Raw genomic sequence first — 41,219 nt, forward strand, 5'->3', positions numbered from 1 at the left:
GTGACTTTCTTTGCAGCCGCAAAGAAAGTTACCCCCGCCCCGGGGAGGGGCAGTGCTAATACACCGACGCGACCACAGGAAGTCCATCGAAGCGCAAGCCAACAGAAGAAACCACGCGAAGGCCGAGAGCACAGAACCCCGCCCCGGGAAGGGGCAGGTGCTAACAGACCGACGCGACCACAGGAAGTCCATCGAAGCGCAAGCAAACTTCCCTCAAACTTCAGCGAGCTTATCGAGCGACGGCACCGAGCCTTCATTCGCCAGCAACGCACGCTTGCGCACATACCTCATGATGCTCGTCGCACCATACCGCGACCCACCCATCCCCGATTTCTTGAACGCGGTCTTCTCCCCCGCGAACATCATCACCCGCGGCAGTTCCGTGTCGTTGATACTGACGCCGCCCGCTTCCATCTTCGTTGCGAAATCACCCGCCGTATGCGTATCCGGCCCAAACACCGCGCCGCTCAGACCAAACATCGAGTCGTTCATCAGACGCTCGGCTTCTGCATCGCTGGTAAAGCGCATCACCGGCACGACCGGTCCAAAGGTCTCATCCATCATCAGCGTCATCTCATGCGTGACGTCGATAACAATGGTCGGATCGATCCACACCGCCCCATCCACCGTCTCGCTCTTGCCGCCGAGAACAATCTTCGCGCCCTTCGCCACGGCGTCGTCCAGTTGTGCATCGATAGTCGATGCCTGTTGCGCGAAGATCATCGGACCATAGTGGCCGCCGTCGCCGGCCGCCTCGCTGCGCCGCAGCGTCCTTGCCTGCGCCGACAATTCAGCAACCAGCGCGTCATAAAGCGATTCATGCGCATACACGCGCTCGATCGCATAGCACACCTGCCCGGAGTTATAGAGCGCGCTGCGCAGAATGCTGGTGGCCGCGCGCTGCACATCCGATCCCGCGAGCACCACCGCCGCATCCTTGCCGCCGAGTTCGAGGAACGCCGGAACGAAAGCCTGCGCCGCCGCCGCCGCGATCTTCTGCCCCGTCGGAATGCTGCCCGTGAACACCACCGCATCCGTCTGCGCGACAATCGCCGCACCCGTGTCTGCGCCACCCTGCACCAGATTGATGATGCCCTTCAGCGCAGGCACGGCAGCGATGGAACGCATCAGCGGCTCGACGAAACGCGGCGTCACCTCGCTCGGCTTGATGACGACGGCCGCGCCCGCGACCAGCGCCGGGATCGCATCGATGAACGACAGCACCAGCGGAAAATTCCACGGGCTGATCACGCCCACCACCGGATACGGCGCATACGTCACCTTGAAGACGATATCGGGATGCGAGTCGAGCTTGCGGAACGGCGTGGCAAGCACCTCGGGCGCCGCATCGCAGAACCCATGAATGAAGTGAATCACCGCGCCCAGTTCTTCTTCGGAGATGCGGTGGCGCGCGGTATCGACGGACAACGCCGCGACAATATCCTTGCCGTGCGTCTCGAGCTGCGCGGCCCATTCGCCCAGCGCCTTCGCACGATGCTCGAGGCCCAGCGACTGCCAGGCGCGCTGCGCTTCGCGCGCTTCCGTGATGACCTTGCCCACGTCCTGCGCGGAAGCCGCATTGAACTCGTAGTCGTGTTCGCCCGTGCGCGGATTGCGTACCTTGATTGCCTTCATCGTTGTTCCGTTCTGTTGTTCTGCCCATGACGGGCGTGGTCCAAAAAGTGAGGACGATGCTAACAACAGAATTTCCGGCACGGCAGGCACACGCCTATGTTGAGGCCGATTTCCTACATCTGAGTGCGTTGCTCCAACATCAGGATTTGTCCGCGTCCTCGGTCCTGCGCGCACGCATTGATGCCTGCGCGGCTTCAGGTGCGTCGGGGACCGCACGCTGCTGCGTGGCGGGACTCGCCAGCCGCCGCGCATCCTTCGGCGCAAAGCCGAAATAATCACGGAACGCGGCAGTGAAGCTGGTCTGATGCTGATAGCTCGTCGCCAGCGCGACCTGCCCCACCGGCATGCGTTCATCGACGAGCAGATGCAGCGCATGATTCATGCGGCATCGATGTCCGTACTCGAAGAGGGTCATGCCATAGAGAAACTTGAAGCCGCGCTTGAGCTTGGACGCATTCGTGCCCACCGCGCGCGCGAGTTCCGGAATGGTCGGCGCAACGCGCAGGTCCGCGACGATCATCTTCTGCGCCTGCTCGATGAGCCGCAGATCGCGCGCGGACAGGGTCTCGCCCGGCGAGTCGTCGCGAAGATGCGCAAGCCACATCTCGATGCACGCGCACAGAATCTCCGTGCACTTGCCTTCGAGATAGAGCAACTGGCGCGGGCCGCTATAGGGCGAGGCCAGCAACTGCTCGGCGATGTGCAAGGCATCGACGCTGAAAGGCATCTGGCGGTTATAGATCTGGTCGCGGCCGATGGACGCGAGATCCACGCGAATCCGCTCGGCCTCGCCGCCGAGCGCATGCACGAGCCGGTCGAAGTAGCGTCGCGTCACATACATGCTCACCGACTGCCATGGACCCGGTCCGCAGGTCACCTGATACTGCACGTCCGCGCCCTGACTGCACACGAGCAGGTTCGGCGCGTTCACATGCAGATGGCCCGTATCAGAGAAATCGACGCTCGCCGGTCCGGCAATCGAAAAATGAAACTCGACGAAGCCTTCGGGAAGAATCCGCTCCGAACGGCTATGCGCATAGTTGCAATCCGACACGACGACGAAGATTTCGTCGCGGATACTCGCCATTTTCCATGCGCCCTCTTCGGCATCACCGGGTACGGCGAGTGTCGCGCCGTAGAGGCCGAACTCGGGCACGCTCACGCAATCGGGGCGCACCCGCAATTGATAGAACGCTTCCGTCAGACGCGCCTGCGGTCCCGCAAGCGTGGCCCTGAACAGTCCCCTGTTCGCCGGGTGGGGGTGGTCCATCGCATCTCCTGTCGGATGATCGCGCCATGCAAGTGATGAACGATGAGTCAGTCAAACTTGCCGCATGCCGCGCTGGATCATTTCAGTCGCGTCATTATCAGTCGCCAAAACTCGTTCAGGTTTTTGCATGTCGATTTCCGGAACGGCTGTGAAGAAAAAACCGCTTTTCCTAGATTCGCTTCTTCTTTGCGCATCCCCGCAAAAGTGGCGGCGGTTATAAGAAGGCACGGGCGCATGCCGCGCCTCCCCGATGCCTCCACAGCCACTCATTCACGATGCGACATTACCTCTCCCGGCTGCGCGCACGCGGCGATCTGCTGACCGTCACGCGCGAAGTCGACCCGCGCTACGAAGCCGCCGCCGTCGCGCGCCGCCTCCAGCGCGAAACCACCAAACCCGTGCTGTTCGAGAACGTGCGCGGCAGCAAGCTGCCCGTGCTGCTCAATCTCTATAGCGACCACGATCGCCTGCGCGAGATCATCCGCTGCGCGCCCGACGAAACCTTCTGTGCGCGGCTCGATCGCGAGATCACGCTGGCTTCGACGATCGAGACCGCGACCGAGCCTGCGCCGATGCCCTCTGACTGGGTCACCGGCAAGCTCTCCGATCTGCCCATACTCACCTATCACGAGCGCGACGGCGCGCCCTACATCACGTCAGGCATCTTTCTCGCGAAGGACCCGGACAGCGGCGTGCCGAACCTGTCGTTCCATCGCTCGATGGTCGTCTCCGACGATGAACTCCGCATCCGCCTGGGGAGCAGCCATGATCTCGCGCAGTATCAGCTGCGCGCGGAAGCACGCGGCGAAGCGCTGGAAGCGGCCATCCTGATCGGCGCGGCCCCCGAGCTTTTCATGAGCGCGTGCGTCTCCTTGCCGCCGGAAGGCGACGAACTCGCGCTCGCCGCCGCCATTCGTGGCGGTCCGCTGGCCATGCGCCACGCGTGCAGCATCGACCTCGATATTCCGGTGGCGGCGGAGATCGTCATCGAAGGACGCATCCTGCCAAACGAGCGCCGTCCCGAAGGACCGTTCGGCGAGTTCATGGGCTATTACGTCGAAGTGGGCGACAACCACGTGTTCGAAGTGACGCACGTGGGCTGGCGCGAAGGCGCGGTGTTTCATGGTCTGATCTGCGGTTCGGACGAAGACCTGCGCCCGCTCGAAGCGGCGACGGCCGCGCGCATCTACAAGGCCGTGTCGGCACAGGTGCGCGGCGTGCTCGACGTGACCTGCAAGCCGACCGTGATGAACACCATCATCAAGATCGACAAGCAATACGACGGTCACGCGCAACACGCGCTGCTCGCCGCGCTGGGTTCGCATCTGGACTACAACAAGCTGTGCATCGTCGTGGACAAGGACATCGACATCTACGACATGAACGAAGTCATCTGGGCGTTTCTCACGCGCGGCCGCGCGGACACCCGCACGATGGTCATCAACGACGTGCCCGGCTTCTACCGCGATCCGCACAAGGATCACTGGGGACGGCTGGCCATCGACGCCACCAAGCCCTGGGGCCGCGAAGCCGAGTTCGCGCGCAAGTCGATTCCCGGCGTCGAGACGCTCGTGCTCGACGACTATTTGCCCAAGGGCGTGCAGCGATGACGGCGGCGCATCAGCCACGGCGCATCGTCGTCGCCATCACGGGCGCGACCGGGGCGATCTACGGTGTGCGTCTGCTTGCGGCGTTGCGCGAACGTGCCGTGGAGACGCATCTGGTGGTGTCGCGCGCGGGCTGGCTGACGCTGCACGACGAAATGGCCCTCGACCGCCAGGCGATGCGCGAACGCGCGAGCGTGTGGCACGAGCCGAATGAAATCGGCGCGACGCTTGCCAGCGGCTCGTTCCAGCATGACGGCATGGTGGTCGCGCCTTGCTCGATGAAGACGCTTGCGGCCATCGCGCATGGTCTCGACGACAACCTGGTCACGCGCGCAGCCGACGTCACGCTCAAGGAGCGTCGCAAGCTCGTGCTGCTGGCCCGCGAGACGCCGCTGACCCTCGCGCACCTCAACAACATGACGCTCGTGACGCAGATGGGCGGCGTCATCATGCCGCCGCTGCCTTCGTTCTATGCGCGGCCTTCGAACATCGAGGAACTGGTGGATTACACCGTGCAGCGCGTGCTGGATCAGTTCGGGCTCAATGATGAGCAGGCTTATGCGCGGTGGGGTGGGCTGGGGTGAGGGGCTGTTGCAATGACAGCCGTTATGGGGCGAGCAGATCGGGCGAGCGGCCCCTACGCGCACCGACCGGTACCCGGCTCGGCATCGCCGATCTGGAGCGATTGATGTTTGCTCGGCGTATCTTACCCGTAAGCAATGGTCTGCTCGAATGCGGCGGGGAGGCAGCGCGGACGGTTCTGTCACAAGACGCATCGCGGTCAACGCGCGCATGCACGATTCGTTCTCGACTGCGCCAATCTGGAGCCTGCGCTTCCAATCACTCAAGCGTCCCGCTTTCGACCATGGAAGGCTTTGATATCGTCGAATCCTCGAAAACACATCAAGCAATACCGCTTTCTCGAGATTCGCGTAATTGAATAAGCATTTGACAAATTCTGCTTCTCGCCCCAACGCCCCGATCAAACTCGATGTCGAGAAATCACATGCAACAAAACTAGTCGAACCTGGTGCAGATTTTCTCAATGAGGCTCGACTGAAATCACAATCTCCAAAGCTGCTGCCAAGGAATCGTCCATCAAAATTCGTGCTGACAAACCGACTCCCCGAATGATTGAAGTCTGAAAATGCGGAAGCGAGCGGCGCAGCGCAAAGCAAGCGAAATAAGCAAAATGCCGCCTTGCCCGCTAGGCACAGAAGCCCAAAGGCCACCCGGATGAGCGGCCTTCGTGCTGGCATCGCTCGAACTACGCGTTCACTCCAACCGCCTCAAGCTTCTTCTTCGACACCCCGCGCTTCTTGCGTCGCGCCATCGAGAGCAGGGTCACGAGCACGAACAGCGCCGTGACGAGCTTCAGGTCCGAAGGCTGGAAACCCAGCGCCAGCACCGCCGAGATCAGCTGAAAATAAATGATCGACCCAAGCACCGGCGCGATCACTTGGCGCGTCATCGAGCGATTGCCGATCACCGCCTCACCGAGCAACAGCGCAGCCAGGCCGTTCACCAGCACGCCGAAGCCCATGTTCACATCGGCGAATCCCTGGTTCTGCGCGAGCATCGCGCCGCCCATTGCCGCAAACAGGTTGGCAAGGCCGAGACCCACCAGCGTGTACACCTTCACATTGATGCCCTGCGCCTTGGCCATTGACGCGCTCGAACCGATTGCGCGCATCGCGAGCCCATGCTCGGTGCCAAGGAACCACAGCACACAGGCGGCAATGGCGACATCGATCGCACCGAGCATCACGATGCGCGGCAGGTAGCCGCCTGAATCGCCCGGAAGCCACGAAAACACACTGGGGAACGCGAACAGTGCGGCGTTCGGCTGGCCCATCACGCGGATGTCGACGGAGTACAGCATCGACAGCACGAGAATGCCGCACAGCAGTGTATTGATCTTCGCCTTCTCGTGAATATAGCCCGTGACAAGACCCGCGAGAAAGCCCGCCAGCGCGCCGCCAAGCAGCGCCATCACCGGATTGAGGCCCAGCATCAGCAGCTTTGCGCACACGCACGCGCCGAACGGGAATGCGCCCTCGCCGGTCATGTCGGCGAAGTTGAGAATGCGGAACGGAATCATGATCGCGATGGCGATCAGCGCGTAGGTCAGGCCTTGCATCAGCCCGACCGGGATCAGGTCCCAGAAACCCAGCAGGAGATTCATGAGTTCACCGTCTTTGCCGTCGCCGGCTCTTCATTGAAATACGCCATCAGCTTCTCGACCGTCATCGCGCGCTTGGCATCGCCGGAAAGGTCGCCGACAATCCGGCCATCGCGCATCATGATCAGCCGGTTGCCGAAGTCGATGGCGTGCTGCATGTTGTGCGTGACCATCATCGTGGTCAGGTCCTGCTCGCGCACCACTTGCTCGGTCACGCGCATCACGATGGCCGCCGTACGCGGATCGAGCGCCGCGGTGTGTTCGTCGAGCAGCAGCAATTGCGGGCGCTGCAACACCGCCATCAGCAGCGAGAGCGCCTGACGCTGACCGCCCGACAGCAGCGACGCCTTGGTCTTCAGCCGCTTCTCCAGCCCGAGATCGAACGATGCGATGCGCTCCCTGAATTCCTTCGAGAGCGCGCTCGTCAGGCCAAGACTGAAGGACCGCTTCAGGCCGCGGCGATTCGCAACGGCCAGGTTCTCCTCGAGACTCAACGCGGCGGCCGTGCCCACCGACGGGTCCTGGAACACGCGGGCGAAGTGCTGCGCGCGCTTATGCGTGGGCAGCGCGGTGACATCGCGGCCATCGACGACGATCGCGCCGCTGTCGGCCATCACCTCGCCTGCCAGCAGATTGAGAAAGGTCGACTTGCCCGCGCCGTTGCCGCCGACGACCACCGCGAAGTCGCCCGCATAGAGTTTCAGCGAGACATCCGACAACGCAATGCGCTCATCCACGGTGCCGGGGTGGAACGTCTTGCAGATCTTCTCCGCCGACAACATGGGAACGTGGCGCTCGCGCATCGTGGTGACCTTCGCCTGGTTGCTGCCGTTCAGTTGATGAAGCATTTGCAATCCTCGAGCGCGGCGGGTACCGTCAGGCCGAGCGCCTGGAACTGGCTCCGGCTGACCTGCGTCACATAGTCGGACGGCTTCGGCAGCGCGGGCGGCAAGGCCGTCGTCTTCTCGCCCTTCAGCACGCGGGCCGCGAGTATCGCCGCATTCGCGCCGACCGACTGCAGCGACACCGCATACGAGGCCGTCGCCATGCCCTTCTTGATTGCTTCGGTTTCGGAGCTGAGGACCGGAATCTTCAGGCGCTGCATGCTCGCGGCCACGGCGGGAATGGCGGATTGCACGAGGTTCGATCCGGTGATGTACACGAAGCCCACGCCCTTGAGCAGCTGCGCGCGCTGGGTGATGTCGTTGACCGTATCCACGCTGACCGGCTTGAACGTGAGTCCGGCGCGCTGCGCGGCAGCCTCCAGCGCCTTGGTCGTCACGACATCGTTCGCCTCGCCGGGGTTGTAGAGCGTACCGAACGACTTGACGCCCGGAAACGCCTTCTTCGCGAACGCAAGCACGGCGTCGAAGTCCTGCAGGTCCGACGAGCCCGTGAAGCGGTCGCCACCCTGCTTCCAGCTTGGCACGAGACCGGCCGCCACCGGATCAGTGACTTCGGTGAAAACGAGCGGGGTTTTCGGATCGGCCACGGCCGAGCGCGCCACCTGTGATACCGACGTGGTCACCGTCAGGATCAGGGCCGGATGTTTCGCGGAGATCTGCGAGAACATTTGCGGCATGAGCGCCTGGGTGAAGTTCGCGTCGCTGTAAACATAGCTCACGTTCTTGCCTTCCACGTAGCCTTCCTTCGCCATCTGCTGCTTGAAGCCCTCGATGGTCATCGCAAGCGACGGATGCGGTCCCAGGTTGGCGATGCCGATGACCGTTTCGTCCGCCAGGGCGGGCAAGGTCGTCAACGCAAGCGCGGCCATGCAGGCCGCACCGAGCGCCGCCGGCCACGCGCGGTTCCCGGCGCGTGCGTGCGTGATGCGAATTTTCATGATGGATTCCGGAAAAAACTGGAACAAAACTCTGTCGCCGGTGCGCACGCTCGCGCGCAACGGAGGGCCGACATTCTTTTTATCACCGATGTTTTGCCCGACATTAAAGCGGGCCGCGCAACTGCCGTTTCGCTACAACTCGCGCCGTTTTGCCTAAGTTTCCGGCGTTTCACCCGTCTCAAGCGTCTCAGGCGGCCAGACGCGCCGGCTCGGCCTGCATGCGGCCGAGCAGCGCCCGTGCGGCGCGCTCGCCGCTGGCGCACGCGCCGGTCAGCAAGGCTTGCGAAAGCCAGTCGCCGCAATAAGCAACACGCTGCGTTCCGGTTTCTGCTTTCGCCTTGTCCATTCCCAATTCCTGCCAGCGCCAGAAAGCGTCCACCCGCGCGCCATACCCCGGCGAGAACACCGGCAGCTTGCGCGCGATCCACTGGTTCGCCACCTGCACGACATGCCGGTCGAAGCCGGGAATGCGGGCGCGCAGTTCGTCCCGGATCAGCACGTCGAGATCGTCTTCGAGACCCTGCTGCACCGCTTCGTCCGCTGCCTCGGGCGTCAGTTGGCAGTAGATCTGCGTGAGCGGACGGCCTTGCGCGGGCGCGGCGGGCAACTGCTGATACGTCGCGATGCGTCCCGGCGAGCCGCGCATCGCGAAGTTCATCTTCGGCGGCAGAGCCTGTGAGACACCGTAATGCACGACCCCGAGGGCGTTGTAGCGCACGGCGTCGAACATCTGGCGTTCCTCGCGCGTCGGTGCGTCGATCAGCGCCCCCGCGAGCGAGCCTTCGACCGCGCAGACGGCATGGTCTGCGCTGAACATGGAGCCGTCGGCCAGTGTCAGTTCCACGCCGTCCGCGTGCCGGCGCAGCTTGCGCACGGGAGTTGCCGTGCGGACCTCCAGCCGTGACGCCAGCGCCTGACACACGCGCCCCATGCCGCCCCTGAGCGTATGCACCGTGCTCTCGCCAATCATGTGCGGCACCGTCGAGACATAGAACAGTGCCGACAGCGTTTCCGGATTGAAACTGCGGGTCGCGCGAAACACCGGCTCGACCATCCGCGCGAGGACGTTCGGCCCGAGCGTCCCGCGGATATAGGCAGCGAGCGTCGTATCGTCGAGCGTGGAATCGACTTGCAGTGCGCTCGTCGCCCAGTCTGGATCGACATGGCGCCTTGCCCCGCGCATCGCCAGCGCGTGCGCAACGAGCTTCGCGCGTTCGGCCAGCGACAATCCCGGCGTCGCCAGCGAACGCGGCGACGGCATCAGCTCGATCGTGTGCTCGCCCTGCGGCGACACGCACTGCGCGCTCAGCCGATGCAGCGGCACAAGCGCATTCTGAAGCGCAAGATCCGCGACCACTCTGTTGAACGCGCGTCCGAACGGATAGACGAGCCGCGCGCCGCTGTTATAGAAGAGATCGCCGGTGCGCCGGTCGCCCATGCGGCCGCCGACGACATCCTGCGCGTCGAACACGGTCACGCTCGCCCCGGCTTCCTTGAGCCGATAAGCCGCGGTGAGGCCCGCGATGCCCGCGCCGATCACGGCGACGCGCTGGCTGGAGAGAGAAAGATCTATCGTTTGCATGAGAAGAATTCGTCAGCCCACGGGCTTCGTCACAGTGGAAGACACTCGCAACTCGATCAACCGGACGCCGCCCGACGCCAGCGCGCGCCGCAGCGCAGGGGCGAAGGCTTCGGTGGTCTCGACGGCTTCGCCCTGCGCGCCAAGCGAATGCGCGAACGCCGCGAAGTCGATGGCGCCCAGCGTCGTCCCCGTGGCACGTCCGAACTGGCGCTGCTGGGCGCTTTCGATCGCGCCGTATGCACGGTTGTTCACGATCAGCACGAGCAGATCGATGCCTAAGCGCACCGCCGTTTCAAGTTCTTCCGCGTGCATCATGAAGCAGCCATCGCCAGCGATCGCCACGACCTGCCGCTGCGGCTCGAGCAACGCCGCGCCGATCGCCGCCGAGAGGCCATAGCCCATCGCACCGCTTTTCGGTCCGAGCTGCGTGCCCGGCCGACGATGCCGCAGATAGCGTTGCGGCCAGGTCGCGTAAGCGCCCGCACCGGACGTGACGAGGGCGTTGTCGGACAGGGTCCCGTCGAGCAGCGCGTAGACCGCGCGCAGATCCAGCGGACCAGGACAGCTCCCGCTTTCGATGAAAGCAAGCCGTTCCGCGCGCGCCTCGCGTACCCAGGCCGAATCCGCAGAAGCAGCATGCAAGGCAGCATCCGATGCCGCCGCCCACGCTTCGACGAACGCATTGGCATCAACGGGAATGGCGAGATCCGCACGATACGTCGCGTTCAGCTCGGCAGGCTCGGGATGAATGTGCACAAGCGCATTGGCCTGTTGCGGCGGCGTCCAGAGCGTGAAGCCGCCGAATGCGCCCGCGCCGACCGTGTTCAGTTCGCCCAGCCGCCCGTTCAGCATCACGACGAGGTCGGCCTGGGCGATGCGCGCGGCCAGCGCCTTGTCGATGCCGAGTCCGATCTCGCCGGCGAAGTTCGCTTGAGCGTGATCGACCAGATCGCGCCGCCGGTAAGTCGTCGCCATGGGCAAGCCGTGCGCGTGCGCAAGCGTTGCCAGCGTCCGCAGCGCGTCATTGCGCCAACCCGTGCCGCCGACGATCAGGAATGGCCTGCGCGCCTGCGCCAGCATGTCCATGAAACGCGCCATGTCTTGCGGCGCGGGCGCGGCGGCCATCGGCGCGGGACGCGGCAGGTCGGCCACCTCGGCGAGTTCGCGGGAAACGTTCTCCGGCAGCACGAGCACGACCGGGCCGCGCCGCCCCGACATCGCGACATGCCAGGCCCGCGCGAGCATTTCAGGAATGCGCGCCGCCGATTCGATCAGTCCGACCCACTTCGTCAGCGGCCCGAAGACCTGATGGAAATGCCCGACGCCGAGCATGGCTTCACGCTCCGCGCCCTGCATGTCCGCCTGACCGACGATCATCACGAGCGGCGCGCTGTCGGTGTGCGCGGTGTGGATCGCCAGCGTCGTGTTGAGTGCGCCCGGCGCGCGCGCCGCGAGACAGACACCGGGCTGGCCGCTCAACTGGCCGACCGCCTGCGCGGCGTAGGCCATGCCCGCTTCGTGCCGGAAGCTCGCGAGGCGGATGGACGGTGCACGCGTGGCGAGCGCATCGACGAGTTCGAGAATGCCCTCGCCCGGAATGAAGCTGATGACGGGCACGTCGAAGCGCTGCAGCGCATCGGCGAGGATCGCGGCGCCGCTGCGCGCCGTGGTGGAAGTAATGTCAGGCAAGGAACATGTCCAGAAGAGAACGCGTGAACGCACGTTCACGCGCCGTTGCATGAAATCAGAAGCGATGGAAGATACCCGCTGTCACCGCGAGCTGACGCTTGCTCGTCGAGGCGCCGCCGCCGCTCGCATATTCGATGTTGGCGTGCTGCGCGTCGCCGGCGGCGAGCTGGAAGATCGCATCGAGATACAACGCGGTGCGCTTGGACAGGAAGTAGTTGTTGAACAGCGAAAACTCATGATACTGCGGAGAAAAATCCGTGGGCTGGATCTTGCCGAGCGTATAGGTGTAGTCGAAGGCGAGCTGATAGGACGGCGTGATGTAGCGGCTCACGTTCGCCTCGATGTTGGTATAGCCCGCGCGGCCGTTCGCCAGGCCGAGCGACGCCACGCCGAGATCTTCGTAGCGGCTGTGCGTCACGACGAGACCGAAGGTGGTCTTGCCCGCCACGAACGATCCGCCGCCGCCGTAAATTTCCATGCTCGACGGCGACACCGCCGCCGCGATGGTGGGCGATTGCGCCGAGATGGACGGGAACAAGGCCGTGTTCCAGATGCCCTCGCTCGATGCGATCGACGGATGGTTCATGCGCATGTACGCCGCCGACAGCTTGACCGGGCCTTGCGCGTAGTTGACCCCGAAACTCATGGCGCTCTGATTGCCGAAGCTGCCTGCCACGCCGCCGAGGCTGTACATCGCGCCGCCCTGCAAGCCGTGATAATTCGGCGAGACGTACTTCACCGCGTTGTTGGTGCGGAACTGGAAGTTGAAGTTGTTGTTGTCGCCCACGGTGGCGGCATAGCCGTTCCACATGTACGCGGCGGAGTACTGCGCGAGCCAGTCCTGCGTCAGGTCGTACTGGCGGCCGAACGTGACCGTGCCCAGGTTATCCGATTGCAGCCCCACGAACGCCTGCCGGCCGAACTGCCGGCCGCCTTGCGCGGCGCTGCCGGTGTTCGGATTGAAACCGCCTTCGAGCTGAAACAAGGTGCGCATGCCGCCGCCGAGATCCTCGACACCGCGGAAGCCCCAGCGGCTCGGACCATTGGCCGTCGAAAGCGAAGCGCCCTTCAGCGAATTGTTCGTGTAGATCAGGCCCGACATCACGACGCCATACAGCGTGACACTGCTGCCAGTCGGCGCTGTCTGTGCCTGGGCGTGGGTGGCGGTCGTGGCGGCGGATGCGAGCAGCAGCATCATGGAGCAAACTCGTTTCATGTTCTTGTCCCGTCCAGGCGGTCGTGGGCGTTGTCGGTAAATATTGCGTCGGAGTAAGAAACTTGCATGGCTCAGGTGCCACGAACCGCAGAGTAAAAACCGCCACCCGCATCGACAATCCAATAAAAAAAGTTAGAACCGATTTCCTTCGTTTGAGAATCGCTTCACTAGCGCCTGTCGTGACGGAGCCATAACGGAACACTACAAACGCTTGCGCTGCTCAATGCAGGCGTTCTTCGCACACGGCTTCGAGGACAGCCGGTCGATTAGCTAGGGAATCGGGTTTGTTTATTTTGTCGGCCTGCCCGAGGAGGACGCAGGTTCCCACAATGGGCCTTAGCCAAACCTATGGGCCTCACCTTCATGCGTCCTTTTCCCTTCTTTCTGCCCACGCTTGCCGTGCTTTCCATGCTGCACGCACATGTATCGATGGCGGCGCCGGCCACGGTCATCGGCATCGCGAACTTCGGTCCGCATCCCGCCCTGTCACGCACCATCGCCGGCTTCAAGGACGAGATGACCAGGCAGGGCTATGTCGAAGGCAAGAATGCCGAGTACGTGTACAGCGATGCCAACTTCACCCCCGGTCTCATTCCGCAATCGCTTGCCCAGATCGTCGCGAAGCACCCCGCCGTGATCCTCACCGTGACCACGCCGGTCGCGCAGGCATCGGTGCGCAACGTATCGGACCGCTCGGTGCCGCTGGTCTTCTCGCAGGTGACCAACCCGGTTGCCGCCGGCCTCGTGCCCGACTGGCAACACGGCAGCGACCGCATCGTCGGCACGGCAAGCGTCACGGACTACGACACCGTGCTCGCCTTCGCGAAGCAGGTCTTCCCGAAGGCCAGGTCCTTCGGCGTGTTGTACAACGCGGGCGAAGTGAACGATGTCGCCGCGGTCGCGAGCCTGAAGGAGGCCGCGGCGAAAGCCGGCCTCGACATGAACGCGACCTCGGTGGACTCGACCGTGGACGTGCCGCAGCGCGCCGCCACGATGAAGGGCATCGGCTTCTTCTATGCGATCGGCTCGAATCTCGTGCAGTCGGCGTTGCCGGCGGTGGCATCGGTGATGGACCGCATGAAGGTGCCCATCCTCAGTGCCGAGCATGAGCTCATCAAGAAGGGCGATATCGTCGCGGTGGCGTACGCGCCTTCCTATGAGTCGCAGGGCGCCCATGCCGCCGATCTCGCGGTGAAGATGCTGCACGGCACGAAGCCTTCAGCGCTTGCGGTGTACCGGCCGCTGCCGCGCGACTATGTGGCGATCATCAATCGCGCGAAGATGAAGACGCTCGATCTGCCGATTGCGTCCTCGCTCGACGACTGCAAATGTTTCATCAACTGAATATGCGCAAGCGCACGATTCATGGCGTGAGCATCGGCGTGCTGATGCTCGATACGGGCTTCATGCGCCTGCCCGGCGACATCGGTCACGGCTCGACCTGGCCGTTCCCCGTGCAGTACGCGCTGATGGAAGGCGTCACCGGCCCGATGGTCATGGCCGCCGCGGCAGGCGACCGCGAGGCGGCGGCGCCGCTGATCGATCGCTTCGTCGATGCGGCGAACCGGCTCGCGCAACTGGGCGTGGACGGCGTCACGACGAGTTGCGGCTTCCTGGTCGCGTTCCAGCACGAGATCGCGGCACGCTGCGCCGTGCCGGTGGCAACCTCGAGTCTGTTGCAGATTCCGCTGGCCGCGAGCGTGCTGCAAGGCAACCGGCGTGTCGGCGTGCTGACCGCGAAACGGTCCGCGTTGACTGAAGCGCACTTGCTCGCCGCGAACGCCTCTCCGGGCACGCCTGTCGCGGGCCTGCCGGAACGCTCACGCTTTTTCCAGAATCAATTGACCAATGCCGCCGTGGTCGACTTCGACGATCATGCGCGCGACATCCTCGATTGCGCCGCGCGCCTGCTCGACGAGCATCCGGACGTGGGCGCCATCGTCAGCGAATGCGCGAATTTCGCGCCGTATTCGTCGCTGATCGCGGAGCGCTTCGGCGTGGCGGTGTATGACATCGTCAGCATGATGCAGTGGTTTCAGGGCGGGCTGCGACCGCGCAGGTTCTGAAGCGCTCGCACAGCCGATCAGTCACTCCGCTGCACGTATCTCGCCCGCGATGCGCAGCAGCTCCGGCAGATTCCACAATTCGTCGTGCTGCTTCGCACGCGCAAGCGCGTCGTCGATGACCGCCTGCGCCTCCGCATGCCGCCCGAAGCGCAGCAGGCCATGCGCGTAGAGCCCGGCAAACAGCGTCTGGCGCATGCCGAGATGTTCGCGTTCGAGCTGCGCCAGCGCGTCGCTGAGAATCGTCAGGCCCTGACGCTCGTTCCGCTCGATCAGCAAGGCGCCGTGAAGGCCGCGCGCCATGGCATCGAAGAGCGCGAGGCCGTTCTTCGCCACACAGTCCTGCAGGATGTCGAGCGCTTCTTCAGCGGCATCGAGGTCGCCCGCGTAGAAGGTCAGCGGAATGAACGCGAACACCGGCACGTAGCCGATGGTCAGCGTATGGCCGCTCGCCTCGGCATCCCTGCACGCCCGGTACGCCTCCTCCAGCGCGCGTTCCGCGCAGCCTTGGAACCACCGCACACTGGCCATCAGCGAACGCGTGCCCTCGCGTCCGTTCACGTGGTTATCCGACAGTTGCGACTGTCGACATTGGGCATCGAAGGCTTCGAGCGCGGGCAAGCGCTTGCGCATGACGCAACGCTTCCTCCACGCGGCTGCGACACTCTTCCAGCGATGACGCGCGGATCCACGCCGGAATCGCCAGCACGGTCGGTCCGATGCCCAGCGATGCGTCGTCGTGCGGCGAGAAGGCCCAGCCAAGGGCCGCGCGGACGTCGTCGATGGTCGGGAGATGGTCGCGCAGCCAGCCTTCGTCGGGCGGGCGATTCCAGCAGTCTTCCACGCGTGTGTACAACGCCACGAAGTGCTCGGCGTGGCGGCAGCGCAGCGTAGTCGCGCATCGTGTCAAGAAAGCGGTAGAGCACGCTGGCATGACTCAAATTCGCAGACAGCAGCGACTCCGCCATGATCGGCTGTCGGAACGGCCTCGGGGCCGTCACAGGAAATTGAAAGGAACCAGCGCGGCATCAGTCTAGCCTGTTTCAACCCTGCTCAAGGGAAGCAGCCGGCCCGGACGGTCGCGTCACACGAAACCGGCACGACCTGAGACAATCCGCTCACACCTTCCGGGACATCTTATGCGCCACGTTTGCACGGAGCCCTTGCAATGAAGTTCGATACCCTCGTACTCGGCGCCGGCATGGTGGGCGTATCGGTCGCCGTGCATCTGCAACGCCGCGGGCTCGCGGTTGCATTGGTCGATCGCAAGGCGCCCGGCAACGAGACCTCGCTGGGCAATGCGGGGCTGATCCAGCGCGAAGGCGTGTATCCGTATGCGCTGCCCCGCGACGCCGCCACGCTGATGCGCTATGCCGGCAACCGTTCGAACGAGGTCCGCTATCACCCGCGGGCGCTGCCCGGCTACGTGCCGTTCCTGCTGCGCTACTGGCATCATTCGCGCGCGGACCGGCATGCGGCCATCGCGCGGGCCTATGCCACGCTGATCGAACACTGCGTCAGCGAACATCGCGAGCTTGCCGAAGCGGCGGGCGCGCAGGCGCTGCTGCGCCCTGGCGGCTGGCTCAAGGTGTTCCGCAGCGCGGCCGCACAGGACGAGGAACGGCGCACGGCGCAACGCTGGCATGACGAATTCGGCGTCTCGTATCAGCTGCTCGATGCCGCGCAACTGCAACGTGAAGAACCCTCGCTGAGTCACGCGTTGAGCGGCGCGCTGCGCTATACCGATGCCGTGTCCGTCAGCGATCCCAATGCGCTCGTGACCGCCTACGCGCGTCATTTCGAGCAGCTGGGAGGCCGAATTTTTTTCGGCGATGCCGCGACGCTCGCGCCGCAATGGCAGGTCGAGACGGCAGCGGGACGCATCGAGGCGCGGGCGGCAGTGATCGCGCTCGGGCCATGGTCGGACCGGCTGACTTCACGTCTGGGCTATACGCTGCCGCTGGCCGTGAAGCGCGGTTATCACATGCACTATGCGGCAGCCGATGGCGCGCAATTGCATCAGCCGGTGCTCGATGCGGAGCGGGGCTATCTGATCACGCCGATGGCGCGCGGCATCCGCCTGACGACGGGCGCCGAACTGGCCTACTGCGACGCGCCCGCCACGCCGGCGCAGCTCGACGCGCTCGAACCCATCGCGCGCGCAACCTTTCCGCTGGGCGCACGTCTCGATGACACGCCATGGCTCGGCCGGCGTCCCTGCACGCCGGACATGATGCCGGTCATCGGCCGGGCACAGCGTCATGAGGACCTGTGGTTCGCGTTCGGTCATGCGCATCACGGGCTGACGCTCGGCCCCGTGACCGGGCGGCTGATCGCGGAGATGATGACGGGCGCCGCGCCGGTGGCGGACCCGTTTCCGTTTCGGGCCGAGCGGTTCGCGAGAGGTTGAGCGGGACCAGCAGGCGCCTCACTCGTCGAGCCGCACCGGCCTGCCTTCGCGCGCGGAGCGGTACAACGCTTCCATCAGCACCTGATCGCGCAGACCTTCTTCACCAGGCGTGTCCGGCTCGCTGCCGTCGCGCACGCAGCGGGCGAAGTGATCGATCTCGAGCGTGAACTGATCCTTGAATTCGAGCCGCGGCTCGTCGACCTGTTCGATATCGCCTTCGCGATGCGCGATCCGCATGCGCTGCCCTTTGTAGGCGAAGGCGTTCTCCACGTCGATCCAGCCTTTCTCGAGACGGATACGCATGTCCTTCGACTCATGCGCGCCATAGCTCGCCGCGCAGTTGGCAAGCGCGCCGGACGGGAAGCGCAGCATGAAGGCAATCGTCTCTTCCACTTCGCGATAACGCTCGTCCGCCGCCGGATTGACGATCTGCGCATACACCTCCACGGGCTCTTCGCCGAGCACATGGCGCACGCCGTTCAGGCAATACAACCCGATGTCCGGCAATGCACCGCCTCCCGCGAGCGCCGCCCGCAGCCGCCATTGCTCGCCCGAGCCCTGCACCTGCGCATTGGTCGCCTCGATCACACGCGCCCTGCCGAGTTCGCCCGACTGCACGCGGCGCATGGCCTCGCTGTTGAAGACTTCGAACTGACAGCGATAGGCGATCATCAGCTTCACGCCCGCCTTCGCGCAGGCATCGATCATCTGCCGCGCCTCGTCGGCGGTGTTGGCCATGGGCTTCTCGCACAGCACGTGTTTGCCTGCCTGCGCCGCGGCGCTCACGTGCTCCAGGTGCAGGCCATTCGGCGTGACGACGTACACGGCCTGAACATCGGGATTAGCGGCAAGGCGTGACATCTCGGCGTATGAATACACCGACTGCTCGTCGATGCCGTATTGCTTCGCCACCGCCCGCGCCTTGTCGGGGCTGCCCGAGACGAGCGCCGTGACCCGCGCGTCCTTGCAGGCGTTGAAAGCGGGCAGGATCTGCTCCAGCGCCAGGCGGCCCAGCCCGATCACCGCAAAGCCCACGCGCTGATCCGGCGCCGATGGTGCGGGCGGCGGGGGCGAAGGTTTGTCGGCGTCGCCCTTCCAGTTCCCGAAGCGAACCTTGCCGTCCTCGACCGTGCCGAGATCGATGGCGGCGGGCGCTTGCGGCTGCCCGGCTGCGGGAAGCGACGGACCGTCGGGCGTGCCGGGACCGCTTACGGTGAATTTCGCCTTGTCGTGTGTGGACATGAAGCATCCTCCTGCGTTGAGTGGTTCATTCGGTTCGGGCTTGCGGCGCATTGCGTGCGAGCAGCGCGACGCATGCACCCGCGAACACCGTTGCCGCGAGAATCGCGAGCGCACCCGTGCCATATAAGAAGTCGAGCAGCGTACTGAGCGCCGCGCCGGCGACGAATGCGATCCATCGCACGACGCCGGCCGCTGCCGCGCTGAACTTCCCTTCTCCAAGATGCCGCGCGACGCGGATGAAATTGCCGGTGATGAACGAAATGCCGGGTTCATCGGCGCGTGTCTGGTTGATCGCACCGATGCCCGCTGCGATCAGGCAAGTAGCCGTCACCGGATACGCGGTGCCCGCCAACGGAACGGCGCAGGCAAGCAGCAACGCGGTGGATGTCAGGCAGACCGGTGCGCGCCAGCCTGGCAGGCGTGTCGAGAGGCATGCGGCAAGCGTCGACGCTACGAAAAAGCAGGCGATCACGCTCACGAGCGGCAGCGCCTTGCTCCATGCACCGGCGATCAATGACTGGCCGAGCTTGGTCGAATTGCCGGTCATGTAGACGGCCAGCAGGTCCTTGCTGTGGAGCATGATGAGCGCGTCGGTGGCGCCCGCGATCGCCACGAGCGCAAGGACAGGCACGGCAGAACCGGCCATGTCTCTCAGCCAGGACGTGACAGACGAAAGCATATTGATGTTCCGTGGAACGGCGTGATGGAAAAGATCGCGCAAGGCGAGTCCGCAAGTTCGATGCCCGTGAGCCGCAGCCACGATGTGGAACGGAGGTTGCGCGCCGCATGACAAACCCTTTCATTCAGAGGCATGTCATGAGCTTACTTTCAGCAGTCGGCCTGAGTACAGGCAAGCAGGTTCGCTATGCGATTGTCGGCGTGGGCGACATCGCGCAGGAAGCGATGATGCCGGGCGTCAGCCACACCGGCAATTCGGTCATCACGGCGCTCGTCACGAGCGATCCGGAGAAGGCGCGCAAGGTAGCCGACCAGTACGAGGTCGCCGATACCTATACCTATGAACAGTTCGACGCCATGCTCGCATCTGGCAGAGTCGACGCGATCTATCTCGCCACGCCGAACTGGCGTCATGCCGAGTTCGTGATCCCTGCGCTGAAGGCCGGCATACACGTGCTGGTCGAGAAGCCGCTGGAAATTTCGACACAGCAATGCGAAGCGATCATCGCGGCTCAACAGGCGTCCACGGCGAAGCTGATGGTCGCGTACCGGCTGCACTTCGAACCGGCGACGCTCTCCGCAATCGAACGCATCCGCTCCGGCGAACTCGGCGAAGTGCTGCTGTTCACCTCGACTTTCGTACAGAAGGTGGATCCGCAGAACCATCGTGCGATGAACGGCGTGCATGCAGGCCCGATCTTCGACATGGGCCCGTATCCCCTGAACGCTGCGCGTTATGTCTTCGAAGCCGAACCGGAGGAAGTGGTAGCGGCGGTCGGCGTGCGGCATCCCGAGGCCGGTCTCGGCGATTTCGACGATACCGTCGCCGTGACGCTGCGGTTCCCCGGCAATCGTCTGGCGCAGTTCGTCGTGTCCTATGCGCTGAACGCGCTCGAATCGTTCTTCGCGGCAGGCACGAAAGGCAGTCTCGCAATGCAGCCCTGCTATACCTACGGCAAGCCGCTCGAAATGAACGTGACGGTGGGTCAGGACGAAAAGCATCATTCGTTCAGGAACACGGATCACTTCGGCGGCGAGATGAAGTACTTCTCGGACTGCATCCTGAACGGCACTGATCCGGAGCCGGATGCCGAGGAAGGCTATGCCGACGTGCGTGTGCTCGAAGCCATCGTCGAGGCGCTGGAAAGCGGCGCGTCGGTCAAACTCGAACCGTTCGCGCGCACACGCCGCATCGATCCGTCCGCGCAACGCGAAACCTTGCGCGCGGTGACATCGCCGGAACTGGTTCATGCGAGCAACCCTGCGGAAGGCATCGACAAGGTGCCAAAAAATTGAATCCTCCGCATACCTCGCAACATCGCGATGCCGACGGCCATCTGCCGCTCGATGCATACGGCGCGCTCGGCGATGGACGTTCGGTTGCACTGAGCGGGGCAGATGGATCGATCGACTGGTGGTGCGTGCCGGGTATCGATTCGCCGCCCTTGTTCGACCGCCTGCTCGATCCCCGGGAAGGCGGCTTCTTCGCCATCACACCCGCTGAAGCATTCACGGTGGAGCGGCGCTATCGCGACGACAGCAACGTGCTCGAAACCATCGTCGGTACGCAGTCAGGGCGGGCGAAGATCGTCGAGTCGCACAACAGCAGCAGCGCCGGGCGTTTGCCATGGGCGGAACTCGCGCGGCGCATCGAAGGGATCGAAGGCACGCTCCGCTTCGACGTGCGCATCGTGTTCAGTCGCCGCGGCAATACGGTCAGCCCGTACCGGTCGGTGATCGGCGGACGCCATGTCTTTCATGCGGGCCGTGTGCTCGGACTGTTCCTGCATGGCGCGGGCGTGGTCATCGACGAACGCACGGACGACGGCCTGCGCGGGCATGTCGTCGTGCATACGGGCCAGCGCGAGACACTGGCGCTCGTCGCGGGCGAAGACGAGCCGCTGGTCGTGCCGCCCATCGAGGAGATCGATGCGCGCATCGAGACCTCCGATCATGCCTGGCGCGAATGGACCGGACGCATCGAGTATGACGGTCCCTACCGTGCGCTGCTGGTGCGCAGTGCACTTGCCCTCAAACTGCTGCTGTATTCGCCGAGCGGCGCGATTGCCGCCGCCGCGACCACGTCCTTGCCGGAACGGATCGGCGGCGACAAGAACTATGACTACCGCTATGCCTGGGTGCGCGATGCGGGCTATACCATCAAGGCGTTCCTGCGCATGGGTGCGCAGGAGGAAGCGAAGGCCGCGTTCACATGGTTGCTGAAGCAGATCGAGCGCATCGGACCACGCGTGCTGTACTCGCTCGATGGCGATGAAGTCGCGGACGTGCGCGAGACCGGGCTGCCCGGCTATGCCCACTCGAGGCCGGTGGTGAGCGGCAATCTGGCGACGCATCAGCGTCAACACGGCGTCTATGGAGATATCTTCGGCACGGCGGCGGTGTTCGTGCGGGCGGGAAACATCATCGATTCACGCAGCGCCGCGCTGCTTTCCGGACTCGCGGATCAGTGCGCCGATAGCTGGCGTCTCGAGGACGCGGGCATCTGGGAACTCGAAACGCCGCGTCACTACACGATGTCCAAGCTCAATGCGTGGGAAGCGCTGGCGCGCGCGGTGGAACTGGCCGACAGCGGCCAGTTGCCGACGACCTGCCGCGATCGCTGGGCGCGCGAACGTGACCGCATTGCGGCATGGATCGACGAGCACGGCTGGTCGGAAGAGAAAGGTGCCTACGTGATGTATCCGGGCAGCGACAGGCTCGATGCGTCGATGGCGCTGGCCACGCGCTTTCGCTTCGACGGACGCGAGCGCAACGAGCGCACGCTGGATGCGATCGCGCGTGAACTCGGCAGCGGACCGTATCACTATCGCTACTCGGGCGTGGCCGCCGAGGAAGGCTGCTTTCTTGCCTGCACCTTCTGGCAGATCGAGGCGCGCGCGCTGCTTGGCCAGCGCGACGTTGCAAAGGACATGCTCGATGCCGTGATCGACGCACTGGCACACGGTGTCGGCATTTATCCCGAGATGGCGGATCCCGGCTCCGGCGCGTTCCTCGGCAATCTGCCGCAGGGTCTGACGCATCTGGCGCTCATCCAGGCGCTCATCGCCTTGCAGTCGCCGGACATCTGAGCCTTAGGATCAGTCGCTCGCAGGAAAGCCTGGCCCGCGCCGCAAGCGGATCGGACCATGGCTGATCTGGTCCGGGTCCAGTGTCGCGTCGCCCTGCGTGATCTTCAAGCGCTGCCGGTGCGCCATCCGTGCGGCTACGTCCCGCACCGCTGGCATCAGCTCGCGCCAGCCGTCTTCATCGTGGGTGAGCGCGCGCGCAACGTCCGACGGACAAATGGACGCCGTCTCGACGCGGCTGCGCAGCAGATCGAGCATGCATCGTTCGATGTCGGGATCCGATACGCGCATCATTTGACGGTCTCGTCCGCGAGGCTGCGCGAGCCGCGCGCCGGATCGGCGTGAAGCGTGTCACGCGAAACCTTCGCCTTGCGGACTGGATTCACGTCCACCGTGACGATCGATACGCGATTGCGACCGTTACGCTTGGCGTCGTACAGGGCTTCGTCGGCGCGACGCATCGCTGTTTCGAGGGTCGTGCCGTCGTCCGGCTGACAAAGCGCCACGCCGATACTCACCGTCACCGGCGCGAGCGCCGTGGTCTGCGGTGTCTCGCTGTCTTCCGCGCAGGCGGCGACGTCGGTGAGGATGGCGTCGGCGACATCCTCGGCACGGCGCGGCGTGCAGTCGGCCAGCACGACGATGAACTCCTCGCCGCCATAGCGCGCGACAATGTCGTTCTGCCGGCGCGCCCGCCGCGTCAGGCAATGCGCGACGAAGCGCAGCGCACGGTCGCCGGCCACGTGGCCATGTGTGTCGTTGTAGTCCTTGAAGTTGTCGGCATCGACGAACATGATCGCCATCGGCAGCCGATGCCGCACGGCCTTCGTCCACATCGCCGGCAAGGTCGCGTCCAGCCCGCGACGGTTGGCGACGCCGGTCAGCCCGTCCGTGTCCGCAATCGCAATCAGCCGCGCCTGCGCCGCATCGCGCTGACGCACCGCGAACACGAGCAGCCACACGACGATCGTGAACGCGCACGACACCACGACACTCAATGCGCCGATGATGAGCGAACGGTGCTTCCACTCTTCGGTGATTTCATCCATGGCGGGCGCGACCATGGCGACTAGATTGCTGTCTTCCACGTTTGCGAACGTGGACAGACGCTCGACACCATCCACCGGCGACTTCGCGACGAATGATCCGCCCTTCGGTCCGAGCATGGACAGGAACGCAGGCGAAGCAACGGAAATCATTTTGCTGCGGCTCACCTGCGGATAGCGCGCAAGGATGAAACCGTCGGTCTGCATGATGGTGGCGGCGCCGTGCGCGCCCAGCTTTACGCCATCGACCAGCTGCTGGAAATAGTCGAGATCGAGCGCGATCAGCGCGACGCCGCCAAAGCTGCCGTCGGCCTTCGAAATGCGGCGGCTGAGCGCGATGGAAGGACTGCCGTTCCTCAGCCGGGATTCATAAGGCTTCGAAATGTACAGCCCCATGTCGTCGCGGTTCTTGTGCACGATGAAGTAATCGCGATCGCCCAGGTTCAGTGTTGGAAAGAGCCGTGCGCGGCCCTGCACGATCCGGCCCTCCTCATCCACGGCGTAGATGCCCATCACGTGGGGCGCCATGGTCGCGCGGTCGAACAGCATCTGCCTGCGCAACTCCGGCGGCAACGCGAGAATTTCCGGATTCGATACGCCGTCCACCACGGCCTGCAAGGAGAGGTCGTAGATCTGCAAATTGCGGCTCATGTCGCGCGCCAGGGCGGCGGCCACGTTCGCGGATGTATCACGCGCCTTGTCCACCGCCTCCTGCCTGCCGGACACCAGGACCACGGCGGTCGTGACCAGCACCACCAGACAGACGAAGGTCGTACTCAGCGCGATAAGGATCGCGTGCCTGTCAACCCAGGACTTCGTCCAGCGTGATTCCTTTCCGAAGGTTGATGACTGCTTCAACCGTGCTCTCCTTCGCAAACGCGGTTCAATCAGAAACCGCGCGCCCTCTCTCGTTTGAATGATTTTTCGTCCGGCGTTCCGGTTTTTTCCGAAACAGCACCGCATCCTAACGTCTTGGACTTCATTCCGGTGGACAACGGATGCCCAGCGCATCCGATGCTATTCGGACACGACGCGGCCGGCTTCGACGGTCTTCATGAACTGTTCCGGCGCCATGGGCCGTCCCAGCAGAAAACCCTGCAACATGTCGCAGCCCAGCTGGCCGAGGAAAGCCTGCTGCTCCTCCGTCTCGACGCCCTCCGCAACGACGCGCAGATTCAGCGTGCGCCCCAGCGCGACGATGGCCGCCACGATGGCCGCGTCCTCGGTATCGCGCCGCAGATCGCGGATAAAGCCCCGATCGATTTTCAGTTCATGGGCGGGCAGCCGCTTCAGATAAAGAAGACTGGAATAGCCCGTTCCGAAATCATCAATAGCAATCCGCACGCCTGTTTCGCGCAACTGTTTCAGCACGCTGAGGCTGACTTCGACGTCGTGCATCGCGGTGGATTCGGTGATCTCAAGAATCAGGTGACGCGGTTCGAGCCGATGCTGCACGAGCGCCTGGCGCACCACCTGCACGAGGCTGGTGTGGACGAACTGCGTGGCCGACAGATTCACGGCGACGCTCCAGTCCGTGTGCCCCGCCTCGACCCAGATGCGCATCTGACGGCAGGCTTCGTTGAGGGCCCATTCGCCGATGGGCACCATCAGTCCGCTCTTCTCGGCAATCGGGAGAAACTCGTCCGGCGCCATCAGGCCCCGCGACGGATGCTTCCAGCGCAGCAGTGCTTCCGCCCCCACCACGGGACCGCCGCGCGCCTGGAATTTCGGCTGATAGTGCAGGACCAGCTGGCCCGCCGAGAGCGCCGTGCGCAGCTCACGCGCCAGCTGCATGTGCTCGTAGGCGTCTGCGTGCATGGACGGCTCGAAGAAGCAGTAGTTGTTGCGGCCCATGGCCTTGGCGCGGTACATCGCGGTATCGGCGCTCGTCAGCAGCTCGCTCTGGGTCCTGCCATGCTCGGGATGACAGGCAATGCCGATACTCGTCGAAACCTGGATTTCATGCTCGCCCGCCGAATACGGTTCTTCGACGATGCGGATCAGCGTGGCCGCCATCTTCGCCACGTCCACCGGCCGGGTGACCTCGCACAACAAAACGAACTCGTCGCCGCCCACGCGGGCGAAGGTGTCATTCGCGCGCACGCTGGCGCCGATGCGCCGCGCGACGTCGACCAGCAGGCGGTCTCCCACCTGGTGCCCGAACGCGTCGTTGACGGCCTTGAAGCCGTCGAGGTCGAGGAACATCAACGTGAAGTGCCGCCCTCGCTGGATGAGCTGGTTCAGGCGGTCATCGAGCAGGACGCGGTTGGGCAGCTTGGTCAGGCTGTCGTGCAGGGCAAGATGGATCAGCTCCTTGTTGGCTTCCGCGAGCGACCGGGACAGCGCGGCGGTACGCAGTTCGAGCCTGAGTTCCAGCACCGATACGATCAGCGCGATGCTCAGCACCGCCACTGTCACGATAATGACAATGGCGGCCAGCCATGACGTGTTGGTCCCGTGACGCGCGGCCTCGCATATGCTGCCCAGCGGAAAATGCGCGGCCGCCATGCCGGTGTAATGCATGCCGACGATGGCCGACCCCATCAGCAGCGATGCGCCCCCGCGAAACAGGAACACGCCCGCCGCCCTGCCGCGGATATGGAAAGCGGTCCACAAGGCCGCGCCCGAAGCCGCGACGGCGATGACAATCGACAGCGCAACCAGACTCCAGTCGTAGTCGATGACCGGGTTCATCTGCATTGCGGCCATGCCCGTGTAGTGCATGCCGGCGATGGCGGGCCCCATGAGCAGCGAGCCCAGCATCAGCCGGCGCCACGGCAGCGCGTACCGGCTGACGAGCCACAACGCAAAGGTGGACGCCGCGACGGCGATCAGCAGCGAAAAAAAAGTGATGGTCGGGTCATAGCCGACCGGGATGGGCAGGTCGAAGGCGAGCATGCCGACGAAGTGCATCGACCAAATTCCCAACCCCATTGCACAGCCGCCGCCGACGAGCCAGAGAGAGCCGGCCAGACCCTTGGCCGATGCCACACGGCCGGCCATGTCGAGCGCGGTATAGGAAGCCAGGATCGCTACGAACAGCGAACAGACGACGAGGAGCGGATTATAGGAAGTGGCGAGCATTTATTCCGGATTGCTTTTTTTCAGCAACGCTTGTGTGTTGCTGGTGTTCCAAGAATGAACAGCTTCAACCTCGTGCCCATCTGCTTCCGAAACAGAGGCACGCGCCATTCTGAACCGAACGTGCGCAACTGTCACAGCATTTTCGTGCGTTGAAAAAGCCCTCTATGAAACGATCGAACAGTCTGTTTCCAATAAAGCCTTTATGCAGTTTCCATGCCAATTGTCTTACCAGAAACGTGCACCGCGTATCCCATGTGCGGCGGGCGTCACGGGGTCTGTTACGTTACAAGCACACAGTGTTACGTCCATTCGTCCCGCGCGTACGTATTGCATTAATGACCCAGGATGTTATCGGTGGATCTTGTGAAAGGAACTGGAATCGGGCCTTGAGGCCGCTGCATAGCGTGTGCAACGGAAAGGACGTGTGCCTCAAAGGCCGCCCACCTTACCGGCGCATTACTCGGCATGACGATTGCACATTGGTCGCGCCAGTCACGACGTATGGATGGAGAAATAGATCATGGAAAGCGGAAGCGTGGGTTACAGCTATCTCGGGATTCCCGAGCGTCTGGCCGGCGTGCTGTGGGCTACCGTGCGCGAGATGCAGATGAGTCTGGCGGGCCGGGAGGATTCTTCATGGGCGCAATTGACGAGTGCATCGCTCAGCCGGTGTGTACTGCACTTTGCCTGTCTTTACCGGGAACACGGCAGCCGTGACCCGCGACCCGAGGTAGCCTGCTCCGAAGTCTTCCATCTGTTCTCCGAGCAATTGCTCTCCGATACGACCGCCGCCGAATGGCGCGTGCCCGATCATCTCGTTCCTGTCGTGGCGGGGGCGATTGCCGCCTGTGGCGAACTCGTCGTCGATCGCATGAACCGCGTGGTGTAAAGACCCTCCATCCTCCGTTCACGCACTGTCATGCAACTGTTGCAGAAGATCGAGGAACAGATCGAGCGCGCGCGTGCGGGGCCGCGAGATCTCGGTGATGGCGCTGATGGTGTTTTCGTATACCGGCACGCCCGGAACCTTGACGAGCGACTGCCGCTTCGCGAACGAAGCCGCATAGAACTGCGGCAGCAAGCCGACATAGTGCCCTGACAGCACGAGCATCGCGACCGCCTCCAGACCCGAAGCCGACGGCCCCCGCGCCATGCCGAGCGTATTGAGCATCTCGTGCACGAAGGGTTGCGAACGATACACCAGCGGCAGCGCCGCGGCATCGCGGAGACTGCGGCGCGCCACATAAAGCTGCTGGCGCTCGATGAAGAGCGGCAGGTAGTGAAAGCCGGCCTCGCGCCGGTACATTCCGCGAATTGCGACCTGCACGCGACGCTCGCGCAACGCGAGATCGAGTTCGTTGAAGGTCATCACGCGCAGTTCAACGCTCACATCCGGCGCCAGTTCCTTGAGCGAGGCCAGCGCTTCCGGCAGATGACAGCCTTCGTCGCTGACGATGTGCTCGACCATGCCGATGGCGAGCGTTCCGGACAACACGCCGCGCACCGCATCAATTTCCGGACGGATGCGCGCGAGCGACATCAGCGCATCGCGTGCGAGTTCAAGCGCCACCTTGCCCGCATGCGTCAGAACGAAGCCTGACGGCCCGCGTTCGCACAGCCGCGCGCCGAGTGTGTCCTCGACCTCACGGATATGCCGGCTGATCGATGCCTTCGACATGTTGAGCTGCTTCTCGGCGGCGGCGAAACCGTTCGCCTGTGCGACCGAGCAGAAGATGCGCAGCGAGCGCAGGTCACGCTCGCTGAAGTCGGGGCGCTTGGCGACGGGATGTTTGACGGCGGATCGTTCGGACATGGCGGCGAAGAAAAAGCTTCAGTAGAAGGTTACGTTTTTCGGAACCATACCGATAAAAAAATCATTTTTCACTCTCTTTATGGCGACATACATTTCGGCTGCCTCGTCCCCGAGCGTCCCTCAAGCCGTCCCCTCAAGCGGAGAAAGCAATGAAAAACTGGTCCAGACGATCTTTTGTGAAAGCGACGCTCGCGTCGGGCGCCGCGCTCGCGCTGCCGACCATCGCGCGCGCCGAAGGCGGCACGCTCGCCGATATCAAGAAGCGCGGCAAGCTCGTGGTGGGCACCGAGGCCGCGTACGAGCCGTTCGAATTCGTCGAGAACGGCCAGATCGTCGGCTATGGGCATGACGTGCTGGAACTGATGGCGGCGAAACTCGGCGTCAAGCTCGAACAAATGAACCTGCCGTTCCAGGGTTTGCTGCCGGGCCTGATGGCGCACAAGTTCGACTTCGTGGCGACCAGCGTCGGCATTACGCCGGAACGTGCGAAGCGTTTCGCGTTCAGCGAGCCGGTAGGCGTCGTGCGTTCGGTGCTGATGGTGCGCGCAGACGACAAGAGCATCAACCGCGACCTCGACATCGGCGGCAAGATCATCGGCACGCAGATGGGTTCGTCGTCGCAGCCGGTGGCCACCGAGTTCGAGAAGGAACTGAAGGACAAGACCGGCAAGGGCTACGCGGACACCAAGCTGTTCCAGGCGTATCCGGACGTCTCCAACGCGCTGGCGAACAAGACCATCGATGTCGCGCTGATGCCGTCGAACATCGCCGCCGTGCAGATGAAGCGCCAGCCGAACGCGTTCCGCATCGCCGGCACCATCGGTCAGCCGAAGCTGCTCGCGTGGGTCGCGAATCCGAACGATCTCGAGATCCGCAAATTCATCAACGATTCGCTCGAATCTTTCCGGAACGACGGCAAGCTCGCCGCGCTCCAGACCAAATGGTTCGGCGCCGCGATGGACACGCCGCGCAGCGGCTATCTGCCCGACGGCGCGATCTGACGCCATGTTCGACTGGATCGATCCGGGCGGCGTCATCGCGCCCTTCCTCGACGGCGTCGTATCCGGCACGGCACTGACGCTGGGCGCGTCGGCATGCGCCTTCGTGATCGGGCTCGCACTCGGCATCGTGCTGCTGCTCGCGCGCATTTCGCCGTTCGCGCCGCTGCGCTCGCTGGTCGTGCTGTGGGTCAGCCTGATCCGCGGCACGCCTGCGCTGATCCACATGCTGATCGCGTACTACATGGTGCCCGCACTGCTCGACATCTCGATCTCGCCGGTCACGGCGGGGATCGCCGCGCTGGCCTGTAACACCAGCGCGTATATCGTCGAAATCCTGCGCGGCGCGCTTGGCACGATCTCCTGGGGTCAGCGCGCCGCAGGCTATGCGGTGGGCATGCGCACCTCGCAGGTCTGGCGTCATGTGCTGCTGCCGCAAGTGATCTATCGCTCGATTCCGCCGCTCACCAGCGAGTTCACGATCCTGCTGAAGGCGTCCTCGCTGATGTCGATCATCGCCGTGCCCGAGCTCGCGACCGTCGCACGCAATGCGACGTTGCAGACCGACTTGCCGCTGCAGGTTTTCGCGATCACGGCCGCCGTTTATTTCGTGATCCTGTTCCTGATTTCCGCTGCTTCGCGACTGTGCGAACGCCGCGTTGCGAGGATGCTTCCCCATGGCCATTGATTTCTCGATCGTCCGTGAAGCGATTCCCCCGCTGCTCGAAGGATTGCGCATCACCGCGCTGGTCAGCGTGACCGGCATTCCGCTGGGTATCGTGCTGGGCATCGTGGCGGCCTATGCGGCGCAGTCGCGCACCGTGCTGCGGCCCGTGGCGCTCGCCTATGTCGAACTGGTGCGCAACATTCCGTACCTGATCCTCGTGTACCTGGCGTTCTTCGGCCTGCCGAAACTGGGCGTGCCGGCCTCGGCGATGACGGTGGCGATCGGCTGCACGGTGTTCTACACCGGCGGCTACTTCTGCGAGATCCTGCGCGCCGCATTGCGTTCCGTGCCGCGCGGCCAGACCTTCGCGTCGCTGTCGCTCGGCATGACGTTCTGGCAGGCGCAGCGCCATATCATCGCGCCGCAGCTGTTCGGCTTCATCACGCCGCCGACCACGAGCCTCGTCATCATGATGTTCAAGGACTCCGCCATCTTCTCCGTGATGAGCCTTCCGGAGATGACGTACCAGAGCAACCTGCTCACCGCGAACACGTTCGCCTATGTCGAAGTTCTCGGCACGACGGCCTTGATGTACTGGATCTGCAGCGTTCTGCTGGCGGGCGCCGGCCGGCGCCTGGAGACCGTGATCGGCCGCCGCACGCGTCATGTCTGACGCGCCTTCCCCTCACTCTGGAGACACCCCATGACCCAATACACTGTCGCGCCGCGCGTCGGCCATCCCACGCTGCTGTACTCGGAACTCGATCTCGACATCGACAACCTGAAGGCCGACATCGCCGTGCTCGGCATGCCGTATGGCGCGCCCTATGACGCATCGGACTTCAGCAACGACCAGACCAACGCGCCCTCGGCGATCCGCCAGGCGACGGACCGCGTCGTGCGCAAGCCGTATCACTACGACTTCGACATCGACGGTCCGCTGCTGCAAGGCCGTACCGATGTGCGCTTCGTCGATTGCGGCGACATCATCCCCGACCTGACGAAGCCCGGCGAACACTATGCGCGCGCCGAAGCGGCGGTGCGCCGCATCGCGGCGGGCGGCGCGATGCCCATCGTGCTCGGCGGCGATCACGGCATCACCACGCCGGTGCTGCGCGGCCTCGACCAGAAAGGCCCGATCACGCTGGTGCATATCGATGCCCACCTCGACTGGCGCGACGATGTCAACGGCGTGCGCGAAGGCCTCTCCAGCCCGATCCGCCGCGCTTCCGAAATGGCGCACGTCGACCGCATCATCCAGATCGGTCTGCGCGCGCAAGGCAGCGGACGCCCCGAGGAACTGGTCGCGGCACGCGCTTATGGCTCGGACCTGGTGACGGCTTACGAGCTGCATGACATCGGCATGGAGGCGGTGCTCGCCCGCATTCCCGACGGCGGCAACTACTACCTGACCATCGACGCGGACGGTCTCGATCCCTCGGTGATGCCGGCGGTGGCGGGACCGGCGCCGGGCGGCGTGACCTTCGTGCAGGCGCGCAAGCTGATTCACGGTCTGGTGAAGAAGGGTCGCGTGGTGGGCATGGACATCGTCGAGATCCAGCCGGAGAAGGACGACAAGAACCTGATCTCGTGCATCACGGCGGGCCGCCTGATTCTCAACCTGATCGGCGCGTCGATCCGCGCGGGGTATTTCGACAAATGACGACACCGGTCATCGAGATTCGCGGCATCGACAAATGGTACGGTGCGCATCACGTGCTCAAGCAGTGTTCGACGCACGTGAACAAGGGCGAGATCGTCGTGGTCTGCGGGCCTTCGGGTTCCGGAAAATCGACGCTCATCAAGACGGTGAATGCGCTGGAGCCGTTCCAGAAAGGCGACATTCTCGTCGACGGCACCTCGCTCGCCGCGAAGTCGACCAACCTGCCGAAGCTGCGCAGCCGCGTCGGCATGGTGTTCCAGCATTTCGAGCTGTTCCCGCATCTCGACCTGACGCGCAACCTGACGCTCGCGCAGCGCATCGTGCTGGGCCGCGACGAGACGAGCGCGAGGGCGAAGGCGCGCGAACTGCTCGATCGCGTCGGGCTCTCGACGCATGCGCACAAGTACCCCGGGCAGTTGTCGGGCGGCCAGCAGCAGCGCGTCGCCATCGCGCGTGCGCTCTCGATGGACCCCATGGCGATGCTGTTCGACGAACCGACTTCCGCGCTCGATCCCGAGATGGTGAACGAGGTGCTCGACGTGATGGTGAAGCTTGCGCGCGAAGGCATGACCATGATGGTGGTGACGCACGAGATGGGCTTCGCGCGGCGCGTCGCACATCGCGTCGTGTTCATGGAGGACGGCGCGATCATCGAGGACAGCCCGACCGATGCTTTCTTCCAGGACGCGGCCAGTCCTGCGGTGAAACGCTTTCTTTCGAAAATTCTTCAGCACTGATTCCACTTTTTTTCGATACGACATGACCACGCATACCCGCATCCGCAAGTTCAATACGCGCGAAACCTATCCGGAACAGAAGCTCGATAACGACCTGTGCCAGGCCGTAATCGCCGGCAATACGATCTATCTGCGCGGCCAGATCGGCCAGGATCTCGACACGCGCGAGTCGGTGGGCATCGGCGACGTCACCGCGCAGACCGAGAAGGCGATGGCGAACGTCAAGATGCTGCTCGACGAATGCGGCAGCAAGCTCGAAGACATCTGCAAGGTGACGGTCTACATCATCGATCCGCGCTATCGCGAGGCCGTCTATAACGTGATGGGCCGTTGGCTCAAGGGCGTGTTTCCGGTTTCCACCGGCATCGTCGTGCAGGCGCTCGCGCGGCCCGAGTGGCTGGTCGAGATCGACGTCACCGCGGTGAAGCCGGCATGACGACTAGCCGCAGCGCCGGGTTGCTGAAGGCGCTGATCGCCTTCCCGACGATCTCGCGCACGCCCAATCTCGCGCTGATCGAGCATGTCGCGGGGCTGCTCGGCGCGGCGGGGATCGCGTGCACGCTCGTCAGGAACGATGCAGGAACCTGCGCCAACCTGTTCGCGAGCACGGGGCCGGCGCATGTGCCCGGCGTGATGCTCTCGGGCCATACCGATGTCGTGCCGGTCGAAGGCCAGCCATGGACCGTGCCGCCCTTCGAGGCGACGGTGCGCGACGGACGCCTCTACGGACGCGGCTCGGCCGACATGAAAGGCTTCGTTGCGTGCGCAGTCGTCGCGATGCTCGATGCCTCGGCACGCACGCTGAAGAAGCCGTTGCAGCTCGCGCTGTCGTATGACGAGGAGATTGGCTGCGTCGGCGTGCGGCGGCTGATCGACGTGTTGGAAAGCGCGCCGGTACGGCCCGAGCTGTGCGTGGTCGGCGAGCCGACGATGATGCAGATCGCCACCGGCCACAAGGGCAAGGCCGCGTATCGCGCGGTCTGTTGCGGCGAGGAAGGTCATTCGGCCCTTGCACCGAAGTACACGAACGCCATTCACGTCGCCACCGACTGGATCACGGCGATGCGCGCCGCGCAGCAGCAGCTTGCGGAACATGGCGCACAGGACGACGGTTACGACGTGCCTTACTCGACGATTCACGTCGGCACGATTCACGGCGGCCGTGCGTTGAATATCGTGCCGAACGAGTGCACGCTCGACTTCGAGATCCGCACGCTGGCAGCGGATCGTGCGGATGCGATTCTCGACGGCATCCGGGCGCGCGCTGCGGCGGATGGTGGCACGCCGTTGCCGGAGATCGAGGAAGTAAATGCCTATCCCGGTCTCGATACGCACGTGACAAGCGACGCGGTGCGTTTTCTCGAAGCGCTGTTGCCGCAAGGAACGCACACGCGCAAGGTCGCGTTCGGTACGGAAGGCGGCTTGTTCTCGACGCGGCTCTCGGTGCCGGCGCTGGTGTGCGGTCCTGGCGATATCGCTGTCGCGCACAAGCCGGATGAGTTTGTCGAGCTGGCGCAGCTGGATGCGTGCGACGCGTTTCTGGCGCAGTTGGTGGGGAGTCTGAGCTAGCGAAAGACCGGGACGGGCAGACCTTGTGACATCATGAGGTCCTCTTCCCCATGAACACGCCGATGAACTTCAGATCCCTCCAATGCTTCGTCATTCTCGCCGAGGAACTGAACTTCAGCCGTGCAGCGGAGCGCCTGCACATCGCGCAACCCGCCCTGAGCCAGCAGATACGTCTGCTGGAAGAACGCCTCGGCACGCAACTCGTCGACCGCGCGCGACGGCCGCTGCGGCTCACCGAAGCGGGCCACTATCTCTGCACGGAAGCGCGGCAGATCCTCGGCTCCTGGGAACAGGCGAGCCTCGGCGCGCAGCAGATAGGCGTTGGACGGCGCGGCTGGCTCTCGATCGGCTTCACGCGTTCCGCGATGTACAGCATTCTCCCGCCCGCGCTCAAAGCCTTTCATCACGCTTACCCCGAAGTCGAACTCAAGCTCTTCGAAATGCTGACCGAGGAGCAAACCGACGCCTTGCGCGACCTGCGCATCCATGTCGGCATCGGACGGCAGCCGCTCGACATCCCGGGCTGCACCTCCTACACGCTGCTGCGCGAGCACGTGGTGGCGGTACTCTCGCCCGATCATCCGCTTGCTGCACGAAAGAAAGTCCGCATCGCCGAACTCGCCGATACCCCGCTCATCGTCTATCCGAAACACCAGAACGCGCAGTTCAAGCACACCGTGCAGTCCTTGTATCGCGATGCGGGCGTGACGCCGTTCATCGCGCATCAGGCCTATGAAATCCAGACTGCGATCGCACTCGTCGCAGCAGGGCTCGGCGTGACTTTCGTCGGTGAATCCGTGGCGCGACACGGACGCGCGGACGTCGTGTTCCGCCCGCTCGCGGGCCCCGGCGCATCGCTCTGGTCGACGCTCGCCGCGACCTTCCGCAGCGAAGACGATTCAGCGCATCTGCACGCCTTCCTCCACTGCCTTCCGCCCTCTCTCGATTCACCCGCACTATAAGCAGAAGCTTATAGAAGCATAAGCAACGCGTCTTGGACGCGCGCCGCTGCGCTTCTTATCATCGATCAAACGTACAGGCTGGCTTGCTGTACGCGTCAGCCAGCCCGATTGCAAGAACGGCGCAGGCTGTTTGTAAAGCGGGGCCGCAGAGCCTCGCGATCCGATGAAGAACGTGGAGACGGCATGACCCCTTTCAACGAAGCGGCGACGATGCGAAAGGTCTACGGGCGCCTCATGCCCTTGCTCTTCGCCATGATGTTCTTCAACTATCTCGACCGCATCAATATCGGCTTCGCGGCGCTCGACATGAACAAGGCGCTCGGCTTCAGCCCGGCCGTGTTCGGCTTCGCAGGCAGCATCTTCTTCGTCGGCTACATGGTGCTCGAAGTGCCGAGCAACCTGCTGCTGCATCGCGTCGGCGCGCGCCGCTGGATCGCCCGCATCCTGCTGACGTGGGGCGCCGTCGCCGCGGCCACTGCCTTCGTCTTCGACGACAAGAGCTTCTACGTGCTGCGGTTCACGCTCGGCGTGATGGAAGCGGGCTTCCTGCCAGGCGTCGCGGTCTATCTGACCAAGTGGTTCCCGGTGCGCTACCGGGCCCGCGCGGTGGGCGGCTACATCATCGCGGGATCGTTCTCAGCGGTGCTCGGCGGCCCGATCTCGACCATCCTCATGACCTACGCGAACGGCGTGCTGGGCCTGCAAGGATGGCAGTGGATGTTCATCCTCGAAGGCGTTCCCGCGATGCTGCTCGGCCTGCTCACGCTGCGCATCATGACGGAGCGTCCCGCCGAAGCCGACTGGCTGCGCGACGACGAAAAGCAATGGCTCGAAACCACGCTCGCCGCCGAACGCGAAACCGTAGGCGGGGCCACGCACTTCCCGCTGTTGCGCGTCGCCGGCGACATCCGCGTATGGAGCCTCGCCTGCCTGTTCGGCTGCGCGCTGGTCGGCATCTACGGGCTGTTCCTGTGGCTGCCGCAGATCGTCAAGAGTCTCGGCCACCTGAGCAACATCGAAGTTGGCTTTCTCTCGGCCGCGCCGCCGCTGCTGGGCGTCCTCGGCACCTTCATCATCAGCCGCAGCTCCGACCGCACCGGCGACCGCAAGAAGCATCTCGCCTTCGTCTATGGCATGAGCGCCGTGGCCATCGCGGGCAGCGCCTATGCGCCGAATCCCGTCATCGCCTATGTGCTGCTGTGCGTGACCGGCCTCTTCATCTACGCAGGCAATCCGCTGTTCTGGAGTCTCGCGTCGTCGTTCCGGACCGGCGCAGCGGGCGCAGCAACCATCGCGCTCATCAACACGATCGCGCAGTTCGGCGGGCTGGTCGGGCCGTGGAGCATCGGCCTCGTGCGCAACGCAACCGGCAACTTCAAGCTCGCGTTGCTGACCATCGCGGCGTTCCTCGTCGTGGCCACCGTGATCGCGCTGGTCATGCGCGTCAAACCCGCCGACGACGAAGCCTCCTCCCTGCCCGCCGGTGACCCCGCCGCACGCACTTGAATTCGCACTCAACGCAACGGACCTTACGCATGATCATCGATTGCCATGGCCACTACACGACCTCGCCCCCGCAGCACGAAGCATGGCGTGCAAAACAGATCGCCGCGCTGAAGGACGGTCATACGCCGCCCCCGCTGCCCAGCGTCTCCGATGACGAGATTCGCGCGAGCATCGAAGGCGGGCAGTTGCGCATCCAGCGCGAACGCGGCACCGATCTCACCATCTTCTCGCCACGTGCCGCCGGCATGGGTCATCACCTCGCCACGGCCGAAGCCAATGCGGTCTGGTCAGGCGCATGCAACGACCTCGTGCATCGCGTGGTCGAACTGTTTCCGCGTAACTTCGTCGGCGTGTGTCAGTTGCCGCAGGCTCCCGGCGTGGCGCCGGACAACTGCATCGCCGAACTGCGGCGCTGCGTGGAAGAACTGGGCTTCATCGGCTGCAATCTGAATCCGGATCCATCGGGCGGTCATTGGTCCGGGCTGCCGCTCACGGACCGGTCCTGGTATCCGCTCTATGAAGCGATGGTCGAACTCGACGTGCCGGCCATGATCCACGTCTCGTCGTCGTGCAACCTGAACTTCCATGCAACGGGCGCGCATTACATCAACGGCGATACGTCCGCGTTCATGCAGTTGCTGAGCGCCGATCTGTTCGCCGACTTCCCGACGCTCAAGTTCATCATTCCGCACGGCGGCGGCGCGGTGCCCTATCACTGGGGACGCTATCGCGGACTCGCGCAGGACATGAAGCGGCCGCTGCTCACCGAGTATCTGCTCAACAACGTGTTCTTCGATACCTGCGTCTATCACCAGCCGGGCGCGGAGCTGCTCGCCAAGGTGATTCCGGCGAAGAACATCCTGTTTGCATCGGAGACGATCGGCGCGGTGCAGGGCATCGATCCCGAGACCGGCCATCATTACGACGATACGCGCCGCTATATCGACGCCATCGAATGGCTCGCCGATGCGGACCGTCAGCGCATCTACGAAGACAACGCGCGCGCCGTGTATGGACGTCTCAACGCGCAGCTCGAACGACAACAACAATCCATCGAAGGAGCAACGTCATGAATCCGGCCGGCTGGCGTGAACATGAATCGGCGCGACAGGCGAGCGCCGCGACGCTCGACGCGTTGCGCGAACTCGCGGTCTCGCTCCTGAGCGACAACATGGCCCGCGTGAGCGGCACAACCGGGCTGCGTCCGTATCATCGTCCGCGGCCGATGGCCGGCACCGCGGTCACGGTGCGCACACGCGGCGGCGACAATCTCGCGATTCATCGCGCGTTCGATTACTGCCGCCCCGGCGACGTGCTCGTGATCGATGGTGCAGGCGAACTTACGCAGGCCCTGATGGGCGACATCATGGCGAGCTATGCGGCGAGCCTCGGCGTGCAGGGCCTTGTGATCGATGGCGCCATCCGCGACGTCGGCGCGCTGAGCCAGCGTGATTTTCCGGTGTATGCGCGCGGCGTCACGCATCGCGGGCCCTACAAGAACGGACCCGGCGAGATCAACGTGCCGGTGACGGTGGGCGGCATGGTGGTGCATCCGGGCGATATCGTCGTCGGCGACGAGGACGGCGTGCTGGCCATTGCGCCCGCCGATGTCGAAGCCGTCATCGAAGGCGCGCGCAAGCAGGCAGCGAAAGAAGCGGCACAGCTCGAAGCCATCGCGCAAGGGCGCTTCGATCGCACCTGGGTCGCGGCACAGCGTGACCGGATGATGAACGGCTGAGGGCTTGCCGAACCCACGCCCGCGCGCGCATGATGACGCGTTCGCCTCTCCGACTTCACGCGTCATGCCCGATACCCTGGACACTGCAGCACTCATCGAACTCGCACGACACGCCGAGGCCGGCGATCCCGGCCCCTGCACCTGCACGAAAACCTCGCTCGACGGCTGGCAGTCACAACCGCTTTCTCTCGACGAAACGCAGCTCCGCGAGATCGGCACCTTGTGGCCGCAAGACGATCCGGAGCCCACGTTCGCCGAGTATCTGCCCAACAAGATCCAGTATTGGTCAGCGGACGCGCCCATCGCGCCGCGCTACTTCCCGTACAACCGTTGCGGCGTGTGGGAATGCTCGGTCTGCGGGCGTCTCTATCTGCGATACACGGAAGGCGGCGGCTACTTCGTGGATCGCCGCATTCGCGCCTTGCGTCTCGCACTGATCGAAGACGTTCCGCTGTAGGCCGTCACGGCGAAGGCGCCATCGGGCCGCGCCGAAAAGACTATGATGGATCGATGCGCGGCACGGCGCAACGATCACGGCTCCGCCACGCGCATGCGATGTCCACCCTTACGGAGACTCTCGTATGTCAAGCCAACCCTACTATGCGCCGCATGGCGGCCATCCGGCGCAGACCGAACTCCTGACCGACCGTGCGATGTTCACCGAAGCCTATGCCGTCATTCCGAAAGGCGTGATGCGCGACATCGTCACCAGTTATCTGCCGTTCTGGGACAAGACCCGTCTGTGGATCCTGGCGCGCCCGCTGACGGGATTCGCCGAGACGTTCTCGCAATACATCATGGAAGTCGCGCCCGGCGGCGGCAGTGAGCAGCCCGAGCAGGACCCCGATGCCGAAGGCGTGTTGTTCATCGTGGAAGGCGAGATCGAACTGACATTGCAAGGCGCACTGCACGTGCTCAAACCCGGCGGCTATGCCTTCATTCCACCCGGCGTGTCCTGGCAGATGCGCAATCGTCATCAGGATGCCGCGCGCTTTCACTGGCTGCGCAAGCACTATGAAGCCGTCGACGGCGTGCCGCTTCCCGATGCCTTCGTGACCAATGAACTGGATATCGAGCCCATTCCAATGCCCGGCACCGAAGGCCGCTGGGTGACGACGCGCTTCGTCGATCCCGAAGACATTCGTCACGACATGCACGTGAACATCGTCACGTTTCAGCCCGGCGGCGTGATTCCGTTCGCGGAAACGCACGTGATGGAACACGGGCTCTATGTGCTCGAAGGCAAGGCGGTGTATCGGCTGAATCAGGACTGGGTCGAAGTCGAGGCCGGCGACTTCATGTGGCTGCGCGCCTTCTGTCCGCAAGCGTGCTATTCAGGCGGACCGGGGCGCTTCCGCTATCTGTTGTACAAGGACGTCAACCGCCACGTGAAGCTCACGCTCGGCGCGCGGCGCTGACAAGGCTTCATCACGCGACGAGTGCGCCGTCGCGCGCGACGACACGCCCGTTCGCCATGACGAACTTGCGCTTCGGCCGCGCGACGACCGCCTGTGCGACGGACTCTGCATCGACGAGCACGAGATCCGCGCGCGCGCCTACATGCAGGCCATAGTCCGCAAAGCCGCAGCCGCGTGCTGCGGCTACGCTGACGGTATCGAACGCAAGCTGCAGATCGTCATCGCGCCGCAGGTCGTAGCGCATGCCGATCAGCATCGCGCGTTCGAGCATGTCGGGCACGCCGTAGGGCGTCCAGGTATCGCGTATGCCGTCGTTGCCGCCGAACATCGAGATGCCCTTGCGAATGCATGTCTACAAGGGCGGCACGGTGACTGACGGCGGCGCGCTCGTCATCAACGCCACCCGCAAGTACGCGATGCGATCGAGCAGGCTGTCGCGTTCGCGTTCCGGCAACGCGCCCAGACAGAAGCCATGGCTGATGACGACCTGCCCCTGCATGCCCGTTGCCTCGACGCGGTCGAGCAGCAGCCGCAGCGTGAATGCGCCCACTTCGCCGGGTTCGTGCAGATGAATGTCGATGGGCTTGCCATGGCGTTGCGCGAGCGCGAATGTCGTGTTCAACGAGGCCACCGGATCGCGGTCGATCAAGGCGGGATCGAGCGCGCCGAGCACGTCCGCACCTTCGGCGAGCGCGCGGTCGAGCAGTTCGGCCGTGCCCGGACGGATCAGCATGCCCGACTGCGGAAACGCGACGATCTGCATGTCGAGCATCTCGCGCAGGGCGTCGCGCGTGGCGAGCACGCCTTCGAGATGGCGCAGGCCCGCATCGGTATCGATGTCCACATGCGTGCGCAAACGCGTGGTCCCGGCCTGCACGAATGCATGCGCCAGTGCGAGCGATTGAGCTTTCGCGTCGTGTCCTGACGTGCTGCGGTACGCGCGCTCGTTACTGATGCGGTCGGTCAGCAATGGGCCGACTTCGTTGCGATACCACGGCAGTCCCCAGTGGGTCTTGTCGAGATGCGTATGGCCCTCGACGAAGCCCGGCAGCAGCAACGCACCGCCACCATCTTCGACGGGCATGCCGGGCGGCGCCGCGAGGTCAGGGCCGAGCGCTGCGATACGCTTGTCTTCGATGGTGACGGACACGCGCTGGCCATCGGCCATGCGAAGGTTGCTGAGGTGAAGTGAGCGCGGCATGAACGCACCTGGGACGGTTGGCTTCGTAAGCGGGAATAGTACTCTGCCGGACCGTGACCGCTTTTGGCACGCGCCAAACAAAAAGGCGCGGCCTTTTGAGGGGCCGCGCCTTTCGCGTTGTCCGATGCCTTGCCTTGCCTTAAACCGCCCGGCGCACCATCAATTCCTTGATCTTGCCGATCGCCTTGGTCGGGTTGAGCCCCTTTGGGCACACGTCGACGCAATTCATGATCGTATGGCAACGGAACAGACGGTACGGATCTTCCAGGTTGTCGAGTCGTTCGCCCGTCGCTTCGTCACGGCTGTCCGCGATG

General features: G+C 64.1%; 37 protein-coding genes and 2 pseudogenes. 22 read left to right on the plus strand and 17 right to left on the minus strand.

The window, feature by feature from the left end; translation table 11 throughout:
• Positions 1-213 precede the first annotated feature (213 nt).
• Both QCE83_RS34560 and QCE83_RS34565 read right to left on the minus strand, forming a co-directional pair.
• Positions 214-1,635, minus strand: coding sequence for an aldehyde dehydrogenase family protein (locus QCE83_RS34560; RefSeq protein WP_309821332.1), 1,422 nt, complete (start codon positions 1,633-1,635; stop codon positions 214-216).
• A 139-nt stretch (positions 1,636-1,774) separates the two neighbouring features.
• Positions 1,775-2,905: an AraC family transcriptional regulator gene (locus QCE83_RS34565; RefSeq protein ID WP_309821334.1), complete on the minus strand. Its 1,131-nt coding sequence runs from the start codon at positions 2,903-2,905 to the stop codon at positions 1,775-1,777.
• Between the two features lie 275 nt (positions 2,906-3,180).
• Here QCE83_RS34565 and QCE83_RS34570 point away from each other — a divergent pair, with 275 nt between their 5' ends.
• Entirely contained in the window at positions 3,181-4,515 is a 1,335-nt protein-coding gene (locus tag QCE83_RS34570; protein WP_309821336.1) for a UbiD family decarboxylase, read from the plus strand.
• The gene (locus QCE83_RS34575) at positions 4,512-5,096 is read left to right on the plus strand and encodes a UbiX family flavin prenyltransferase (RefSeq protein WP_309821338.1); all 585 of its coding nucleotides are present in this window, start codon (positions 4,512-4,514) and stop codon (positions 5,094-5,096) included. The genes QCE83_RS34570 and QCE83_RS34575 overlap by 4 nt, the downstream gene beginning before the upstream one ends.
• A 683-nt stretch (positions 5,097-5,779) precedes the next feature.
• On the opposite strand, the gene QCE83_RS34580 is transcribed toward QCE83_RS34575, so the two are convergent.
• Genes QCE83_RS34580 through QCE83_RS34590 form a run of 3 tightly spaced genes read right to left on the minus strand, consistent with a single transcriptional unit; the run spans position 5,780 to position 8,537 of the window.
• The gene (locus QCE83_RS34580; RefSeq protein WP_309821340.1) at positions 5,780-6,697 is read right to left on the minus strand and encodes an ABC transporter permease subunit; all 918 of its coding nucleotides are present in this window, start codon (positions 6,695-6,697) and stop codon (positions 5,780-5,782) included.
• Entirely contained in the window at positions 6,694-7,476 is a 783-nt protein-coding gene (locus QCE83_RS34585; RefSeq protein WP_309821398.1) for an ATP-binding cassette domain-containing protein, read from the minus strand. Before QCE83_RS34585 ends, QCE83_RS34580 begins: the two co-directional genes overlap by 4 nt.
• Before the next feature lie 50 nt (positions 7,477-7,526).
• Entirely contained in the window at positions 7,527-8,537 is a 1,011-nt protein-coding gene (locus QCE83_RS34590) for an ABC transporter substrate-binding protein (RefSeq protein ID WP_309821342.1), read from the minus strand.
• On the opposite strand from QCE83_RS34590, the gene QCE83_RS34595 reads away from it, so the two are divergent.
• A complete protein-coding gene (locus QCE83_RS34595; RefSeq protein ID WP_309821344.1) occupies positions 8,536-8,694 on the plus strand; it encodes a hypothetical protein in 159 nt (52 codons plus the stop codon). The two genes, QCE83_RS34590 and QCE83_RS34595, sit on opposite strands and share 2 nt — an antisense overlap.
• 30 nt (positions 8,695-8,724) lie before the next feature.
• Here the strand turns inward: QCE83_RS34595 and QCE83_RS34600 are convergent, their stop codons facing one another.
• The 3 genes from QCE83_RS34600 to QCE83_RS34610 are packed head-to-tail and all read right to left on the minus strand — an operon-like array spanning position 8,725 to position 13,006.
• Positions 8,725-10,119, minus strand: coding sequence for an NAD(P)/FAD-dependent oxidoreductase (locus QCE83_RS34600; RefSeq protein ID WP_309821345.1), 1,395 nt, complete (start codon positions 10,117-10,119; stop codon positions 8,725-8,727).
• A gap of 12 nt (positions 10,120-10,131) precedes the next feature.
• Positions 10,132-11,808: a thiamine pyrophosphate-dependent enzyme gene (locus QCE83_RS34605; protein ID WP_309821347.1), complete on the minus strand. Its 1,677-nt coding sequence runs from the start codon at positions 11,806-11,808 to the stop codon at positions 10,132-10,134.
• Positions 11,809-11,863: 55 nt separating this feature from the next.
• The gene (locus tag QCE83_RS34610) at positions 11,864-13,006 is read right to left on the minus strand and encodes a porin (RefSeq protein ID WP_309821348.1); all 1,143 of its coding nucleotides are present in this window, start codon (positions 13,004-13,006) and stop codon (positions 11,864-11,866) included.
• A 381-nt stretch (positions 13,007-13,387) separates the two neighbouring features.
• Between QCE83_RS34610 and QCE83_RS34615 the strand changes: the two genes are divergently transcribed.
• Together QCE83_RS34615 and QCE83_RS34620 are read left to right on the plus strand one after the other, a co-directional pair.
• On the plus strand, positions 13,388-14,368 hold the full coding sequence (locus QCE83_RS34615) for an ABC transporter substrate-binding protein (RefSeq protein ID WP_309821350.1): 981 nt from the start codon (positions 13,388-13,390) through the stop codon (positions 14,366-14,368).
• Positions 14,353-15,090, plus strand: a complete 738-nt coding sequence (locus tag QCE83_RS34620) for an aspartate/glutamate racemase family protein (RefSeq protein WP_309821352.1) — start codon at positions 14,353-14,355, stop codon at positions 15,088-15,090. The genes QCE83_RS34615 and QCE83_RS34620 overlap by 16 nt, the downstream gene beginning before the upstream one ends.
• A 21-nt stretch (positions 15,091-15,111) precedes the next feature.
• On the opposite strand, the gene QCE83_RS34625 is transcribed toward QCE83_RS34620, so the two are convergent.
• Positions 15,112-15,720 carry a hypothetical protein gene (locus QCE83_RS34625; protein WP_309821353.1) on the minus strand — a complete coding sequence of 203 codons (609 nt, stop codon included), beginning with the start codon at positions 15,718-15,720 and terminating at the stop codon, positions 15,112-15,114.
• Positions 15,721-16,255: 535 nt separating this feature from the next.
• Between QCE83_RS34625 and QCE83_RS34630 the strand changes: the two genes are divergently transcribed.
• Positions 16,256-17,497 (plus strand): FAD-binding oxidoreductase, encoded by a 1,242-nt coding sequence (locus tag QCE83_RS34630; RefSeq protein WP_309821355.1) that lies wholly within the window; start codon positions 16,256-16,258, stop codon positions 17,495-17,497.
• Between the two features lie 18 nt (positions 17,498-17,515).
• Here QCE83_RS34630 and QCE83_RS34635 read toward each other — a convergent pair whose 3' ends face one another.
• Together QCE83_RS34635 and QCE83_RS34640 are read right to left on the minus strand one after the other, a co-directional pair.
• Positions 17,516-18,739, minus strand: coding sequence for a Gfo/Idh/MocA family oxidoreductase (locus tag QCE83_RS34635; protein ID WP_309821356.1), 1,224 nt, complete (start codon positions 18,737-18,739; stop codon positions 17,516-17,518).
• Positions 18,740-18,764: 25 nt separating this feature from the next.
• Entirely contained in the window at positions 18,765-19,385 is a 621-nt protein-coding gene (locus QCE83_RS34640; RefSeq protein ID WP_309821357.1) for a YoaK family protein, read from the minus strand.
• 170 nt (positions 19,386-19,555) lie between these two features.
• On the opposite strand from QCE83_RS34640, the gene QCE83_RS34645 reads away from it, so the two are divergent.
• Both QCE83_RS34645 and QCE83_RS34650 read left to right on the plus strand, forming a co-directional pair.
• Positions 19,556-20,713, plus strand: a complete 1,158-nt coding sequence (locus QCE83_RS34645) for a Gfo/Idh/MocA family oxidoreductase (protein WP_309821359.1) — start codon at positions 19,556-19,558, stop codon at positions 20,711-20,713.
• On the plus strand, positions 20,710-22,506 hold the full coding sequence (locus QCE83_RS34650; protein ID WP_309821361.1) for a glycoside hydrolase family 15 protein: 1,797 nt from the start codon (positions 20,710-20,712) through the stop codon (positions 22,504-22,506). The genes QCE83_RS34645 and QCE83_RS34650 overlap by 4 nt, the downstream gene beginning before the upstream one ends.
• A 9-nt stretch (positions 22,507-22,515) precedes the next feature.
• On the opposite strand, the gene QCE83_RS34655 is transcribed toward QCE83_RS34650, so the two are convergent.
• The 3 genes from QCE83_RS34655 to QCE83_RS34665 form a co-directional block, all read right to left on the minus strand.
• Positions 22,516-22,797 carry a DUF3253 domain-containing protein gene (locus QCE83_RS34655; RefSeq protein ID WP_309821363.1) on the minus strand — a complete coding sequence of 94 codons (282 nt, stop codon included), beginning with the start codon at positions 22,795-22,797 and terminating at the stop codon, positions 22,516-22,518.
• Positions 22,794-24,407 (minus strand): sensor domain-containing diguanylate cyclase, encoded by a 1,614-nt coding sequence (locus QCE83_RS34660; RefSeq protein ID WP_309821364.1) that lies wholly within the window; start codon positions 24,405-24,407, stop codon positions 22,794-22,796. Before QCE83_RS34660 ends, QCE83_RS34655 begins: the two co-directional genes overlap by 4 nt.
• 159 nt (positions 24,408-24,566) lie before the next feature.
• Positions 24,567-26,633: an EAL domain-containing protein gene (locus QCE83_RS34665; RefSeq protein WP_309821366.1), complete on the minus strand. Its 2,067-nt coding sequence runs from the start codon at positions 26,631-26,633 to the stop codon at positions 24,567-24,569.
• Positions 26,634-27,153: 520 nt separating this feature from the next.
• Between QCE83_RS34665 and QCE83_RS34670 the strand changes: the two genes are divergently transcribed.
• Entirely contained in the window at positions 27,154-27,522 is a 369-nt protein-coding gene (locus QCE83_RS34670; protein WP_309821368.1) for a hypothetical protein, read from the plus strand.
• A gap of 18 nt (positions 27,523-27,540) precedes the next feature.
• Here the strand turns inward: QCE83_RS34670 and QCE83_RS34675 are convergent, their stop codons facing one another.
• Positions 27,541-28,446, minus strand: coding sequence for a LysR family transcriptional regulator (locus QCE83_RS34675; protein WP_309821369.1), 906 nt, complete (start codon positions 28,444-28,446; stop codon positions 27,541-27,543).
• 149 nt (positions 28,447-28,595) lie between these two features.
• Between QCE83_RS34675 and QCE83_RS34680 the strand changes: the two genes are divergently transcribed.
• The 13 genes from QCE83_RS34680 to QCE83_RS34740 all read left to right on the plus strand — a co-directional run bounded on the left by QCE83_RS34680 (position 28,596) and on the right by QCE83_RS34740 (position 39,704).
• Positions 28,596-29,447, plus strand: a complete 852-nt coding sequence (locus QCE83_RS34680; RefSeq protein ID WP_309821372.1) for a substrate-binding domain-containing protein — start codon at positions 28,596-28,598, stop codon at positions 29,445-29,447.
• A 4-nt stretch (positions 29,448-29,451) separates the two neighbouring features.
• A complete protein-coding gene (locus QCE83_RS34685) occupies positions 29,452-30,132 on the plus strand; it encodes an amino acid ABC transporter permease (RefSeq protein WP_309821374.1) in 681 nt (226 codons plus the stop codon).
• The gene (locus QCE83_RS34690) at positions 30,122-30,784 is read left to right on the plus strand and encodes an amino acid ABC transporter permease (RefSeq protein ID WP_309821377.1); all 663 of its coding nucleotides are present in this window, start codon (positions 30,122-30,124) and stop codon (positions 30,782-30,784) included. The genes QCE83_RS34685 and QCE83_RS34690 overlap by 11 nt, the downstream gene beginning before the upstream one ends.
• 30 nt (positions 30,785-30,814) lie before the next feature.
• A complete protein-coding gene (locus QCE83_RS34695) occupies positions 30,815-31,774 on the plus strand; it encodes an agmatinase (protein ID WP_309821378.1) in 960 nt (319 codons plus the stop codon).
• A complete protein-coding gene (locus tag QCE83_RS34700) occupies positions 31,771-32,511 on the plus strand; it encodes an amino acid ABC transporter ATP-binding protein (protein ID WP_309821380.1) in 741 nt (246 codons plus the stop codon). Before QCE83_RS34695 ends, QCE83_RS34700 begins: the two co-directional genes overlap by 4 nt.
• Positions 32,512-32,533: 22 nt before the next feature.
• Positions 32,534-32,947, plus strand: a complete 414-nt coding sequence (locus tag QCE83_RS34705) for a RidA family protein (protein ID WP_309821382.1) — start codon at positions 32,534-32,536, stop codon at positions 32,945-32,947.
• The gene (gene argE, locus QCE83_RS34710) at positions 32,944-34,080 is read left to right on the plus strand and encodes an acetylornithine deacetylase (RefSeq protein ID WP_309821384.1); all 1,137 of its coding nucleotides are present in this window, start codon (positions 32,944-32,946) and stop codon (positions 34,078-34,080) included. The genes QCE83_RS34705 and argE overlap by 4 nt, the downstream gene beginning before the upstream one ends.
• A 62-nt stretch (positions 34,081-34,142) precedes the next feature.
• The gene (locus QCE83_RS34715; RefSeq protein WP_309821387.1) at positions 34,143-35,042 is read left to right on the plus strand and encodes a LysR family transcriptional regulator; all 900 of its coding nucleotides are present in this window, start codon (positions 34,143-34,145) and stop codon (positions 35,040-35,042) included.
• A 183-nt stretch (positions 35,043-35,225) separates the two neighbouring features.
• Positions 35,226-36,548, plus strand: coding sequence for an MFS transporter (locus QCE83_RS34720; RefSeq protein ID WP_309821389.1), 1,323 nt, complete (start codon positions 35,226-35,228; stop codon positions 36,546-36,548).
• Positions 36,549-36,577: 29 nt separating this feature from the next.
• Positions 36,578-37,621 (plus strand): amidohydrolase family protein, encoded by a 1,044-nt coding sequence (locus QCE83_RS34725; RefSeq protein WP_309821392.1) that lies wholly within the window; start codon positions 36,578-36,580, stop codon positions 37,619-37,621.
• Positions 37,618-38,286 (plus strand): RraA family protein, encoded by a 669-nt coding sequence (locus tag QCE83_RS34730; RefSeq protein WP_309821394.1) that lies wholly within the window; start codon positions 37,618-37,620, stop codon positions 38,284-38,286. The genes QCE83_RS34725 and QCE83_RS34730 overlap by 4 nt, the downstream gene beginning before the upstream one ends.
• Positions 38,287-38,350: 64 nt before the next feature.
• Positions 38,351-38,743 (plus strand): hypothetical protein, encoded by a 393-nt coding sequence (locus QCE83_RS34735; protein WP_309821396.1) that lies wholly within the window; start codon positions 38,351-38,353, stop codon positions 38,741-38,743.
• 124 nt (positions 38,744-38,867) lie between these two features.
• Positions 38,868-39,704, plus strand: coding sequence for a bifunctional allantoicase/(S)-ureidoglycine aminohydrolase (locus tag QCE83_RS34740; RefSeq protein ID WP_309821397.1), 837 nt, complete (start codon positions 38,868-38,870; stop codon positions 39,702-39,704).
• A gap of 10 nt (positions 39,705-39,714) precedes the next feature.
• Here QCE83_RS34740 and QCE83_RS34745 read toward each other — a convergent pair.
• Positions 39,715-40,905: pseudogene (locus QCE83_RS34745) on the minus strand (amidohydrolase family protein).
• 139 nt (positions 40,906-41,044) lie between these two features.
• Positions 41,045-41,219 (minus strand): annotated as a pseudogene (gene sdhB / locus QCE83_RS34750) (succinate dehydrogenase iron-sulfur subunit); the annotation flags it as partial.

It is taken from the genome of Caballeronia sp. LZ034LL (assembly GCF_031451215.1).
Lineage (GTDB): Bacteria > Pseudomonadota > Gammaproteobacteria > Burkholderiales > Burkholderiaceae > Caballeronia.

What these genes read in the sequence shown, in the direction of transcription:
- QCE83_RS34670 (WP_309821368.1), top strand. Translation starts at nt 27,154, where the DNA reads ATGGAAAGCGGAAGCGTGGGTTACAGCTATCTCGGGATTCCCGAGCGT.
- QCE83_RS34585 (WP_309821398.1), bottom strand. Translation starts at nt 7,476, where the DNA reads ATGTTGTCGGCGGAGAAGATCTGCAAGACGTTCCACCCCGGCACCGTG.
- QCE83_RS34720 (WP_309821389.1), top strand. Translation starts at nt 35,226, where the DNA reads ATGACCCCTTTCAACGAAGCGGCGACGATGCGAAAGGTCTACGGGCGC.
- QCE83_RS34680 (WP_309821372.1), top strand. Translation starts at nt 28,596, where the DNA reads ATGAAAAACTGGTCCAGACGATCTTTTGTGAAAGCGACGCTCGCGTCG.
- QCE83_RS34630 (WP_309821355.1), top strand. Translation starts at nt 16,256, where the DNA reads ATGAAGTTCGATACCCTCGTACTCGGCGCCGGCATGGTGGGCGTATCG.
- QCE83_RS34600 (WP_309821345.1), bottom strand. Translation starts at nt 10,119, where the DNA reads ATGCAAACGATAGATCTTTCTCTCTCCAGCCAGCGCGTCGCCGTGATC.
- QCE83_RS34575 (WP_309821338.1), top strand. Translation starts at nt 4,512, where the DNA reads ATGACGGCGGCGCATCAGCCACGGCGCATCGTCGTCGCCATCACGGGC.
- argE (WP_309821384.1), top strand. Translation starts at nt 32,944, where the DNA reads ATGACGACTAGCCGCAGCGCCGGGTTGCTGAAGGCGCTGATCGCCTTC.
- QCE83_RS34715 (WP_309821387.1), top strand. Translation starts at nt 34,143, where the DNA reads ATGAACTTCAGATCCCTCCAATGCTTCGTCATTCTCGCCGAGGAACTG.
- QCE83_RS34640 (WP_309821357.1), bottom strand. Translation starts at nt 19,385, where the DNA reads ATGGCCGGTTCTGCCGTGCCTGTCCTTGCGCTCGTGGCGATCGCGGGC.
- QCE83_RS34615 (WP_309821350.1), top strand. Translation starts at nt 13,388, where the DNA reads ATGCGTCCTTTTCCCTTCTTTCTGCCCACGCTTGCCGTGCTTTCCATG.
- QCE83_RS34735 (WP_309821396.1), top strand. Translation starts at nt 38,351, where the DNA reads ATGCCCGATACCCTGGACACTGCAGCACTCATCGAACTCGCACGACAC.
- QCE83_RS34595 (WP_309821344.1), top strand. Translation starts at nt 8,536, where the DNA reads ATGATGGATTCCGGAAAAAACTGGAACAAAACTCTGTCGCCGGTGCGC.
- QCE83_RS34740 (WP_309821397.1), top strand. Translation starts at nt 38,868, where the DNA reads ATGTCAAGCCAACCCTACTATGCGCCGCATGGCGGCCATCCGGCGCAG.
- QCE83_RS34690 (WP_309821377.1), top strand. Translation starts at nt 30,122, where the DNA reads ATGGCCATTGATTTCTCGATCGTCCGTGAAGCGATTCCCCCGCTGCTC.
- QCE83_RS34570 (WP_309821336.1), top strand. Translation starts at nt 3,181, where the DNA reads ATGCGACATTACCTCTCCCGGCTGCGCGCACGCGGCGATCTGCTGACC.
- QCE83_RS34665 (WP_309821366.1), bottom strand. Translation starts at nt 26,633, where the DNA reads ATGCTCGCCACTTCCTATAATCCGCTCCTCGTCGTCTGTTCGCTGTTC.
- QCE83_RS34590 (WP_309821342.1), bottom strand. Translation starts at nt 8,537, where the DNA reads ATGAAAATTCGCATCACGCACGCACGCGCCGGGAACCGCGCGTGGCCG.
- QCE83_RS34675 (WP_309821369.1), bottom strand. Translation starts at nt 28,446, where the DNA reads ATGTCCGAACGATCCGCCGTCAAACATCCCGTCGCCAAGCGCCCCGAC.
- QCE83_RS34565 (WP_309821334.1), bottom strand. Translation starts at nt 2,905, where the DNA reads ATGGACCACCCCCACCCGGCGAACAGGGGACTGTTCAGGGCCACGCTT.
- QCE83_RS34705 (WP_309821382.1), top strand. Translation starts at nt 32,534, where the DNA reads ATGACCACGCATACCCGCATCCGCAAGTTCAATACGCGCGAAACCTAT.
- QCE83_RS34700 (WP_309821380.1), top strand. Translation starts at nt 31,771, where the DNA reads ATGACGACACCGGTCATCGAGATTCGCGGCATCGACAAATGGTACGGT.
- QCE83_RS34560 (WP_309821332.1), bottom strand. Translation starts at nt 1,635, where the DNA reads ATGAAGGCAATCAAGGTACGCAATCCGCGCACGGGCGAACACGACTAC.
- QCE83_RS34730 (WP_309821394.1), top strand. Translation starts at nt 37,618, where the DNA reads ATGAATCCGGCCGGCTGGCGTGAACATGAATCGGCGCGACAGGCGAGC.
- QCE83_RS34695 (WP_309821378.1), top strand. Translation starts at nt 30,815, where the DNA reads ATGACCCAATACACTGTCGCGCCGCGCGTCGGCCATCCCACGCTGCTG.
- QCE83_RS34725 (WP_309821392.1), top strand. Translation starts at nt 36,578, where the DNA reads ATGATCATCGATTGCCATGGCCACTACACGACCTCGCCCCCGCAGCAC.
- QCE83_RS34610 (WP_309821348.1), bottom strand. Translation starts at nt 13,006, where the DNA reads ATGATGCTGCTGCTCGCATCCGCCGCCACGACCGCCACCCACGCCCAG.
- QCE83_RS34620 (WP_309821352.1), top strand. Translation starts at nt 14,353, where the DNA reads ATGTTTCATCAACTGAATATGCGCAAGCGCACGATTCATGGCGTGAGC.
- QCE83_RS34655 (WP_309821363.1), bottom strand. Translation starts at nt 22,797, where the DNA reads ATGATGCGCGTATCGGATCCCGACATCGAACGATGCATGCTCGATCTG.
- QCE83_RS34635 (WP_309821356.1), bottom strand. Translation starts at nt 18,739, where the DNA reads ATGTCCACACACGACAAGGCGAAATTCACCGTAAGCGGTCCCGGCACG.
- QCE83_RS34645 (WP_309821359.1), top strand. Translation starts at nt 19,556, where the DNA reads ATGAGCTTACTTTCAGCAGTCGGCCTGAGTACAGGCAAGCAGGTTCGC.
- QCE83_RS34685 (WP_309821374.1), top strand. Translation starts at nt 29,452, where the DNA reads ATGTTCGACTGGATCGATCCGGGCGGCGTCATCGCGCCCTTCCTCGAC.
- QCE83_RS34580 (WP_309821340.1), bottom strand. Translation starts at nt 6,697, where the DNA reads ATGAATCTCCTGCTGGGTTTCTGGGACCTGATCCCGGTCGGGCTGATG.
- QCE83_RS34625 (WP_309821353.1), bottom strand. Translation starts at nt 15,720, where the DNA reads ATGCGCAAGCGCTTGCCCGCGCTCGAAGCCTTCGATGCCCAATGTCGA.